Annotated in this window: 63 protein-coding genes; 18 read left to right on the top strand and 45 right to left on the bottom strand. The window is 42.2% G+C overall.

Annotation, left to right across the window (positions count from 1 at the left end; all coding sequences use genetic code 11):
• Positions 1-134 precede the first annotated feature (134 nt).
• From M3593_RS07960 to typA, 3 genes are read right to left on the bottom strand one after another with little or no spacing between them, the layout of a single operon-like run.
• On the bottom strand, positions 135-428 hold the full coding sequence (locus tag M3593_RS07960; RefSeq protein WP_251542152.1) for a hypothetical protein: 294 nt from the start codon (positions 426-428) through the stop codon (positions 135-137).
• 11 nt (positions 429-439) lie between these two features.
• Positions 440-754, bottom strand: a complete 315-nt coding sequence (locus M3593_RS07955) for a YlaH-like family protein (RefSeq protein ID WP_144474742.1) — start codon at positions 752-754, stop codon at positions 440-442.
• A 19-nt stretch (positions 755-773) separates the two neighbouring features.
• On the bottom strand, positions 774-2,609 hold the full coding sequence (typA, locus tag M3593_RS07950) for a translational GTPase TypA (RefSeq protein ID WP_251542166.1): 1,836 nt from the start codon (positions 2,607-2,609) through the stop codon (positions 774-776).
• Positions 2,610-2,762: 153 nt separating this feature from the next.
• Here typA and M3593_RS07945 point away from each other — a divergent pair, with 153 nt between their 5' ends.
• On the top strand, positions 2,763-2,927 hold the full coding sequence (locus M3593_RS07945; RefSeq protein ID WP_251542168.1) for a YlaF family protein: 165 nt from the start codon (positions 2,763-2,765) through the stop codon (positions 2,925-2,927).
• 55 nt (positions 2,928-2,982) lie between these two features.
• Here M3593_RS07945 and M3593_RS07940 read toward each other — a convergent pair whose 3' ends face one another.
• The 3 genes from M3593_RS07940 to M3593_RS07930 all read right to left on the bottom strand — a co-directional run bounded on the left by M3593_RS07940 (position 2,983) and on the right by M3593_RS07930 (position 4,687).
• Entirely contained in the window at positions 2,983-3,444 is a 462-nt protein-coding gene (locus tag M3593_RS07940; RefSeq protein WP_251542170.1) for a GNAT family N-acetyltransferase, read from the bottom strand.
• Positions 3,438-4,241, bottom strand: coding sequence for an inositol monophosphatase family protein (locus M3593_RS07935; protein WP_144474738.1), 804 nt, complete (start codon positions 4,239-4,241; stop codon positions 3,438-3,440). Before M3593_RS07935 ends, M3593_RS07940 begins: the two co-directional genes overlap by 7 nt.
• 251 nt (positions 4,242-4,492) lie before the next feature.
• Positions 4,493-4,687 carry a hypothetical protein gene (locus tag M3593_RS07930; RefSeq protein WP_144474737.1) on the bottom strand — a complete coding sequence of 65 codons (195 nt, stop codon included), beginning with the start codon at positions 4,685-4,687 and terminating at the stop codon, positions 4,493-4,495.
• Positions 4,688-4,853: 166 nt separating this feature from the next.
• Between M3593_RS07930 and M3593_RS07925 the strand changes: the two genes are divergently transcribed.
• Entirely contained in the window at positions 4,854-5,474 is a 621-nt protein-coding gene (locus M3593_RS07925) for a YktB family protein (protein ID WP_251542172.1), read from the top strand.
• Positions 5,475-5,767: 293 nt separating this feature from the next.
• Here the strand turns inward: M3593_RS07925 and M3593_RS07920 are convergent, their stop codons facing one another.
• Together M3593_RS07920 and M3593_RS07915 are read right to left on the bottom strand one after the other, a co-directional pair.
• A complete protein-coding gene (locus M3593_RS07920) occupies positions 5,768-6,058 on the bottom strand; it encodes a UPF0223 family protein (protein WP_251542174.1) in 291 nt (96 codons plus the stop codon).
• 109 nt (positions 6,059-6,167) lie between these two features.
• Positions 6,168-7,127, bottom strand: coding sequence for an NAD(P)H-dependent flavin oxidoreductase (locus M3593_RS07915; RefSeq protein ID WP_251542176.1), 960 nt, complete (start codon positions 7,125-7,127; stop codon positions 6,168-6,170).
• Positions 7,128-7,347: 220 nt separating this feature from the next.
• Between M3593_RS07915 and M3593_RS07910 the strand changes: the two genes are divergently transcribed.
• Positions 7,348-8,817: an aminotransferase class I/II-fold pyridoxal phosphate-dependent enzyme gene (locus tag M3593_RS07910; protein WP_251542178.1), complete on the top strand. Its 1,470-nt coding sequence runs from the start codon at positions 7,348-7,350 to the stop codon at positions 8,815-8,817.
• A gap of 40 nt (positions 8,818-8,857) precedes the next feature.
• Here the strand turns inward: M3593_RS07910 and M3593_RS07905 are convergent, their stop codons facing one another.
• Positions 8,858-8,980: a GapA-binding peptide SR1P gene (locus tag M3593_RS07905; RefSeq protein WP_079508283.1), complete on the bottom strand. Its 123-nt coding sequence runs from the start codon at positions 8,978-8,980 to the stop codon at positions 8,858-8,860.
• 314 nt (positions 8,981-9,294) lie between these two features.
• Positions 9,295-9,594, bottom strand: a complete 300-nt coding sequence (locus M3593_RS07900) for a DUF3055 domain-containing protein (RefSeq protein ID WP_251542180.1) — start codon at positions 9,592-9,594, stop codon at positions 9,295-9,297.
• 157 nt (positions 9,595-9,751) lie between these two features.
• On the opposite strand from M3593_RS07900, the gene M3593_RS07895 reads away from it, so the two are divergent.
• Entirely contained in the window at positions 9,752-10,186 is a 435-nt protein-coding gene (locus tag M3593_RS07895) for a DUF1885 family protein (protein WP_144474731.1), read from the top strand.
• 28 nt (positions 10,187-10,214) lie between these two features.
• Here the strand turns inward: M3593_RS07895 and M3593_RS07890 are convergent, their stop codons facing one another.
• Positions 10,215-11,087 (bottom strand): polysaccharide deacetylase family protein, encoded by an 873-nt coding sequence (locus M3593_RS07890; RefSeq protein ID WP_251542182.1) that lies wholly within the window; start codon positions 11,085-11,087, stop codon positions 10,215-10,217.
• 526 nt (positions 11,088-11,613) lie between these two features.
• On the opposite strand from M3593_RS07890, the gene M3593_RS07880 reads away from it, so the two are divergent.
• Positions 11,614-11,991 (top strand): small peptidoglycan-associated lipoprotein, encoded by a 378-nt coding sequence (locus tag M3593_RS07880; RefSeq protein ID WP_251542186.1) that lies wholly within the window; start codon positions 11,614-11,616, stop codon positions 11,989-11,991.
• 42 nt (positions 11,992-12,033) lie between these two features.
• On the opposite strand, the gene lpdA is transcribed toward M3593_RS07880, so the two are convergent.
• The 5 genes from lpdA to M3593_RS07855 all read right to left on the bottom strand — a co-directional run bounded on the left by lpdA (position 12,034) and on the right by M3593_RS07855 (position 18,228).
• Complete coding sequence (gene lpdA / locus M3593_RS07875) at positions 12,034-13,443, bottom strand: dihydrolipoyl dehydrogenase (protein ID WP_251542187.1); 1,410 nt, start codon at positions 13,441-13,443, stop codon at positions 12,034-12,036.
• 3 nt (positions 13,444-13,446) lie between these two features.
• Positions 13,447-14,805: a dihydrolipoamide acetyltransferase family protein gene (locus tag M3593_RS07870; RefSeq protein ID WP_144474729.1), complete on the bottom strand. Its 1,359-nt coding sequence runs from the start codon at positions 14,803-14,805 to the stop codon at positions 13,447-13,449.
• Positions 14,806-14,847: 42 nt separating this feature from the next.
• Entirely contained in the window at positions 14,848-15,825 is a 978-nt protein-coding gene (locus M3593_RS07865) for an alpha-ketoacid dehydrogenase subunit beta (protein WP_144474728.1), read from the bottom strand.
• 3 nt (positions 15,826-15,828) lie between these two features.
• Positions 15,829-16,944 carry a pyruvate dehydrogenase (acetyl-transferring) E1 component subunit alpha gene (pdhA, locus tag M3593_RS07860; protein ID WP_144474727.1) on the bottom strand — a complete coding sequence of 372 codons (1,116 nt, stop codon included), beginning with the start codon at positions 16,942-16,944 and terminating at the stop codon, positions 15,829-15,831.
• Positions 16,945-17,550: 606 nt separating this feature from the next.
• On the bottom strand, positions 17,551-18,228 hold the full coding sequence (locus tag M3593_RS07855) for a YkyA family protein (protein ID WP_251542188.1): 678 nt from the start codon (positions 18,226-18,228) through the stop codon (positions 17,551-17,553).
• A 242-nt stretch (positions 18,229-18,470) separates the two neighbouring features.
• Between M3593_RS07855 and M3593_RS07850 the strand changes: the two genes are divergently transcribed.
• Both M3593_RS07850 and def read left to right on the top strand, forming a co-directional pair.
• Positions 18,471-18,599 (top strand): YjcZ family sporulation protein, encoded by a 129-nt coding sequence (locus tag M3593_RS07850; RefSeq protein WP_144474725.1) that lies wholly within the window; start codon positions 18,471-18,473, stop codon positions 18,597-18,599.
• A 116-nt stretch (positions 18,600-18,715) separates the two neighbouring features.
• Positions 18,716-19,270, top strand: a complete 555-nt coding sequence (gene def / locus M3593_RS07845) for a peptide deformylase (protein ID WP_144474724.1) — start codon at positions 18,716-18,718, stop codon at positions 19,268-19,270.
• A gap of 68 nt (positions 19,271-19,338) precedes the next feature.
• On the opposite strand, the gene M3593_RS07840 is transcribed toward def, so the two are convergent.
• A complete protein-coding gene (locus tag M3593_RS07840) occupies positions 19,339-20,109 on the bottom strand; it encodes a Cof-type HAD-IIB family hydrolase (protein WP_144474723.1) in 771 nt (256 codons plus the stop codon).
• A gap of 630 nt (positions 20,110-20,739) precedes the next feature.
• On the opposite strand from M3593_RS07840, the gene M3593_RS07835 reads away from it, so the two are divergent.
• Both M3593_RS07835 and rnjA read left to right on the top strand, forming a co-directional pair.
• Entirely contained in the window at positions 20,740-20,952 is a 213-nt protein-coding gene (locus M3593_RS07835) for a DNA-dependent RNA polymerase subunit epsilon (RefSeq protein WP_144474722.1), read from the top strand.
• A gap of 3 nt (positions 20,953-20,955) precedes the next feature.
• On the top strand, positions 20,956-22,623 hold the full coding sequence (gene rnjA, locus M3593_RS07830) for a ribonuclease J1 (RefSeq protein ID WP_144474721.1): 1,668 nt from the start codon (positions 20,956-20,958) through the stop codon (positions 22,621-22,623).
• Positions 22,624-22,733: 110 nt separating this feature from the next.
• On the opposite strand, the gene M3593_RS07825 is transcribed toward rnjA, so the two are convergent.
• The 10 genes from M3593_RS07825 to M3593_RS07780 all read right to left on the bottom strand — a co-directional run bounded on the left by M3593_RS07825 (position 22,734) and on the right by M3593_RS07780 (position 34,421).
• Positions 22,734-23,696 (bottom strand): DUF4349 domain-containing protein, encoded by a 963-nt coding sequence (locus M3593_RS07825; RefSeq protein WP_251542189.1) that lies wholly within the window; start codon positions 23,694-23,696, stop codon positions 22,734-22,736.
• A 96-nt stretch (positions 23,697-23,792) separates the two neighbouring features.
• On the bottom strand, positions 23,793-25,610 hold the full coding sequence (locus M3593_RS07820; protein ID WP_483308917.1) for an ABC transporter ATP-binding protein: 1,818 nt from the start codon (positions 25,608-25,610) through the stop codon (positions 23,793-23,795).
• A gap of 57 nt (positions 25,611-25,667) precedes the next feature.
• Entirely contained in the window at positions 25,668-27,416 is a 1,749-nt protein-coding gene (locus M3593_RS07815) for an ABC transporter ATP-binding protein (RefSeq protein ID WP_251542191.1), read from the bottom strand.
• Between the two features lie 851 nt (positions 27,417-28,267).
• Positions 28,268-28,723: a TlpA family protein disulfide reductase gene (locus tag M3593_RS07810; protein WP_251542192.1), complete on the bottom strand. Its 456-nt coding sequence runs from the start codon at positions 28,721-28,723 to the stop codon at positions 28,268-28,270.
• 38 nt (positions 28,724-28,761) lie between these two features.
• Entirely contained in the window at positions 28,762-29,886 is a 1,125-nt protein-coding gene (locus M3593_RS07805) for an N-acetyldiaminopimelate deacetylase (protein WP_251542194.1), read from the bottom strand.
• A gap of 63 nt (positions 29,887-29,949) precedes the next feature.
• Positions 29,950-30,660, bottom strand: coding sequence for a 2,3,4,5-tetrahydropyridine-2,6-dicarboxylate N-acetyltransferase (gene dapD / locus M3593_RS07800; protein ID WP_144474716.1), 711 nt, complete (start codon positions 30,658-30,660; stop codon positions 29,950-29,952).
• Between the two features lie 137 nt (positions 30,661-30,797).
• Positions 30,798-31,691, bottom strand: a complete 894-nt coding sequence (locus M3593_RS07795; RefSeq protein ID WP_144474715.1) for a transcriptional regulator CcpC — start codon at positions 31,689-31,691, stop codon at positions 30,798-30,800.
• A gap of 268 nt (positions 31,692-31,959) precedes the next feature.
• Positions 31,960-33,465, bottom strand: a complete 1,506-nt coding sequence (locus M3593_RS07790) for an MDR family MFS transporter (RefSeq protein WP_251542196.1) — start codon at positions 33,463-33,465, stop codon at positions 31,960-31,962.
• Positions 33,466-33,522: 57 nt separating this feature from the next.
• Positions 33,523-33,969, bottom strand: a complete 447-nt coding sequence (cbpB, locus tag M3593_RS07785; RefSeq protein WP_251542199.1) for a cyclic-di-AMP-binding protein CbpB — start codon at positions 33,967-33,969, stop codon at positions 33,523-33,525.
• Positions 33,970-34,184: 215 nt separating this feature from the next.
• Positions 34,185-34,421, bottom strand: coding sequence for a YkuJ family protein (locus M3593_RS07780; RefSeq protein ID WP_079508258.1), 237 nt, complete (start codon positions 34,419-34,421; stop codon positions 34,185-34,187).
• A 183-nt stretch (positions 34,422-34,604) separates the two neighbouring features.
• Here M3593_RS07780 and M3593_RS07775 point away from each other — a divergent pair, with 183 nt between their 5' ends.
• Entirely contained in the window at positions 34,605-35,567 is a 963-nt protein-coding gene (locus M3593_RS07775; protein WP_251542201.1) for an MBL fold metallo-hydrolase, read from the top strand.
• A gap of 1 nt (position 35,568) precedes the next feature.
• Positions 35,569-35,808, top strand: a complete 240-nt coding sequence (locus M3593_RS07770; RefSeq protein ID WP_144474711.1) for a glutaredoxin family protein — start codon at positions 35,569-35,571, stop codon at positions 35,806-35,808.
• A 79-nt stretch (positions 35,809-35,887) separates the two neighbouring features.
• On the opposite strand, the gene M3593_RS07765 is transcribed toward M3593_RS07770, so the two are convergent.
• The 3 genes from M3593_RS07765 to M3593_RS07755 form a co-directional block, all read right to left on the bottom strand.
• Positions 35,888-36,556, bottom strand: coding sequence for a DUF3993 domain-containing protein (locus M3593_RS07765; protein ID WP_251542203.1), 669 nt, complete (start codon positions 36,554-36,556; stop codon positions 35,888-35,890).
• A 212-nt stretch (positions 36,557-36,768) separates the two neighbouring features.
• Positions 36,769-37,011: a hypothetical protein gene (locus M3593_RS07760; RefSeq protein ID WP_251542206.1), complete on the bottom strand. Its 243-nt coding sequence runs from the start codon at positions 37,009-37,011 to the stop codon at positions 36,769-36,771.
• A gap of 73 nt (positions 37,012-37,084) precedes the next feature.
• The gene (locus tag M3593_RS07755) at positions 37,085-38,293 is read right to left on the bottom strand and encodes an EAL domain-containing protein (RefSeq protein WP_251542209.1); all 1,209 of its coding nucleotides are present in this window, start codon (positions 38,291-38,293) and stop codon (positions 37,085-37,087) included.
• A gap of 171 nt (positions 38,294-38,464) precedes the next feature.
• Here M3593_RS07755 and M3593_RS07750 point away from each other — a divergent pair, with 171 nt between their 5' ends.
• A complete protein-coding gene (locus M3593_RS07750) occupies positions 38,465-39,253 on the top strand; it encodes a C39 family peptidase (protein ID WP_251542211.1) in 789 nt (262 codons plus the stop codon).
• A gap of 39 nt (positions 39,254-39,292) precedes the next feature.
• Here the strand turns inward: M3593_RS07750 and M3593_RS07745 are convergent, their stop codons facing one another.
• Positions 39,293-39,517, bottom strand: coding sequence for a hypothetical protein (locus tag M3593_RS07745; RefSeq protein ID WP_144474706.1), 225 nt, complete (start codon positions 39,515-39,517; stop codon positions 39,293-39,295).
• 168 nt (positions 39,518-39,685) lie between these two features.
• On the opposite strand from M3593_RS07745, the gene M3593_RS07740 reads away from it, so the two are divergent.
• Entirely contained in the window at positions 39,686-40,570 is an 885-nt protein-coding gene (locus tag M3593_RS07740) for a metallophosphoesterase (protein ID WP_251542213.1), read from the top strand.
• Here the strand turns inward: M3593_RS07740 and M3593_RS07735 are convergent, their stop codons facing one another.
• A complete protein-coding gene (locus M3593_RS07735) occupies positions 40,571-42,682 on the bottom strand; it encodes a sensor domain-containing protein (protein WP_251542214.1) in 2,112 nt (703 codons plus the stop codon). It abuts the gene before it with no gap.
• Positions 42,683-42,884: 202 nt separating this feature from the next.
• Between M3593_RS07735 and M3593_RS07730 the strand changes: the two genes are divergently transcribed.
• A complete protein-coding gene (locus M3593_RS07730) occupies positions 42,885-43,382 on the top strand; it encodes a L,D-transpeptidase family protein (RefSeq protein WP_251542222.1) in 498 nt (165 codons plus the stop codon).
• A 110-nt stretch (positions 43,383-43,492) separates the two neighbouring features.
• The gene (locus tag M3593_RS07725; RefSeq protein WP_251542224.1) at positions 43,493-43,963 is read left to right on the top strand and encodes a YkyB family protein; all 471 of its coding nucleotides are present in this window, start codon (positions 43,493-43,495) and stop codon (positions 43,961-43,963) included.
• A 46-nt stretch (positions 43,964-44,009) separates the two neighbouring features.
• Here the strand turns inward: M3593_RS07725 and M3593_RS07720 are convergent, their stop codons facing one another.
• From M3593_RS07720 to M3593_RS07710, 3 genes are all read right to left on the bottom strand, one after another.
• Positions 44,010-44,915, bottom strand: coding sequence for a chemotaxis protein (locus tag M3593_RS07720; RefSeq protein WP_251542226.1), 906 nt, complete (start codon positions 44,913-44,915; stop codon positions 44,010-44,012).
• Positions 44,916-45,094: 179 nt separating this feature from the next.
• Positions 45,095-45,664, bottom strand: a complete 570-nt coding sequence (locus M3593_RS07715) for a dihydrofolate reductase family protein (protein ID WP_144474701.1) — start codon at positions 45,662-45,664, stop codon at positions 45,095-45,097.
• A gap of 76 nt (positions 45,665-45,740) precedes the next feature.
• Positions 45,741-46,214, bottom strand: a complete 474-nt coding sequence (locus M3593_RS07710) for a DinB family protein (RefSeq protein WP_251542228.1) — start codon at positions 46,212-46,214, stop codon at positions 45,741-45,743.
• Positions 46,215-46,350: 136 nt separating this feature from the next.
• Here M3593_RS07710 and M3593_RS07705 point away from each other — a divergent pair, with 136 nt between their 5' ends.
• Positions 46,351-47,496 carry an aminotransferase A gene (locus M3593_RS07705; protein ID WP_251542229.1) on the top strand — a complete coding sequence of 382 codons (1,146 nt, stop codon included), beginning with the start codon at positions 46,351-46,353 and terminating at the stop codon, positions 47,494-47,496.
• Between the two features lie 38 nt (positions 47,497-47,534).
• On the opposite strand, the gene M3593_RS07700 is transcribed toward M3593_RS07705, so the two are convergent.
• Positions 47,535-47,711, bottom strand: a complete 177-nt coding sequence (locus M3593_RS07700) for a hypothetical protein (RefSeq protein WP_186326637.1) — start codon at positions 47,709-47,711, stop codon at positions 47,535-47,537.
• 62 nt (positions 47,712-47,773) lie between these two features.
• On the bottom strand, positions 47,774-48,655 hold the full coding sequence (locus M3593_RS07695) for an NAD(P)-dependent oxidoreductase (RefSeq protein WP_144474699.1): 882 nt from the start codon (positions 48,653-48,655) through the stop codon (positions 47,774-47,776).
• A 229-nt stretch (positions 48,656-48,884) separates the two neighbouring features.
• Here M3593_RS07695 and M3593_RS07690 point away from each other — a divergent pair, with 229 nt between their 5' ends.
• Entirely contained in the window at positions 48,885-49,550 is a 666-nt protein-coding gene (locus M3593_RS07690) for a GNAT family N-acetyltransferase (RefSeq protein WP_144474698.1), read from the top strand.
• Positions 49,551-50,090: 540 nt separating this feature from the next.
• On the opposite strand, the gene ptsP is transcribed toward M3593_RS07690, so the two are convergent.
• The 7 genes from ptsP to M3593_RS07655 all read right to left on the bottom strand — a co-directional run bounded on the left by ptsP (position 50,091) and on the right by M3593_RS07655 (position 56,367).
• Positions 50,091-51,806: a phosphoenolpyruvate--protein phosphotransferase gene (gene ptsP / locus M3593_RS07685; RefSeq protein ID WP_144474696.1), complete on the bottom strand. Its 1,716-nt coding sequence runs from the start codon at positions 51,804-51,806 to the stop codon at positions 50,091-50,093.
• Complete coding sequence (locus M3593_RS07680; RefSeq protein WP_144474695.1) at positions 51,806-52,072, bottom strand: phosphocarrier protein HPr; 267 nt, start codon at positions 52,070-52,072, stop codon at positions 51,806-51,808. Before M3593_RS07680 ends, ptsP begins: the two co-directional genes overlap by 1 nt.
• A gap of 310 nt (positions 52,073-52,382) precedes the next feature.
• Positions 52,383-53,642: a hypothetical protein gene (locus M3593_RS07675; RefSeq protein WP_251542230.1), complete on the bottom strand. Its 1,260-nt coding sequence runs from the start codon at positions 53,640-53,642 to the stop codon at positions 52,383-52,385.
• The gene (locus M3593_RS07670; protein WP_144474693.1) at positions 53,639-54,835 is read right to left on the bottom strand and encodes a DUF58 domain-containing protein; all 1,197 of its coding nucleotides are present in this window, start codon (positions 54,833-54,835) and stop codon (positions 53,639-53,641) included. Before M3593_RS07670 ends, M3593_RS07675 begins: the two co-directional genes overlap by 4 nt.
• A 4-nt stretch (positions 54,836-54,839) precedes the next feature.
• Positions 54,840-55,784: an AAA family ATPase gene (locus M3593_RS07665; protein WP_251542232.1), complete on the bottom strand. Its 945-nt coding sequence runs from the start codon at positions 55,782-55,784 to the stop codon at positions 54,840-54,842.
• A gap of 123 nt (positions 55,785-55,907) precedes the next feature.
• On the bottom strand, positions 55,908-56,072 hold the full coding sequence (locus M3593_RS07660) for a Spo0E family sporulation regulatory protein-aspartic acid phosphatase (RefSeq protein ID WP_395883495.1): 165 nt from the start codon (positions 56,070-56,072) through the stop codon (positions 55,908-55,910).
• A 100-nt stretch (positions 56,073-56,172) separates the two neighbouring features.
• Entirely contained in the window at positions 56,173-56,367 is a 195-nt protein-coding gene (locus tag M3593_RS07655; protein WP_144474690.1) for a hypothetical protein, read from the bottom strand.
• A gap of 309 nt (positions 56,368-56,676) precedes the next feature.
• Here M3593_RS07655 and M3593_RS07650 point away from each other — a divergent pair, with 309 nt between their 5' ends.
• Positions 56,677-56,865 carry a YkvS family protein gene (locus M3593_RS07650; protein ID WP_023615106.1) on the top strand — a complete coding sequence of 63 codons (189 nt, stop codon included), beginning with the start codon at positions 56,677-56,679 and terminating at the stop codon, positions 56,863-56,865.
• 97 nt (positions 56,866-56,962) lie between these two features.
• Here M3593_RS07650 and M3593_RS07645 read toward each other — a convergent pair whose 3' ends face one another.
• Positions 56,963-57,079, bottom strand: a complete 117-nt coding sequence (locus tag M3593_RS07645; protein ID WP_222125050.1) for a DUF6254 family protein — start codon at positions 57,077-57,079, stop codon at positions 56,963-56,965.
• Between the last annotated feature and the right edge of the window lie 3 nt (positions 57,080-57,082).

Below are 57,082 nucleotides of genomic sequence, written 5' to 3'. Positions count from 1 at the left end.
ATAAACCTGTCTGAATCCAGGGCTTTTTTTTGACAGCCTTCGGTTGCTTTCACGTCGAACCTGTCTGAATCCAATTCCCACTTAGAAATGCCAATTCCTAATATAAAAAATCCGCCCATCGCTGGGCGGATTTTTTAGTCTTCTTCTGGATAGTTCACGTATTTGTCTGGTTCCTGCCTGATTTGGTCTAGCATGACTTCGATCAGGTCTCGCGGGAATCGGTATTCTTTTGAGTTACCTTCCTGCACGACCGTGACATAATACATCAATGCGTCCCGTTTTAGTTCTTTTGATTCAACTTTATGTTCATCTGCAAGAATTTGCTCGAACAATTGAGTTGTATCTGCTGCTGCTGTATCTTCTGGCCGGGCGTCGCTGACGATTTTAATGGTCAGCCAATTATAAATTGCATCCTGGAGTGACTTCATTTCCCCAACTCCTATTTGACATTTGCTTCTGCTTTTTTATGCTGGCGCAGCCTGAGCTTGTAAATGATCAGGATGAGTGCAGCGACCACAAGCCCTTCCGCGATGGGAAGGAAAATAGCAAGGAAGGTCAGGACTGTAGAGCCCAGTAATAGAAATACATAGATGATGATACTCTTCAGCACTGGCAGCTTCTGTGCAAATCCTAGTTTGTAGACCAGGATGCTCAAAGCGGCAATTGTGAGATACAGCATCCACATACCAACCGTCGGATTCTCATCTACCCTGAATAATGCTGCAAAAAATGATAATCTCTGGCTTACATCCATACTTCTTCCCCCTACTTAATTAAGCCTCAGCAAATTTCTTCTTTTTAGCCTGTCTTTCACGCTCGTTCTTATCAAGAATCTTCTTGCGGAGTCTGATCGATTCTGGTGTTACTTCGCAATACTCATCATCGTTCAAGTATTCTAATGATTCTTCAAGAGTCATGATTCTTGGTTTCTTGATGACAGAAGTCTGGTCCTTATTTGCAGAACGAATATTCGTTGCTGCCTTTACCTTCGTGATATTTACAGTGATATCATTTTCACGAGTGTGCTCGCCGACAATCATGCCTTCATAAATTTCAGTACCTGGCTCAACGAAGATCGTTCCTCGGTCTTCTACCTGCATGATACCATAAGTTGATGACTTTCCGGATTCCATTGAAACCAGAACGCCCTGGCGGCGTCCGCCTACCTGGCCTTGAAGCATTGGCTGATAGCTGTCGAATGTATGGTTAATGATACCATACCCGCGAGTCAATGTTAAAAATTCTGTTGTGTATCCGATAAGTCCGCGTGCTGGTACGTTGAAGATCAATCGAACCTGGCCGCTTCCGTTGTTAATCATATCGAGCATTTCACCTTTACGAGCACCGATAGATTCCATGATTGAACCAGTATGTTCTTCAGGAACATCGATTTGAACGCGTTCAACCGGTTCACATCTTACTCCATCAATTTCCCTTACAATAACTTCAGGTTTAGAAACTTGAAGCTCATAGCCTTCGCGGCGCATGTTTTCGATCAAAATAGACAAGTGGAGTTCCCCACGGCCTGAAACGATCCAGGCATCTGGTGAATCAGTATTGTCTACTCTTAGACTTACGTCAGTTTGAAGCTGTGCACGAAGTCTTTCTTCGATTTTCCTCGCAGTCAGGTATTTACCCTCACGGCCTGCGAATGGGCTGTTGTTGACCAGGAATGTCATTTGAAGTGTCGGCTCATCAATACGTAAAACCGGCAGCGGATCCTGGTTATCGAATGGACATACAGTTTCACCGACATTGATGTCTTCCATACCAGATAAAGCAATTAGGTCACCCGCATATGCTTCCTGTATTTCCTGGCGCTTCAGTCCGAAGAATCCAAAGATCTTTGTTACCCTGAATTGTTTTACTGAACCGTCAAGCTTCATTAATGCTACCTGCTGGCCAACCTTCATTGTTCCACGGAATACACGGCCGATACCGATTCTGCCAACATAATCATTATAGTCAAGAAGAGCAACCTGGAATTGAAGAGGCTCTTCACGGTTATCAATTGGTGCAGGAATATGGTCAATGATTGACTCGTACAATACCTGCATGTTTTCATCCTGTTTTTCTGGATCCAAGCTTGCAGTTCCGTTGATACCAGATGCGTATACAACAGGGAACTCAAGCTGATCTTCATCTGCACCAAGTTCGATGAATAAGTCAAGGACTTCATCAACAACCTCAGAAGGGCGAGCAAAGTCGCGGTCAATCTTATTAACCACAACGATTGGTGTTAAATGCTGTTCAAGAGCCTTCTTTAAAACAAAGCGTGTTTGCGGCATGCAGCCTTCATAAGCATCTACAACCAGCAATACGCCGTCAACCATTTTCATGATACGCTCAACCTCGCCGCCAAAGTCAGCATGGCCTGGAGTATCAAGAATATTAATTCGTGTATCTTTATAAGAAATAGCTGTATTTTTCGCGAGGATTGTAATTCCTCGTTCTCTTTCCAAATCGTTTGAATCCATTGCGCGCTCTTCCACATGTTCATTGATACGGAATGTGCCTGATTGCTTCAGAAGCTGGTCAACCAAAGTCGTTTTACCGTGGTCAACGTGGGCAATGATCGCTATATTTCTAATATCTTCTCTTAATTTCAAAAAAGTCACCCTGCCTTTAATATCGTAATTTATCTTTTGTCTTTTTACACAACTTACATATTATAACACAATTAGAGTAGAAACCTAAAAGCATTTTAATGTACAATTAAATATATTATTATTTTCACCAAATGTCGAATGGGAGGAATCAACTTGAAGCAGATAAAATGGCCATTATTATTTTTCGCATTTGCAGCCGCTTCATGCATGATCGGCATCGGTATCGCCATCGGTGAACGAAGTGCTGCCGGCGCTATCGCATGTATCATCGCCCTTGTGTTTGTTATGGGATTCGGTTTTAAGAAAAAAAGAAGATGAGAGAAGCAGGAGAGCTTTAATTTGAAAAATAAAACCGGCTGGAATTTCCAGCCGGTCATCCAAGAGGGCGGACCATGATCAAAAAGGTCTCGCCCTCATTTTCTTCTGTTTTGAATTGTTCAAAACCGCAATCCGTCAAAAAGTTGGACCATTCATATTCATCAATTGGAACAGCGGCAAACAGAGCCTTGTGCCCGCTTGCCTTAAATTCAGCTGAAAGCCTGTCCATGATGGACGAAGCAATTCCTCTCCGCCGTTCATCTGCTTTTACCAGGATCGTACCCAGCCATGGCTTTTGATTGGAAGGAGCATATTCCAGATGGTAGGTAACAGAAACAGGTATGCCCCCTTTTTCCCAGACTCTCCATTCACCAGACAGCCTCTCATATTGCTTCAGGTAGCCAGGCAGATCCAGATCTTTCAATTCATTTTCCATCCATTTCCGGCTCGATTCCGCAAGTTCCTGTAAAAAGCCTGAATCTGAACTTAAAAATGGACGCCAGGCGAGGTTCACCATTTTCCATCCTTAAGATAGTTTCGTAAAATATCACCATGCAGGCCAGGTTTCGAAACAAACAAGGAGTTCTGCTTCAGCATATCAAATTCTTTTCCCCTGAGATCCGTCGCCTCTCCGCCAAGCTCCTTGATCATGATGATTCCCGCTGCAATATCCCATGGTGCCAGCCTTGGTGTCATATAAGCATCGATCCTGCCGGTAGCGACATAGACCATTTCCATTGCCGCTGAACCATAAGACCGTGTTCCTCTTACATCTTTAACGAGAGGAATCAGCAATTGATGGTCGATCCGCTTATTTGGAGCGACCCAGGTAGCATTAAGGGCGATGATTGATTCACTGACCTTCGCTTCCGTAAGTTTAGGAATCGACTTTTCGTTTAAATATACTCCATTGCCCTTTATGCAATGGTACAGTTCATCATGTACGACATCATAAATGAGACCGATCATTCCTTCACCATCAATATAAATCCCTATGGAGATCGCGAAGTTCCGCTGCTGATGGACAAAATTCATCGTTCCATCAATTGGGTCTATAATCCATACTACTCCTGATAGTCCGGTTACTTCATCCCCATAGCCTTCTTCACCCATGATTTTATGGTCAGGGTACGTCCCTTTGATTTTTTTTATGAAATATTGCTCTGTCGCTTGGTCTATATCCGTAACAAGATCATTCGGATTGGATTTCGAGGTCACATTCAATGTGTTTGGGAACGAAGCCCTGATATTCTCTCCGGCCTCTTTCACCCATTTTTTCGCATATGTATCCATTTCTTTCAGGTTATAGTTCATTCAGTTTTCCCCCGTTCCAATATTTTTTACTATTTGAGGAATCTACCTTAGCTTATCGGATTTCCTTCATTCCCATCAAGTATTAGGATTTCCCTTGTCAAGTGGATAACATGCAAGACTCGGAACGTTGTTCGGAAACATAAGAAACGAACTCCATCTGCATTACAGGAGTTCGTCATGGGTCTTGATTGCCGCAGTATTCCGTTTGTTTAAGCATTCGCCGACTTCTTCTTTCAATTTACGTTTCCTGCTTACAAAGCCTTTAAACGTAATAGTTCCTGTCGGATTCTTTCAAGCTTCTGTTTGCATTCTTTCATTTTCGGTTTATCTGAGTCAGTCATTGCATCGAAAAGGGTGGCTAATTCATAATCCATTTCCAATCGCAGTACAGCCGTTCTCTGCAGTTCGCCATTTTTCTTTCTCGTTGAATTTATAAGTTGTTTCATTTATTTACACTCCTCTATTAAATTCTATTTTTTATCCATTGTATGAAGTTCCAACTGCCTGTGGTACAAATATGTGCGTTTACCCAGGTCTCCGAAAAGGCCTGCCGCTTCTATTTTCCATAAGCTTTTGCTACAATATTTGACAAAGTACTAGGAGGTTTTTATATTGTCATTTCAAGGATTCGAAAAAGCAGATTTCGATGTTTTTAAAATTGACGGTCTCGATGAACGAATGGAGGCCTTAAAATCCCAGATCCGCCCCAAGCTGGAACAACTGGGCCATCACTTCGCCCCAACGCTTTCAAATATTGCCGGCGAGGAAATGCATTATCATGTCGCCAAACATGCCAGGAGAACGAAGAACCCACCTAAGGATACTTGGGTCGCTTTTGCCAGCAATCCAAGAGGATATAAAATGCTGCCACATTTCCAGATTGGCCTCTGGGAAACTCATGTCTTCATCTGGTTCGCCGTAATTTACGAAGCACCTGAAAAGGAATCAATCGGGAAAAAACTTGAAAAGGATCTTGATTCAATTTTTGCCCGTACTCCCAAAAACTTCTTTTGGTCAGGCGATCATATGAAGCCAGAAGCCACTATGCATGGTGAGCTTTCCAAAGAAGATCTTCTGTCGATGTTCAAGCGTCTCCAAACTGTTAAAAAAGCTGAAATCCTTTGCGGATTGAACATTCCTCGCGAGGAAGCCGTCAAGCTAAGCGGTGAAGAAATGCTTTCGAAAATAGAGTTTGTATTTAAAGAAACATTACCCCTATATAAAATGGCTTAAACCATGAAATGCGTAGGCGACTGCCCTATTCCGACAAGCGCTGGAGGGCCTGACAGTGAAGTCGTTCTTTGACTTCATTGGCAGGACCGAAGCCGAAAAGTATAGCCGACTGTCCAGAAACGCAGAAACTGGAGACTCCGACAAAGAAGCGCTTTTTGCTTCTGCCGGCGGAGTTGAAGTTTCGGAGTTTCTAGGAGGTGCCACTAGACAAGCGTCTCGAGGAATTAGGAGCCGGAGCTGGACAATAAGAAAGAGCCCATTTTTACTTGGGCTCTTTCTTTGATTTCAACAGATTATCTTTTAGCCTTTTTCGGAGCGACTTTAATCTTTTCGCCGGTCCCTGTTTGTTTGATTTCTTTTACTGCCTGGTAAGAAACATACCCGCTTACTTCTTCAAATTCATTGAAGAGTGTCTTTTCCTCAGCTTTTCCCGGAACAATCTCTTTAAAGCGTCTATAAGCCTGAAGCAGAGTGTCGCGATCGATCCCTTTTTCATGAGCTTTTTCAATGCACTCGTAAAAATGGATGACATCGACAATTTCATCGGTCGACCATGTGTAGTCTATTGGATATTGGTATTCCATCTGTGCTCACCTGCTTTTTTTGCTGTGCGCAGGAAAACTTCCCTTTGCACCCTTATTATGTTAATCGATTGTACCTTTATTTATCAGTGAGCGCAAGCATGGCGGAGCTTTATCTTCCCCAGGATGTTCTGATTGCCTCTGCTTCTTTAATGATCCTTTCGAAAAGCTCAGCGACTGTAGGTGAGTCTTTGATCAATCCCATAACCTGTCCGGCCCAGCCAAAACCGTTTTCCTGGTCTCCTTCATAAATATATTTGCGGTTTGCCGTTCCGCTGATCAGCTCCTTCAGGGCATCATATCCTCCGCCTTGCTTCTCTATTTCCAGAATCTTTTCTGTCAATGGATTGGCAATCGCCCTTGCTGGCATGCCCAGTGTTCTTTTTATCACAGCCGTGTCATTCTCTGTTCCTTCAATCAGTTTTTGTTTGTACAGCTCGTTCGCATGGACACATTCTTTTGTTGCAATGAAGCGGGTTCCCATTTCAATCCCCTGCGCGCCCAGGCTTAATGCAGCCATCAAACCTCTTCCATCACCAATTCCCCCTGAGGCAATAACCGGGATGCTGACGGCATCGACTACAGATGGAATCAGCACCATCGTGCCAATGTCGCTCTTCCCAAGATGCCCGCCGCCTTCCTGACCGACTACCATGACTGCATCAGCACCGAGTTCCTCTGCTTTCTGTGCTTGCCTTTTGGCTGCAACCAGGACGAGCTTTTTACTGTCGGTCCCTTTTAATTGTTCAAAAATTGGTGCCGGGTTGCCCCCTGTCATTGAGATAACTGGTACACCTTCATCGATGGCTACATCCAGGAAATGTGAGAATGGCCTTCCATGCTGTCCGATGGCAAAATTGACCCCAAATGGCCTGTCAGTGAGTTTCCTGACTTTATGTATCTCATTTCTCAGTGCATCAGGGTCAGGAAGTGACATGGCAGTGATCTGTCCCAATCCTCCTGCATTCGATACCGCCGCAGCAAGCTCAGAATAAGCAAGATAAGCGAGTCCTCCCTGGATAATCGGGTATTGTATTCCTAATAGGTTCGTTACTTCAGTATTCCAGTTCATATTCCCTCTCCTTCATATGCTTGTTTCATTACTACTTCTATTATAGGAGGCAGAATTCCTGTTTTCTTTAAGCAAGATTACCGTATTCCTTGTATTTTGAAATTCTTTGCAAACACCTTGATTAGTGCTATAATGCATGTGTTTTATTTTTTTAAAAGCTGATCAATAATCATAATCTATAAAAAGGAAATCCAATACAATAAAGAGGTGTGATCATCCATTGTCACAATACGAAACACCACTATTTACTAGCCTGTTGAAGCACGCAGAAAAGAATCCGATCCAGTTTCATATACCTGGACATAAAAAAGGCAGCGGGATTGACCCTGAGTTCCGCGAGTTCATCGGCGATAATGCCTTGTCGATTGACTTGATCAATATCGGCCCCCTTGACGATCTTCATTCACCAAAAGGGATCATCAAGCAGGCACAGGAGCTGGCAGCTGAAGCTTTCGGCGCGGACCATACTTTCTTTTCAGTACAGGGGACAAGCGGCGCAATCATGACCATGATCATGACTGTATGCGGACCTGGAGATAAAATCATCGTTCCGCGGAACGTGCACAAATCAATCATGTCCGCAATCGTTTTTTCCGGTGCCATTCCAATTTTCATCCATCCAGAGATCGATAAAAAATTGGGTATTTCTCACGGTATTTCAACTGACTCTGTTGAAAAGGCTCTAGAGCAGCATCCAGATGCAAAAGGCTTGCTGGTAATTAATCCAACATACTTCGGCTTTGCTGCCGATTTAAAGAAGATTGTGGAAATTGCTCATTCATATGATGTTCCCGTACTTGTGGATGAAGCGCATGGTGTCCACATTCATTTCCATGAGGATCTCCCGCTATCCGCCATGCAGGCAGGTGCCGATATGGCTGCAACCAGCGTGCACAAGCTTGGCGGTTCGATGACCCAAAGCTCTATCCTGAATGTTAAAGAAGGCCTGGTTTCAGCAAAGCGTGTCCAATCAATCATCAGCATGCTGACGACCACCTCTACTTCCTATTTGCTGCTTGCATCATTAGATACGGCGCGGAGAAGGCTTGCTACCGAAGGAATGGACATTATTGACAGGACAATCAAATTGGCTCAATGGATTCGCAGGCAGGTAAACGAAATCGAACATCTTTACTGTCCTGGTGAAGACCTGCTTGGTACAAACGCGACATATGATTTTGATCCAACGAAAGTTCTCATCAGCATCAAGGATCTGAATATCACAGGATACGAGGTCGAAAAATGGCTTCGCGAAAAATACAATATCGAAGTTGAACTCTCAGACTTGTATAATATCCTGTGCATCATCACGCCTGGTGACACCCAGAAAGAAGCTGATATTCTTGTAAAGGCATTGGGTGAGCTCTCAAAGGAATTCCATCATCTAGCTGAAAAAGTCCATGCCGAGGTCATGCTGCCTGATATTCCATTATTGGCTTTGACACCTAGAGATGCTTTTTACGCTGATACAGAGGTTGTTCCTGTCGAGGAATCAGAAGGACGAATCATTGCCGAATTCGTGATGGTATATCCTCCAGGAATACCGATTTTCATTCCTGGCGAAATCATCACCAAAGAAAACCTTGTTTATATCAAGACCAATATGGAAGCTGGCCTTCCTGTACAAGGACCTGAGGATGATGAACTTAAATCATTCCGAGTGATCAAGGAACACCAAGCGATCAGATAAAAAAGAAGGGCATGCAGTGCGCATGCCCTTTTGTCTATTCTTATCTTTCCTCTGCACCTTCATGGTCGCAGCAATTGCATTTTTTTGAATATAACACCGTTACTTTCTCATCTTCGAAATGGTCAATTGTAGAATTGCAAGTTTGACAAACGATTGTGCCCATCTTTTCAAACCCCTTTTCATTTTGAATTGTGAAAGCGCTTTAACATCTTCTGCTTATATAATAATATAACACTATTAAGATTTCAAGCCTAAATTGTATAACACTTTTATTTTTTTAAAGGCAATTTATGTAATACTCAAACACATTATATGTTTTAACTTCTATTAGTATGACACTTTTGACTTCAAGCAATTACAAAGGCTTATAATTACCGAGACAGGAACGTTAGCATGAAGGAAATATGAAAAGGTCAATCTAAAAAAGTTTCCCAAAAATTAAAACAGACCTGCAGCAGGCCTGTTCTCTTCATAATCTTATTCATATTGAGTCTGGAATGGGGCTGTTGGCAATTCTTCGTTAAAAAACAGCGCAAGGTCCTCAGCCTGCCGGACTTCTGTAATATGGAATGCTTTCTGTAAAAATTCTATGTCTTCTATGTCCTTTGGGTCGAGGAGTGCTGAACGTCCTGTCTGCATGCAGACTACAAGCGGTTTTCCGAAAAACATATTGGTATACACGATCCCAAAGTCATAACGGGTGTCATACGTGGTGAACCCCACAAACCTGACATGAACCTTTTCGTGCTCGTCATAAAGCTTTTCGAATAGTTCCATAAGCCTCCTCCTTAAAATTAAATATTTAGAATATTATTATAATTCTATTTTGACAAAAAGGCAAGTGCAAGTAAAGCTAAAAAGCTTTTATTCTATTGGCACACTTTTTCAGGAGTGATAAAATGGGAAGGAATAGATAGGAAAAGGGGATTGGACGATGTCTAGTAATGCTTATATAAAACTTGTTCCATCATCATCTCAGCAAGCCATTTCCACCGAAGAACTTAAAGATTTATTTAATTATTACAAAGAAATCACCTCAAAGACAGGCGACCAGGTAGCCTGGAATTATGAAAACTCGGCGTTTCCATATGAATTGAAGGAAAAAGAAGATGGTAAAGGTACATGGTTTTACCTGCAATCATCCCAGGACCGTTACAATGCAATTTTGATTGGTATCGACAAAGAAAGCGTTGTCAATGAGGACGGCTCTGAGCGCGAACAATCATACATACAAATCACCCTTCCTCCCACTGCAACTGCTGGCGATAAGGGAAAAGCAAACGAATTCAGCAAATTCATCGGGAAAAAATTGCAGGGCGAACTGCATTTATTCAATGGGAGAATCATGTACTTCTACCCTCGCAAATAATAACCTCCCTCTAAAAACGAAACGGCTGCTAATGAGCAGCCGTTTCGCTATTTGCTGGCGTTTCTATTTGTGAAGGATCTACAATTTTATAACCTTTATCTTGCAGTCCCTTCACGATATCCCTCAATGCCTCGCTTGTCCATTTCCTGTCATGCATGAGCAAATTGGCACCATTCCTCAAAAATGGAGTATTTATCATGATATCAGCCAGGGCGTCCTTGGATTGATAGTCTTGCTCCCAATCGTAACCATAAGTCCAGTTCATGACCAGCATCTTTTCGTCAGCAGCTAGCTGTTTGCTGAAATCTGTATTCATCCCAAATGGCGCCCTGAAAAAATGCGGCCTTTCGCCTATCAGTTCTTCCACTCGATCGTTAAGATCCACAATTTCTTTTCTTTGTTGTTCCATCGATAAATCCTTCAATGATTTGTGGTTATATGTATGATTGCCAATCACAAAACCCATCTTGTGAATCTCCTTCAACACTTCCCCTTCTTCTGGAGTATCAAGAAAATGCCCATTCACAAAAAAGATCGCATTAACATTTAACGCCTTCAATGTTTTCGCCATCTCAAGAGCATTTTTATCCGGCGCATCATCGATCGTCAGCAAAACAATTTTTTCATCGGGATTTTCAATATTTTCAATCGAAAAATCAGTTTTCATTCGATACTGTGGTGTGCTTTGTTCCACTTCCACACTCTCTTGAACATCTTCTGACGTTTCTTCTACCTGCTCTTCATTTTTATTTTCCGTTGTTTTCTCAGCTGCTTTTTCTTCCTTATCGACTTTTTCATTCTTCACTTCATCTGTCTCTTTTGGTTTTTGAGCATCCTCAGCCGCACTGCAGCCAGCTAGCAATAACGAAGCAGTGAGCATATATGATATTGTTCTATTCAACCCTTTCCCCTCCTGCTGTGTATCTTGCTGACAATGCTGATGAATTAATGGCGATTCCCTGGGATGGTTTCCCATATTATATAATGAGAGACATTGTTAAATGAAAAGACACATAAAGGGCAAGACTTAGAATGGTAATCAAAAATGTTTTCCTTGCCGATTTCATTATATGATTTCCGATTATTATTGCCAGATAAAAAAACACAATGAACATAATACCATTATAAATCGGATGATCGTGTTTGGATAGCCATTCCGTTAAGGTATATCCACTCCATATGAGTGATTGAAGCAGTAAAACATTATACACCTTCAAACCCTCCACCACCATGTCTAGTTTATCTTTCCCGACCAGCAAACTGCTAAACATCTGATCTTTTTTACTAGTATATGTCCTGGATGGAAGGATATTTTTCAATTATGTAACATTTCAATAACATTCCATTCTTTTGGAAATTGCTGTGATAGAATATGGACAACTAGTTATCCAGAGGAAACATAATCTAAAAAAGTGAGGCAAAGATAAATGAAAAGCTTATCTTTTGTTTTTGTCACTACGTTCCTTTTTCTGACGGCTTCATGCAATCCGGTCAACAATTCAGACAAACTGGTGCTGAATGAAGACATAAAACAGGTTGTCTTTTTTTCTGATGAAGAGAATTACAAGCAAGAATCATCCTACTATGATGCAATCATAGAGTTAAAGAAGGAATATCCCGCAGAATTTGATAACATTGTTGTCATTCCAGCTGCAAAGGCTAATCAATACCATGATCTTCTTAAAGAGAAAAAGTTCCCGGCCATCCTGATTGTCCACCGTGACCAGGTGCTCGCGAATGTAAATGGAAGTGCCACTAAAGAACAGATTATTGAGCCGATCTCTGCTGTTTTGAATCATGAATAAAAAAAATCCTTCCCAGAATGGAAAGGATTTTTTTATTTGATTTTATTTTATGATATGAATTGGATTTCCAAGCGCAACTTCTGCTGCTTCCATCGTAATTTCACCTAATGTTGGGTGAGCGTGGATGGTCATTGCCAGATCTTCAGCAGTCATCCCTGCTTCTATTGCCAGACCAAGTTCTGCAATCATATCAGAAGCATTAGGGCCTGCAATTTGCGCACCGATGACGATATCATCTTCCTTACGAGTGATCAGCTTCAGGAAGCCGTCAGTCTGATTAAGTGAAAGGGCACGGCCGTTTGCAGCAAACGGGAATTTCGCTGCTTTAATATCGATGCCCGCATCCTTTGCTTCTTTTTCAGAATAACCTACAGACGCTAATTCTGGGTCAGAGAATACGACAGCAGGGATTGCCAGGTAATCGATTTCTGAAGGGTGTCCAGCGATTGCCTCAGCAGCAATCTTACCTTCGTAAGATGCCTTATGAGCCAGTGGCGGTCCTTCAACAATGTCGCCAATTGCGTAAATGTTGCTGACATTTGTGCGGCATTGCTTGTCGATTTTGATCACACCACGATCTGTCATTTCAATTCCTACTTGCTCAAGGCCAAGTTCGTCAGTGTTTGGCTTTCTGCCTACCATGACAAATACGTAGTCTGCTTCTACTTTTTGCTCTTCACCTTTTACTTCATAGGTAACAGTTACGCCAGTTTCACTTTCTTCAACACCCTTGGCAAGGGCCTTCGTAATCACTTCTGCGCCCTTTTTCTTAAGGTTCTTTTTCACAAGTGAAGACATTTGCTTTTCGAAACCATTCAAGATTTCGTCAGCACCTTCTAGGATTGTCACCTTCGTGCCGAAGCTTGCATATGCACCGCCAAGCTCTGTGCCGATATAGCCTCCGCCGATGACAACAATGCTCTCAGGAAGCTCCTGAAGATTCAATGCACCAGTAGAATCAAGCACACGCTTAGAGAATTTGAAAGCCGGGATCTCAATTGGGCGGGATCCAGTAGCAAGGATAGCGTTCTTGAAAGTATATGTCTGGGCTGAATTTTCATCCATCACACGAATTGTATTGGCATCCACGAAGTACGCTTCGCCTTTAACAATATCGATTTTATTGCCTTTTAACAATCCTTCAACGCCGCCAGTCAATTTCTTGACTACTCCTGCTTTGAACTCTTGTACTTTTGAAAAGTCAAGCGTAACGTTTTCTGCTTTAACGCCCATGTCTTCTGAGTGTTTTGCATTTTCGTATCTGTGACCAGCCGAAATCAAAGCTTTAGATGGAATACATCCGACGTTCAGGCAGACACCGCCAAGAACCGCCTTTTCTACGATTGTTACTTTTTGGCCCAGCTGGGCAGCGCGAATGGCTGCCACATATCCGCCAGGACCGGCACCGATGACAAGAGTATCAGTTTCGATTGGAAAATCTCCTACTACCATTTATTACCCCTCCATTAACAATAGTTCTGGATCGTTCAACAGGCGCTTGATATGGTTCAATGCGTGCTGTGCAGTAGCTCCGTCAATCATACGGTGATCGAAGCTTAGAGATAGTGCAAGTACTGGAGCAGCAACGATCTCACCATCTTTTACTACAGGCTTTTCTGCGATGCGGCCAATTCCAAGGATTGCAACTTCCGGATGGTTGATAACCGGAGTGAACCATTGTCCGCCAGCAGAACCGATGTTTGTGATTGTGCAAGATGCACCTTTCATTTCATCTGGAGCCAATTTTCCGTCACGTGCTTTTCCTGCAAGTTCGTTGATCTCATTAGAGATTGAGAATACAGACTTACGGTCAGCATCTTTAACGACCGGAACTAGCAAGCCTTTGTCAGTATCAGCAGCAATACCGATATTGTAATAGTGCTTGTGAATGATTTCGCTTGTTGCATCATCTAATGATGTGTTCAATGCTGGGTATTCACGAAGTGCACTTGTTAAAGCTTTTACCACATAAGGAAGGAACGTAAGCTTAATTCCTTTTTCAGCAGCCACTTCTTTGAACTTCTTGCGGTGTGCAACAAGCTTTGTTACATCTACTTCGTCCATTAGTGTAACGTGTGGAGCTGTATGCTTAGAGTTAACCATTGCTTTTGCAATCGCTTTTCTGATGCCGCTCATCTTCTCACGAGTCTCAGGATATTGTCCCTCTGGGATAGCCTGAGCTGCTGCCTTAGGAGCTGCTGCTTCAGCTTCTGGCGCCTGTGCTTGGTCAGCCTTTGGTGCAGCTGCTGCTGGTGCTCCGCCGCTTAAGAAGCTGTCAACATCGTTTTTCTGGATGCGGCCATTTTTGCCTGATCCAGCAACCTGGCGAATATCAACGCCTTTTTCACGTGCATATTTACGAACAGATGGCATTGCTACGATGCGGCGGTTAGGATCAACTTCTGCCTGTGGTGCAGCTGCTGCGCCCGCACCGGTTTCGCCTGCAGGAGCAGGGGCTTCTGTTGCTTCTTTTTCAATTTTTTGCCCAGCCTCCATAGTAGATTGAACCTGTGCTTCTGTTTTCTCAGCCGGAGCATCTTCTTCTTCTTCACCTTTGAACTTAAGGTCTTCATACCCTGGAGCATCAAATGTTACGAGAACCTGTCCAACTGTTGCAACAGTTCCTTCTTCAACTAAAACTTCTTCGACTGTACCAGCGACAGGGGAAGGAATTTCTACTACTGCTTTATCATTTTGTACTTCGCAAAGTACATCGTCTTCCTGAACTTTATCGCCAGGTTTTACGAACCATTTGACGATTTCACCTTCGTGAATACCTTCGCCGATATCTGGCAGCTTAAATTTGAATGCCAATGGAATTCACCCTCCTATGTTTTATCGATCGTGTTTGCTTTTTTAGAATTCAAGTACTTTCTTAGCTGTTTCGATTACATCCTTATAGTTAGGCAGCCATACTGTTTCTGCCTGAGAGAATGGGAATACTGTATCAGGTGCAGCCACTCTTAAGACTGGAGCTTCAAGGCTAAGGATAGCGCGGTCATTGATTTCCGCAACAATTTGTCCAGCCATTCCAGCCTGTTTTTGTGCTTCCTGGACAACGATCGCTCTTCCTGTTTTTTCAACAGAAGCAATGATTGTTTCAATATCGAAAGGCATTACAGTCCTTAAGTCGATTACTTCTACAGAATGGCCTTCTTTTTCAAGTTCTTCTGCAGCTTTCAGTGATTCATGGACCATTGCACCATAAGTGATGATGGAAAGGTCTGTACCTTCACGCTTAACATCCGCTTTTCCAAGAGGGATTGTGTACTCTTCTTCAGGAACTTCCTGACGGAATGAGCGATAGAGCTTCATGTGCTCAAGGAAAATGACTGGATCATTATCGCGGATTGCTGAAATCAGCAATCCTTTTGCATCATATGGAGTTGAAGGAATAACAACCTTCAAACCAGGCTGTTGTGCAACCATTCCCTCCAGGCTGTCAGCGTGCATCTCTGGTGTATGTACGCCTCCGCCGAATGGTGAACGGATGGTAACTGGTGAGCTGTAGCGTCCGCCTGAACGGTAACGCATACGAGCCATTTGACCAGCGATTGAATCCATTACTTCGAACACGAATCCGAAGAACTGGATTTCCGGGACAGGACGGTACCCCTGCAAAGCAAGACCGATTGCCAGTCCGCCAATACCGGATTCTGCAAGCGGCGTATCAAATACGCGATCTTCCCCAAACTCTTTTTGCAGGCCTTCTGTCGCACGGAATACACCGCCGTTTACGCCAACGTCTTCCCCGAATACAAGGACGTTGGGATCATTTTTCAGTTCTACGCGAAGAGCGTCTGTAATTGCTTGAATCATTGTCATTTGAGCCATGGCTTACTTCGACTCCTTCTCTTTGTATATTTCATATTGTTCTTTTAAGTGGTCTGGCATTTCTTCATACATGATCTCCATCAAGTCTGTGACTTTCTGCTTAGGAGTATCATCCGCTTCTTTGATAGCGTTTTTGATTTCTTCTTTTGCTCTTTCGATTGTTTCGTTTTCCATCTCTTCAGTCCAAAGATTCTTCTTCTCGAGGAACTTACGGAAACGAACTAATGGATCCTTCTTTTCCCATTCATTATCCAAATCCGATGTACGGTAACGAGTTGGGTCATCACCAGCCATTGTATGAGGACCATAACGGTAAGTCATTGTTTCAATCAATGTTGGTCCTTCTCCGTTTACTGCGCGCTGACGTGCTTCAAGAGTTACAGCATAAACCGCAAGCGGGTCCATTCCATCTACCTGGATACCAGGAATACCTGCAGCTACAGCTTTTTGAGCAATTGTCTGTGCAGCAGTCTGCTTTTCTACAGGAGTAGAAATCGCGAATCGGTTATTTTGTACGAAGAAAATTGCCGGCGCTTTATATGCCCCCGCAAAGTTGATTCCTTCGTAGAAGTCACCTTGGGAAGAACCGCCATCGCCTGTGTAAGTCACAGCGACTGCTTGAGCTCCGCGTTTTTTCATTCCCAGCGCCACACCTGCAGCCTGGATATATTGAGCACCAATGATGATTTGTGGTGAAATGACATTTACACCTTCAGGGATCTGATTGCCCTTGAAGTGTCCGCGAGAGAACAAGAATGCCTGTGTAAGCGGAAGACCATGCCAAATCATTTGTGGTACATCACGGTATCCTGGAAGAATAAAGTCTTCTTTTTCAAGTGCGAATTGGGATGCAAGCTGGGAAGCTTCCTGCCCTGCTGTAGGAGCGTAGAAACCAAGACGTCCCTGGCGGTTCAATGAAATTGAACGCTGGTCCAAAATCCTTGTGTAAACCATACGCTTCATCAATTCTTGTAATTGCTCGTCCGAAAGTTCAGGCATTGCCGCTTCATTAACGACTTCACCCTCTTCATTTAAAATCTGGAACATTTCAAATTGGCTTTCGATCTTTTCGAGCTGCTTTTTTGCATCAAGAGTGTTGTTTTTCGTTTTAGATGCCATCAGAGCCACCTCTTCCTTTCTAACTCATAAATTTTATTAAATATACAAAAATAGGTTACCCAATATCAGGATTAATTTCCCCGGGTTCTCAAAATACATCTTGAGCTGATTGATCGTCTTATTTATGGCAGAACACAGGAAACTCAAGCATCTTTGGCTGAAGCCGCATGTGGACACACCATTCTATAGTTTTCCACAGATGCACAATAAAAAAACTTATATTTCCCAATTCCAGCATCCTAAATCCTGTATTAGTAAAATTCATAAACAGAGTAATACAATTCGCTCATTCGTTTTTTAGTTTACATCACGAAAATAACTCCGTCAAATACTATGTTTTATCTTTTTTAATTTTAATCATCATCGTTATGTTATTATCCTAAAAAAGCAACTGTATTACTATTCGATTAATACTGTACTATAATAAATTACTTTTAATTCAAACTGTATTAATGTTAAACACTAGACTTTTAACAAAAATGGGCACATTAGGTGTCGGCCGCGGTTTGGCGTGGCCAGTTGGGGTTGGGATGGGCTTTTATGGATAATTGTTTTTAAAAGCCACAAAAAAACCGCTTTTGAGTTAAAGCGGCTTTAGATCTATTCCTATTCTTCCTTTTCCGGGCTTACTTCTATTCCGGCTTTTTTATAAAAAGCCAGTTTTTCTTTATTATACTGGTCCGTTTTATCATTGAATTCCTGGTTATCCTTCAGTACTGTCTCATATATCTCATTTACTTTATTGATTTGCTCTTCCAGGTTATCAAAGCTTAACTCCTTATCCTTCAGCATTTCATAAAGTTTTTTGTCATATTGGAGACCTTGTTTATAATTTTTGTACAGGTCATCATGTATTTCATATCGTTCATTCATCGTGGCCTTCAATTCATTTGCCTGCTTCTTTAGGCCGGAATCCTCGATCTCTTCAATAATTTGGTCGATGTTTTTGAATTCTTTTCGTGATTCGTCAATACTTTCTTTTTCTTTATCTATATGTTCAGCTCGTTTGTCGGCGTTAGCCAAAGCCTCATCAGCCAGCTTTACAATTTGGTCATATTCCTTCATGCCAAGCGAAATGATCTTTTCATATATTTCCTTTTCCTTCTTTTCCAGCTCTACAAGTGGATCCTGCTGATCCTCAAATGTTTTTTCAATTGAAACGACTTTTTCAAGCTCCTCGAACATCTTTTCCTCAGGTGATTGCTTGTCCAAACACCCAGCCAGACTAAAAACTCCAGCCATCATGATAATAGCTAAACTTATTTTTTTGAATATGGACAACATAATAACCTCCTCATAGATACCAATTTTACTATAGCGATTGCGGCGAGATTTGACAATAGAAATGAAATTCTGCAGTTTTTTATCCATAATCGAAGTGGAAAAGCTTGTCCTTTCCCTAAATATATTCAACCATAATGCTCTTTATGCTTTGGGCTTGAGCCTATACCATCTAATTTCTTTTGCATAGGCTATAGCAATCGACCCGAATTGCGGGCGAATCATACAAAAGAGGAGGTTTCCATATGTACGGATACGGATATGGATGTGGTGGATATCCTGTTGCGGGAGTAGGTTATCGCGGCGGCTTCGCTTTGATTGTCGTGTTGTTTATCCTTTTGATCATCGTTGGATGCGCCTGCTGGAGATTTTAATTGTGAAGAGTAAAGGGAGAAGGGATTTATGTCCCTCTCTCTTTTCATGTTTTCTAGTTAACTTTTCGTAATACATTTGTTAGACTTAACATTATTACATACTAGAGGTGAAATATATGTTGACGATGGATGATATCGTCCGTGATGGACATCCTGCGCTCCGAAAAGTTGCGGAAGAAGTTCCCATGCCTCCTTCACAGGAAGATAAAGAAATACTCCAAAACCTGATTGAATACGTGATAAACAGCCAGGACCCTGAGATCGCACAAAAACATGGACTGCGACCGGGAATTGGTCTTGCGGCTCCGCAGATAAATGTGACAAAAAGAATGATTGCTGTTCATTTGACGGATGAGAAAGATAACTTGGTCAGCTATGCCCTTTTCAATCCAAAAGTCATCAGCCATTCAGTTGAACGATCCTATCTGGCAGCTGGTGAGGGCTGTCTCTCAGTAGATGAGGCAATCCCCGGATATGTGCCAAGATATGCAAGGATTACCGTAAAAGGAATCGACCTTGAAGGAAACGAAGTGAAGATTCGTCTCAAGGGCCTTCCTGCTATTGTATTCCAGCATGAAATCGACCACCTGAACGGAATCATGTTTTACGACCATATCAATAAGCACGATCCATTTGCCGATGTCCCGGATGCTGTCCGGGTAGAACGGTAAAAGCCGAATCTGATTAGATTCGGCTTTTTTTTGTGGAGCATTTTTCGAATTGATTGCTGATTATTATTCTAGATCAAATTCAACTTTTTCAAACCATGCCATATGCCATCATCATCAACATCACGGGTCACCATATTCGCCAGTTCTTTTAGTTGTGGCACAGCATTGCCCATCGCGACACCCGTTCCCACAGCCTCCAGCATTTCAAGGTCATTTAGTCCATCGCCGAATGCATAGACGTCCTCCGGATTGAAACCTAACCGTTCGATCATCTTCTTAATGCCTTCTGCCTTGGAACCACCTGCAGGAAGGACATCAACTGAATAAGGATGCCATCTGATTAAAGTAAATTCCGGGTAATTCTCCCGGTAATACTCCTCCTTACCTTCTTCACAAAAAAGAAGTGTTTGGAACAAATCCCTGTCAACATAAAATCGGTCATCATGCTCCGGATGGGCAAATTTCAAGCCTCCCAGGCTCGTTTCGATAAATTGGTGGTGCTTAACGGATGACTTCATCGTCTGATGATTCATAAATACGACCGGGTGTCCCTGGTCTGCAGCCTCTCTATAAAGCTCCTCTATTTTTTGGTTGTTCAAAGGGTTTTTATAAATTGGTTCCCCTTCAAACACCACGTATTGTCCATTGAAACTTACAAAAGAATCGATATCGAGCTCTTTTCTAAGATTTTCAAACATGAACGGAGCCCTTCCAGTAGCGATTGCTACGAATACTCCATTTCCCTTCAGCTTTTCAATTGCTTCCTTGGCGGAGGCAGGCAGATTTTTATCATGGTCCAATAGTGTACCATCAATATCAAAAAATACGATTTTGCTCATGATATTCTCCTTCGATGCTCTTTCTTATTGAAAGTATTTTCCCAACCATTTAGTTTTATTAAGTAATTCCGACAGTCTACCAAATAGCACAGTACCTGTACAGAAAAACGCAGTTTAAAAATGTGTCAAATGAATGACAATTTATGCCATTCCATCAATATCCATGAAAAAATTTGCTATTTCATCATATAATATAAACAAAAAGATAGGAATTTGAAAAATAATCTTTGCTAAACTTTTCCTTGTTTACTTTACATTGGACAAGGATAGTTTAAAATAAGAATTAAGGAGATGATCCACTATGTTAAAGAAGCTCAGAAAGAAGCTTTTGAAACAGTGGAAAGATTTGCTTCGTAAAAAAACAATCGCTTAACTTTTTGAGCCCTTCAAACTTGCGAAGGGCTCCTTCCTTATTGTAAATTGGTTAATAGCGGAAAACACGCACGGTTGATAATAACAATGGTAACATTGTCATTCTATATAGGGCTGAGATTGAATTGATTTCAAAGCCATCAAACATTCCGGCATTGCATATGCTGCAACTTGAGCTGGAATTGTCAGCGAGTGAAATCAGTTCCATTAAGGGGCATCTGTAAAATAGAAAAGTTCATTTAAGGAGAGAGATTTATAATGATTTTTAAAGTTTACTTCCAGGAATCCAACAAGCAAGTACCAGTTCGTGAAAAGACACAGACTATTTATGTTGAAGCTGACTCTGAAAGAGAAGTACGGACAAAAATTGTTGACCGCCAGTATAACATCGAATATGTAGAGGCAGTTGAGGGTAATTATTTGGAGTATGAAAAGCAAAAAGAAGACTTTGAAGTATTGGAGATCGAATAATTTATGAAATTCGTAAAAAATGACCAAACAGCTGTTTTCGCGCTCGGAGGATTAGGCGAAATCGGCAAGAACACGTATGGCGTGCAGTTTCAGGATGAAATCATTTTGATTGATGCAGGCATTAAATTCCCAGAAGATGAATTGCTAGGAATTGATTATGTGATTCCTGACTATTCCTTTCTTGTAAAAAACGAGGACAAAATCAAAGGCCTGTTCATTACTCACGGACACGAAGACCACATCGGCGGCATCCCTTATTTGCTTCGTGAAATCAATGTCCCGATTTATGGAGGCAAACTGGCACTCGGCCTGATTAAAAACAAGCTTGAAGAACATGGTCTGCTGCGAAAGGCCAAGCTGATTGAAATCAAGGAAGATGATATCATCAAATTCCGCAAGACATCTGTCACGTTCTTCAGGACGACACACAGTATTCCCGATTCATATGGGATCGTTGTAAAAACACCTCCAGGACAAATTGTACACACCGGTGATTTTAAATTTGACTTTACCCCGGTTGGTGAGCCGGCCAACATTACAAAAATGGCTGAAATCGGCAAGGAAGGCGTCCTATGCTTGCTATCTGATAGTACAAATGCTGAGGTGCCAAATTTCACAATGTCTGAACGCCGTGTAGGTGAGAGCATTCAGGATATTTTCCGGAAGGTGGACGGACGGGTCATATTCGCTACTTTTGCGTCGAACATACATAGATTGCAGCAAGTTACTGAGGCTGCAGTCGCAAATGGCAGAAAAGTTGCCGTGTTCGGCCGAAGCATGGAATCAGCAATCACGATTGGACAAGAACTTGGCTATATCACAGCTCCAAAGGATACATTCATTGATGCTCAGCAAATCAACAGGTTGCCTGCCAACCAGGTCACGATTCTTTGTACCGGAAGCCAGGGCGAGCCAATGGCCGCTTTATCACGTATTGCAAACGGTACCCACCGTCAAATCCAGATTCAGCCTGGCGATACAGTCGTATTCTCGTCATCTCCAATCCCCGGGAATACCATCAGCGTCAACAGGACCATCAATATGCTGTCCCGCGCTGGTGCTGATGTCATCCATGGACCATTGAATGATATCCATACTTCTGGCCATGGCGGCCAGGAAGAACAAAAATTGATGTTGCGACTGATTAAGCCGAAATACTTTATGCCGATTCATGGTGAATTCCGCATGCAAAAGATGCATAGCAAGCTTGCTGCCGACTGCGGAGTGCCTGAAGAAAATTGTTTCATTATGGACAATGGTGAAGTTCTTGCTATTGGCGACAATGAGGTCGGTGTAGCAGGAAAGATTCCTTCTGGCAATGTTTATATTGACGGAAGCGGAGTTGGCGACATCGGCAATATCGTTCTTCGCGACCGACGTATTCTATCAGAAGAAGGTCTTGTCGTTGTGGTGGTAAGCATCAATATGAAGGAATTCAAGATTGCCGCTGGCCCTGACCTGATTTCACGCGGATTTGTCTATATGAGAGAATCCGGGGATCTGATTAATGATGCACAAAGCTTGATTAATAAGCACTTGAATAAAGTGATGGAAAGAAAAACTACTCAGTGGTCTGAAATTAAAAATGAAATCACTGATACACTTGCACCTTTCTTATACGAAAAGACAAAACGCCGCCCGATGATCCTGCCGATCATAATGGAGGTATAGCAAAAAACCGTTGCGACCATCGCAACGGTTTTTTTATATATAATTCCGGTGTATCCACGAAAAGAGCCTGGAGACAAGTATATGTTCGTTTGTAAGGAATCACAGCATAGTCAGCTTCTGTTACCATTAGAATCCATATTATTATTTTGGCCTGGTTTATTCTTCTTCCGTACAAAATAAATGATTGCTGCAACAATCGTTCCAACAATCAGGATAATGGGAAGATTGCCCACCAAAAATACGATGATTCCTGACCCGGCAGCAAGCAGAATATTAATGTTATCTGCAAACTGCTTCTGGATTTTCTGCCAGGTGTTAAGATTTTCATTATCGATTTTCGGGACAGCTACAAGAGTTTCCTGTAAAGAGATTGTTACCGTCGAGTATGCAGTCTGATTTTCGAGGTATTTCTTCCTTCCTGCGATCTGTTCGATTTCTTCCTGGACATCGGCCAAATCTGATGAAATCTTCAACAGGTCCTCAGTTTTCTGGGAATCTTTCATAAATTCAAGCAGCCTGGCTTCTACTGCTTTTTTCGATTTCAAGCGTGATTCCAGGTCAACATATTCCTCTGTAACATCCTGACCGCTCACGCGCCGATTATTGACCTGGACAGAAAGCCCCTGTGCATCATTCAAAAAGGCGTGGAAATGCTCCTGTGGAACCCTGAACGTCATCATGCCGCTTTGCTGTTCATCATCATAACGGTTAGAATCAGATTGAACAATATATCCATTGTAGCTTTGTGCCTTCTCTTCGAGTGAATTACGCGCATTTTCAAAGTTTTTCACAGTAATATCCATTTCAGCATTGAATATGACCATCCGCTGGGCAACAGTGTTCTTTTCTGATACACCGTCTTGATTCTCTGTTTCGGATTTATTCCCGGCAGCACGGTCCTGTTCTCCTTTTGCTGAAAAGCTGACCCTGTCCTCGCTGACATTTTCCGTTTCGGCAGACTTAGCGTCTTCCGCATTGTTCATTTCACTTTTTCCACTGGAAGATTCTCCCCCACTGCAGCCAGCTAGCAAAAATAATAACGAAATAAACATAAGCAAGTTTCTTTTCAACAATGGATAGCCCCCTAAATTTTTATCTTTATGTAATAGACGGCCTTTTTGTAAATATGTTACAAAATAAAAAAAGAAAGCCTTCACAAAGAAGACTTTCTATCCCGCATCCAGCATATTGAATTGTGCTTTTACAAGATCATGATATTCTCCCTGAAGCTCCATCAGCTGGTCATGATTTCCCCGCTCAATGATCAAACCATTTTCCAGCACGAAAATATTATCCGCTTCCCTGATGGTTGACAATCGGTGAGCAATGATGATTGCTGTCCTGCCTTTTAACAGTGTCTTGAGGGCTTTCTGGATTTTCACTTCTGTTTCCGTATCGATGCTTGCAGTCGCTTCATCCATGATCAGGATACGGGGATTTGCAAGCAATGCTCTTGCGAAGGATAGGAGCTGGCGTTCTCCCACTGAAAGGATATTTCCACGTTCTTCAACCTCTGTTTTATAGCCATTCGGCAGTTTGGCGATGAAATCCGCTGCCCCTACCGCTTCAGCAGCTGCCATGACTTCTTCTTCGGTGGCATCCGGCCTGCCAAAAAGGATATTATCATAGATCGTACCCGAAAAAATGAAGGTATCCTGCAAGACGATGCTGATATGTTCTCTAAGGCTGCCAATGGAAATTTCTTTCAGATCATATCCATCAACCAAAACCTTCCCTGATGTCGGATCATAAAACCGGCTGATCAGATTGGCTATTGTCGTCTTCCCTGATCCCGTATGCCCCACTAATGCCACTGTCTGGCCCGGCTGCATTTCAAGGCTGATACCCTTTAGCGCAGTCCGTTTTTCGTCATAAGAAAATACTACTTTATCAAATTTAATGTCACCACGTATGTCATCCAGTTCAATTGGATTATCTGTTTCAGAGACAATAGGCTTTTCATCAAGAAATTCAAAAATTCGTTCAGAGGATGCCATCCCCATCAGCAGCTGGTTATACACCTGCCCCAATCTTGATATCGGCTCCCAAAACATCCCTAGATAAAAGGCAAACGAAACAAATACACCGATGGAGATAGTATCATTTTGGATCAGGCTTGCTCCATACCAGATCAGCACTGCGGTCCCAAGGGCATTTGTCAATTCCACCATTGGACGGAACATGGCATTTTTCTGTGAAGCAGACTTCCAGCTTTGGAAGGTCTCATCATTTACACCATCAAAGAAGGCCATATTTTCATTTTCCTGCGTAAATGATTGTGTAACCCTTATCCCCTGAATGCTTTCATTCAAGTGGGAATTCAGCTTTGATTGCTTCATTCGTACATCCTGCCATGAGCGCCTGATATTCTTTCTCAGCTTCGTGGAGATCAGGAACATAATTGGCAAGATGATCATGATTGCCAATGTTAACTGTGGACTCAGCGAGAACAGGATAAAGAAGATCCCGATCAGGAGGACCATATCCATCAACAGGTTGATGACACCATTAGTGAACAATTCCTGAAGGGAATTGATGTCATTCATGATCCTTACCAGTATTGAACCAGCCGAACGCTGGTCAAAAAATCGGTGGGAAAGATTCTGTACATGGGTGAACAAGTGTTTGCGCAAATCATAAATGACATTTTGGCCCAGTTGATTCATCCAGCGAATCCTGAAAATATTTGCGATATAAGAGGCGGTATATAGGCCTCCGATGATAGCGACAAGCCAAAACAGCATCGTTTCATCCTTGTTTTTCACTGCCCTGTCAAGTGTGTAGATCCCAATCAAGATCGGAATCACAAGCCTTACCGCTGTCGTGATCAATACCATCGCAATCGACAGCGGCACAAGTGTCCTTTTATACGGCATCATATAGCTGAAAAGCCTTAGCATCTGTTTCCAGTTAAAAGGCTTATCGATAATCTGGTCTGTAGAATAGTGAAATCTTTTTAGCACTTGAGAATTATTTTTCCTGCTCAAAAACCTTCCCCCCTGCATTCTTGGTTATTAGCGATTGACGGATTGTGACTCAGGATATCAGCCAGTTTGTATCACCTTTTGACGGTCTTTGAACTGGATATCATAAATCTTTTGATATGTTCCGCCATTCTGGATCAATTGCTCATGTGTCCCGCGCTCGGCAATAGATCCATTTTCGAGTACAAGAATTTCATCTGCATGTTTGAGAGAGGATATGCGGTGTGCGATGATGAATGTCGTCCGTCCCTTCATGACTTCCAGTAATGCTTGCTGGATCTTGAACTCGGTTTCCATATCAACCGCACTTGTAGCATCATCCAGGATTAAAATACTTGGATTGACGCAAATTGCCCTCGCGATGGCGATTCTCTGTTTCTGGCCTCCGGATAGTCCCATGCCTCTTTCACCAAGAATCGTATCATATTGATCCGGAAGTTCCATGATGAAACTATGCGCCTGGGCCCTTTTGCCAGCTGCAATGATTTCATCCATTGTCGCATCCGGGTTACCATAGGAAATATTGGCTTTAATCGATGATGAAAACAAGAAAGATTCCTGAAGGACAATGCCAATATTGCTTCGCAGTGAGCGAACTGAATATTCCTTGATATCCTGGCCATCAATAAGAACCTGACCTGAAACCGGCTCATAGAATCTTGTCATCAGCTGGGTTATGCTTGTTTTCCCTGATCCTGTCGATCCAATCAGTCCAATTGTATGTCCAGGCTTTGCCTTGAAGGAAATATCATATAAAGCTGCATTTTCATCATCCCCGTAGCGGAGTGTGACATGATCGAATTCTACTTCTCCGGATAGCTTTTCAATCTGCAAAGCTCCCTTCTTTTCTTCAATCTCGGCGTCAGCCTCAAGAATTTCCAATAATCTTTCACCAGATGCCTTTGATTGCGAAAATAAATTCACCACGAATCCAAGGTTCATGATCGGCCACATAATATACCAGACAAGACTGTAAAATGCGACTAGTTCTCCTGGAAGGAGCGATCCGTCCATGACAAGAAAACCACCGTAACCCAATAACTGGACGACGCTTAAATTGCCGAGAAACTCCATGAGCGGAAAATACTTCGCCCAGATTTCAGATGTAAATAAATATTGATCCTTATAATTGCCGTTCGAATCATTGAATCTTCCAATCTCATAATCTTCACGCGACAGTGATTTTACCGTGTTGATTCCGCTGATATTTTCCTGGACCTTCGTATTCAATTTACCAAATGATTTACGAATTCCCCTGAAAGCTGGATGTACCGCCTTGTCAAACTTATATACGACCACTGCAAGAAAAGGAAGGGTCGCAAGTGTCACCAGAGTCAGCGGGATGGAATAATAGAACATTACAGAGAAACTTATGCCGATTAAAAGAACAAAACGAATCAATTCGGAGAACCCGAAGCTCAGAAAAAAGCGGAATCCTTCTACATCAGCCGTCAGCCTCGACATCAGATCCCCTGTCTTCGCATTGTCATAATATCGGAAGGAAAGAAATTGAAGCTTTTCATAAAGCGAATTCCTAAGTTTATATACAGAGTGAATTCCGAAAAGGTCCCCTGTATATTGATAAATATAAGTACAAACCCCTTTAACGATCATGAATCCCACGAAACCAGCTGCCAGAACCGGAATCATCTCATACCTTCCGCCAATGACGGCTTCGTCAATCGTAAGCTGAAGAATCATAGGATACACTACAGTAATTGCTGTTACGATCAACATAAATAAAATCGACCATATAAAGTAATTTTTGTAAGGCCAATAATACTCCTTCAGTTTTTTGAATGTCTCCATTCATTTCCCTCCTTTGGAAAAGCTTAACAAAAAGAAAAGGCACGTATACATTAATATATCGAGTTTCGAAATATTTTTCCAGCTTTTTTTAAGAATTTTTTTATTTTTTTGTATATGGGAATTATCTGACTTTATAGGTAGAAAAATTGGTGGATTTACTTCTTTTGTGGTTGAGTAAGTGAGAAAAACATAGCAACATAAGGGTACCATTAGACAAGAAAGATACCCTTATGAGAGGGAAAAGAGAAACATAAGGGTGCCTTTAGCCGAGAAAGATACCCTTATGAGAGGGAAAAGAGAAACATAAGGGTACAATTAGCCGGGAAAGATACCCTTATCAGAGAGAAAAGAGCAACATAAGGGTGCCTTTAGCCCAGAAAGATACCCTTATCAGAGAGAAAAGAGCAACATAAGGGTGCCTTTAGCCGAGAAAGATACCCTTATGAGAGAGAGAAGAGCAACATAAGGGTGCCTTTAGCCCAGAAAGATACCCTTGTAAGAGAGAAACGAGCAACATAAGGGTGCCTTTAGCCCAGAAAGATACCCTTATGAGAGAGAGAAGAGCAACGTAAGGGTGCCTTTAGCCCAGAAAGATACCCTTATGAGAGGGAAAAAAGCAACATAAGGGTACCATATTAGCCGAGAAAGATACCCTTATCAGAGAGAGAAGAGCAGGATGACGCAGAGCGATCCTTAAGACTTGAATCCAAAATGTCCGACAGATTCCTCTGTCGGACATTTCCTTGGCGATTTACTTTGGAAGTTAGACTCGTTCTAGCGAACATTCTCATGACGATTTCCTTGAAAAAAGTCCGAGTTCTCGAACGTAAAAGAAAGATGTTGATCAACCATCATTCGTTGTTTTCCGTTTCATCGATTATTCTGACCAGGCGCTTTTCCAGCATCTTCATTCCGCTTCCGCCAGCCTGGAAATGCCTTAAGAGACCATTTTTGTCAAAAAGGTAGTAAGCTGGCACGTACTTGTTTTCAAATGCATCCGTCAATTTAAGATTGTCGTCAATGAAGATGGGCTGGGTAATCTGATGCTCTGCTGCTGTCTGTTTGATTTCATCCATATTCATGTCCTGTTCTGACCGCGGCATATGGACAGACATCACATTCAGTTTGTCTTTATAAGTATCTCGGAGTTCATTTACCATTGGCATTGCTACCTTGCATAGATGGCAGCTGATCGACCAAAAGTGGATCAGCGCAGGCTTTTCGCCGACCAGCTGTTCTCTCGTTATCTCACCATTCAGCCATTCAGTGGCTCCTGATATTTCAGGCATAGTCTGACGCAGTCTCATATCGAACACCTCTTTTTTGGGAATGATAGATTCTCAATCTATTTACTATTATATTCGATATACTCCCTTAATAAATCAACGGCGGTTTTGATCGCTTCTTCATCAGGATTCAGCCTGGAATGATGCAGTCCGTAGCCCGAGTTTACACCCAGCCAGAACATGATTCCGGGAATTTCTTTAAGCATATAGCCAAAATCTTCCCCAGTCATTGCTTCCTTACACACGACCACTTCAATGTTTTCCTTTTTTTCAGCAAAGGCAATGAAGTCACGCGCTATTTCTTCATTATTATAAACCTGGTGATACATGGCACCATAGTCAATTGAGGTTTTGCATTGGTAACCAATTTCAATGCCTTTTACAAGTGCCTCGATTCTTTCCTTGACTCTTGCCATTGATTCCACAGACAGCGTTCGGATTGTACCCTCCAGCCTTGCTGTTTCAGCAATGATGTTTTGAACGGTGCCACCGGTGATTTTTCCTATTGTTACCACCGCACTATCAAGTGGATCGACATTTCTTGAGACAACCGACTGAAGCTGGTTCACAAGTGCACATGCAGCGACAACCATATCATTGGTTTGATGAGGATATGCAGCATGTCCCCCTTTCCCCTCAAGGTCAATGAACAACTCAGATGTATTGGCAAACAACAGCCCTTCCCTTGTTGCAATTGTTCCCACTGGATATTCAGGGGCAATGTGCAAGGCAATGATCAAATCTGGTTTCCATTCCTGCATGATATTTGTCTTCAGCATTGGTTCAGCGCCACCCGGACCTTCTTCCGCCGGCTGGAAAATAAACAGTAAATGATCATCAATTGGGTTCTCGACAAAGTAAGTTATCAGCCCAAGGGCGATTGTCATATGGAAGTCATGGCCGCAAGCGTGCATTTGGCCTTGATGAAGGGATTGGAATTCTAGTCCTGTTGCTTCTGAGATCGGCAGTCCATCGATATCTGCCCTGTATCCGATTGTTTTTTTGGGATTCGTCCCTTGGATTTTGACAAATATACCCGTTTTCCAAGTCTTTACTACAATCCGGTCAAGGGGAAGATTCTTCAGATAATCAAGTAGATAAGCCTGCGTCTTGAACTCCTTGAAACCAAGTTCAGGAATCTGATGCAAATCTCTTCTAATTTTAATGAATGTGTCCCAATTCATATCGTTCTCTCCTTATAAAAGAAAGCGCGGACCAATTATCCACGCTTTCTATCATGCTTGCTATTAAAGCTGGCGAAGTTCCTGCTTGATTTCAGTTTTTGATTTCGTTTTTTCGTCAATTTCCTTAATGACGCGTGCTGGTGTTCCAGCAACAACTGTGTATGGAGGCACATCGTCAATGACAATAGCGCCTGCAGCTACAACAGCTCCTTTTCCTACTGTTACCCCTTCAAGGACTACTGCGTTAGCACCGATGACGACGTCGTCCTCAACCACGACTGGCTTTGCTGAAGGTGGCTCAATGACACCCGCAAGTACGGAGCCTGCACCGATATGGCAGTTCTTTCCGACTGTTGCACGCCCGCCCAGAACGACGTTCATATCAATCATCGTGCCTTCACCAATAACAGCACCGATATTGATGGACGCTCCCATCATGATTACAGCGTTGTCACCGATTTCCACCTGGTCCCTGATGATGGCGCCTGGTTCAATGCGAGCTTTGATATTCTTCATATCCAGCAATGGAATGGCAGAATTCCTGCGGTCGTTTTCAACGACATACTCTTCGATTTTTGCCTGGTTCGCTTCAAGTGCCTGATTGATTTCAGCCCATTCACCAAAAATGACACCTGTGTTTCCGGAGAAGAATGTCTTTGAGTTCTCGCCGAAATTAATACCCTCAAGATCACCTTTGATATAAACCTTTACCGGTGTCGCTTTTTTGCTATTTTGAATGAACGAAATAATTTCGTTCGCATCCATCATTTTCATAGACTTTACCTCCAATTATGTATGTGTTGTCACAGGCTCTTCTTTTCGACGCCTTGCTAATGTACTAAAGCAATCGAATGAAAACAGCCTTTTCTAAAAATTACTTTAACAAACAAAAGTTTTTAAAACAAGAAAAACTAATTATCGTTTTTCTTTGAATCGACTATGTGTTCCTTGACGATTTCAATAAAGGCCTGAACCTGCTTTAACTGGAAGGCTGATTCGTAGCCAAGGAGCCAGGTGTCCCTTCCTAATGGTTCATTGTTTTCGTCATGAAGCGGTACTTTGAAGATATCCTTTTCAGCCCCATTGAGTGTAATTGCCGGGAGGATGGCGTAGCCAATCCCATTGAAGGTCATTTGTTTACAAGTTTCAATCTGGTCGACAATGATTGTTCTTTTAGGCGCTGTCTGGAATTGCCGCAGCCACCAATCCTGGATTTCCTGATAGTAATTCGAATCACTTTTAAACTGGATGAACGGCCGGTCTGTATCCAGGACTTGCTCCGGACTTGTGATTTCTGTGTCAACCAGGTAAAGGCTGTCTTTGAAAAGGTGGATTTTGACACCCTTCCAGTCTGGTGTTCCCCTGATAATGCCGATGTGGACCTGGTCCTCATAAAGCGCCTTGGATATTTCACTGCTCCAGCCCGTCACAAGCGAGATTTTCGCCTGTGGATAACGGCTTACATATTTCTTCAACACCTGTGGCAGCCAATTTTGCCCGACAATTGAAGCGACAGCTATTTTAAGGGTTCCATACACTTCTGAGTTTAATGCATGGATCGTTTCTCTCGCTTTTTCTTCCCTGGCGATGGTCTCATTGACAAATTGAAGGACGACCTCTCCTGCAGGAGTCAAAGTAAGCCCCTTCTGGGAGCGAAGGAAAAGCTTGGTGCCCCAATCCTTCTCAATTGATTGAAGACGCTGGGACAAGGCTGGCTGTGAGACAAACAGTCTCTCCGCTGCCTTCCTCATATTCATCTCCTGTGCAAGCACTGACAATAAATGAAATTCCGAAATTGATGACATCGTTTACCCTCTTTAAATGTTTTTCAACTATATAGTACCATTCTCATCGATTATTTTATAAGGCTCTTTTCTAATACTTTGTTGCTATTGACCACAATATGGGATTGAATGACCTAGTTTTCATTTAAATACATGCTTATAATCAGAAAAGAGCTTGCATACTTAAAAACGAACTGCAAAATGGCTTTATAGCACGTTAAAATCGGCTTTAAGATTTTAACAACAATCTTTACGAAAACAGACTTTATAAACAAAAACTGCAGAAGCTTCAATCTGCAGTTTTTTCTTCTTTTGGCAGAAATAAGATGAACAGCAAGCTGACGACTGCGAATATGAACACGACAATATAGACAGAATGCAGTGCATTTGTCAGTGCGTCCTGGAGGATCGTTTTCATGCCAGCAGAAAGCTTTTGGCGTTCCGCCTCATTGAGCAGCACATTTGCTGCATCTATCGAAAGATCCTGGTCTTCTGCTCCATGCTTTTTCATATAGCTGAGGATGCTGCTGTTGAGAACTCCGCCGAGCAGTGCTGCACCAACGGTATTGCCAAGGTTCCTCATGAACATATTTGCGGCGGTAGCGATTCCTCTCTGCTGCCAGGTGACCGTACTTTGAATAGAAACGATGAAAGCCGTGCTTGTCAGTCCCATCCCTACTCCGACGAAAAACGACCCTGCTGCAGCCCATAACGGACCTGCCTCAGGTGTCAAAGTGACAAACAGAATGCTGCCCAGGATCAGGGATGCTCCGCCAAAAAGGGAAGTTTTACGGTATCCGATACTCAGTAACAGCCTCCCGCTGGCTGCTGAAGCAATTGGCCAGCCAATCGACATTGCCGTCAGGGTGAAGCCTGCTACGATCGGGGACCGCTCCATGACACCCTGTACGAATGCCGGTAAAAAGCTTGATATGCCAATCAGCATGACGCCCGTAGTCAATGAGGTCATATTGGCAATGAAAATGGATTGTTCCCGCCAAATATTAAACGGCATCATAGGCTCTTCTGCCCTTTTCTCTTGAAGAATGAAGAAAATGAATCCAAGGACGCTCAGGCTGATGAGACCGATTGTTTTCGGTGAAGTCCAGGCCCAGTTCGCTCCAGCTTCTACAAGGACAATCATCAAGGAACTAATAGAGATTGTCAGCAGGATAGCACCCGGATAATCGACTTTATGCTTCTTTTTCTCGATATTTTCATGAAGGTATAACCATAGACCCGCGATTGCGAGTATACCAAGCGGAACATTGATCCAGAAAACATATCTCCAGCTTGCATATTCCACAAGGAGGCCTCCGAGTGCCGGGCCTGATACAGCTGAGATTCCCCAGACACTGGAGAGATAGCCCTGTACCTTTGCCCGTTCCTCCCTGGAATAAATGTCCCCGACAATTGTTGTGGCAATCGGCATGACAGCGCCTGCGCCAAAACCCTGGATGAAACGGTATAAGATCAACATCTCCATCGTTTCTGCCGTACCGGACAGGATGGATCCAATCAGGAACACAATGATACCAAAAGTCAGTATTGGCTTCCTTCCAAATAAATCAGAAAGTTTCCCATAGATAAGGACCGTAACAGCATTCATCAGCAAATATGCTGAGAAAACCCAGCTGTATAATGCAAACCCGCCAAGATCCCCGACAATAGCCGGCATCGCGGTTGACACTATAGTCCCTTCCACGGCTCCCATGAACATGGCGAGCATGACTGTTGCCAGGACATATGGCCGTTTCGTTTCTTTTTTCACAGTCTTTTGTTCAGCTTGTCCCATACTTACACCTCGAAAAGTAAAAAATTCAGCTCCCGTATCCGGGAGCTGCCTCATGCACTATTTTTTATTCATTCTTTTCACTTCGTTCGTCAATTTCTGCAAAACAGTCCGTCTTGTCAGAATTCCTTCAAAAATCCCTGATTCATCTTCTATACATAGAAACGGATAATCTACCAGCAGATCAAGGGAAGATTGCAAATTGGAATGGACATTGATCCTGGGGATTTCAGTGTTCATCGCGGTTTCAACTTTTTTAGTATCAAGCTGCTCAAATTCAATTCTCTCGAGTCCGAGGATGGAATCCATAATGATAGGTGTACTGATCAAACCCATTAAACGATAATGTGGATCCAGTACAGGAATTGCAGTATATCCGCTCTTTGTCAAGACAAGGAGGGCGTGCTCAAGACTATTGCCGACTTGGACGTGGGCTACACGTTCAGAAGGAATCATCAGGTCCTTAACCGATAATCCCAGAAATTCACCGCTGTAAAGACTAATCATGGCGAAAACTCCCTAAAATGGATTTCTTTCCATTTCATTTTATCATAAATTATATAGTGGTGCTTTTATTTAGTTTGCTCCAAAGAATAATAAAAAGCGCAAGCGCCTCTTTCAAAGCGTTGGAGCTTGCTGGTATCCACACCTAATTGTTTTTATTATTTCCTAAAGAACAAAAAAGGACCACAAAATGAGGCCCTTTTGTTATGGATCTTTGATTACTGAATAAGGTCAAAGATCTCAATCGTAATCATGTCGATGTTATCGAACTGGTATTTCTTCGGCTTTTCCTTGTCGTTGTAAACTTCCAGTTCATATGTTTCCGTTTTTGGATGGTATGTAACCTGGCATTTACGCTCCCCATTTACCTCAAAAAAGCGCTGGGAAGGCTCCCCTCCATTAGACTGCTCTTGCAGATTCTTTAAACGGGTGATGATTCCTTGAAGCTGTGACATTGCTCCCTCTCCTTTCAAGACAAAAACCAATAACTTATCAATAGATTTTGCAATTGGCCTATTTATATCCATGTAAAATGATTTCAGAATTTTCTATACATAATTCTTTACATGTCAATATTAACAGAATAAAATATTGTCAGACGATGTACAAGTAAAAGCTCTAAGAAAAGGAGGGATTTTTTGAAAAAGCCAGTACAAATATCACAAAATGTCTATCTTATTGATGATTATGATCTCAAGATGGAAGAACGTACAGGAACCTATGTATTGACTGAGGACAAGGTTACCATTATCGAAACTTCCGCGAGTCCATCCATTCCCTATATCCTTGAAGGCTTGAACATACTCGGAATATCCCCGGCAGATATATCATACATAATCGTTACGCATATACACCTCGACCATGCTGGCGGTGCAGGTTTGATGCTCAAACACTGTCCAAATGCAAAAGTCATCGTTCATCCTAAGGGTGCCAGACATCTCGCCGATCCTTCCAGACTGATTCAGGGAGCAAAAGCGGTTTATGGCAAAAAGTTTACCGACCTGTTCGATCCGATTGTTGAGGTACCGGAGGATCGTTTGCTCATCAAAGGAGAGGGCGATACACTGAAAATCAGCGAGAAGCTGACGCTTGAGTTTCTGGATACTCCCGGCCATGCCAATCATCACCTGAGCGTTTATCATCCTTTAACAAAAGGGATTTTTTCAGGTGATACTGCCGGGATCTTTTATCCGCAGCTTTACCGTGAAGGAATTGAATTCTACCTTCCCACCACATCGCCAAATCAATTCGATCCGGGAAAAATGCTTGAATCCATGAAAAAATATAAGGAATTGGGTATCGAAAGAATCTATTTTGGTCATTATGGCATGTCGGAAAGACCGGCCGAAGCTTTCAGGCAGGTTGAGCATTGGCTTGAAATATTCATTCAGGAAGCAGAATTAGCTTTCTCAGATAAAAATCAACGTGAAAAGCTAGTCGAAAATATAACAAAAAACATTTATGATAAAATACGTTCCCATTTAAAACAGCAAGGTCTGGCTGACAGCCATCCGATCTACGAGCTGCTCTTCCTTGACATCAATGTAAGTGCGATGGGACTGGCACATTATTTAACAAAACTGAACGGAGGAAGCTATTAATATGAATGACATCATCGTGTATACACAAAATGATTGCCCTCCCTGCAAGATCATTAAAATGTTCCTGACTGAATTCGGTTTTTCTTTTACCGAGAAGAACATCAATGAAGATGACAGCAGCAGACAGGAGCTGACTCAGACTTACAACTCCTACTCAACCCCTACGATCGTCATAGGTGAAGAAGTCATCACAGGGTTCGATCTGGAGCGGTTAAAAAAAGTCCTGGATATAAAAGATTAAAGTCGGTTACCTTTGATTCATAATGCTTGCGAAAAAAACCATAAAAGAAGAGGTGCCCTCGAGTGCACCTCTTCCACCTTTATAATAGCCCAACTAAAATGGTCCTGTTTTCGCTCCGGAATACCACTCCTAATTCCATGAATGTTTTCAATGTCGAGAAATTTGGTCCAAAAACGATTTCACCAATGAACGGCTTTTCTTCACTTTCTGGTTTAGCAGCCTGCTGATCTTTCATTTTTTCTGGATATGCCTGTTTGATTACTTCCTCGGGCACCTGATCATACAAATATTCAGCAACCTTCCATCCATCCTTTTCCTTAATGAGCTTCAATCCTTCATAATGATCCTCATAGTTTACAGGTCCTTCCTCAGCAGACGGAAAAAATTCGACAACGTATATTTCATCTTCAGATTCCACCACTTTTGTTTTATCGGAAAATGCATAAAATGGGATATAATATGGTGCTATGTCGGTCCCATATGTCTGGAAATCATTTTCCTGGCCGACAACGTTCTCATCAATGAATCCTGACTTGTACGCATCTGTAAAATAAGGGTCAAGGATGCTGTCAATTTCCTCCATCGTCCTCCCTTTTTCACTTAACGAGACCTGTGAATCAAAAGCTTTCCCGAGGAATTCGAAAACTTCTTCCCTGCCATGCAGATCTGATTGTGCATATGCATTGGCCGGGACGAACAAAACAAAAAATCCAAATAATAGAGATAATAGCTTAGAACGCTTGTCCATTTTCTCCCCCTCTTTCTTGATGACTAATACATACAATATTACCAAGATTTACCCTCTATGATTATGAAATTTTTTCGTAAAATAACTTCAGCATCTGACATAAAAAGCGGCTTCTTATTCTCAAATTACCCTATACTGGCTCGAACTAACGCAAATATTGAAAAAATTGTTGGTTTATCAGGGCAAAAAAAAATAACCCCCAAACTTGGAGGTTAATACCTGGCTGTGGTCACCGCAAAATAAATGATGAACAACAGGGCAATTGAAAGGACAATGATATAGGTTAAAAAGATTGGATTGCGGATATATGCGTGCTCCTGGACGGCGCCTGGAACCTGGGAATCGAGATTTCCCTGCGCTCTTTTCTGTCCCTTGCCTAATGCCCAGGTATAGAACAGACCGCCAGCCAGCACACCCGCACCTGCTAGTAAAAGCATTGTTGTATAGATACTCATATAAATCCCCCTTTATAGAAGGCTGTATATATAAATTGTGCTTAATCCGCTTTCCTATTCGCCGATCACCCTGTCAAAATAACCCTTCCCTTACATGTAAAAAAGATGCACTTAAGTCAACGAACAAAAACTCCTTTTCGTTCAATGGAAGCGAAAAAGTCCTTATGACTTCTCCAGTTTCTATGTCACTGTAGCGATCTGAGAGGATCCCTTTTTTTCCGCCTCTCATCCGGATGATATTCTCAAGAAAATATGGGCGCCAGCTCCAGTTCTTATTTTCGTATTCCGGCTGCAAAAGCCACTCATTCCCTGCTTTATAAAGATTAGGTGATAGCTGGAATCCGTCTTCATCACAGACATACATGCGGAAAGCAACCCCATCCATACGATCACCGAGAGCCATCAGTAACTCACTTGGATTCTGTTCTTTTCTATACTTGCTGATCAATTCCTGAAACCTGCTGTTCAATTCTATCCGCAAATCATAGAATGACTGAAGCCGTTTCTTCTCGGATAAAATAAACCCGTGGATTTCACCCTTCAGCTTATCCTTGAGGATCTCTTTGTCCACTAATCCATGATCAGGTTTTTTTAAGTAAAATCCTTGATAGAACCTGCCGCCGTTCTTCCAGGCAAATTGCAGCTGGTATGGTGTTTCAATGTTTTCAAACAATATCGCGGCGCCAATTTTACGGGCGAGGATGGATAAGGAATGTAGAACATCCAGGTAAGCTGGTCCGCCGTTATTGGATCGGAGTGAGGACATATCAATTTTTAGTATTTCTGGTTCTATGCCTGCTATACGGTTTAAATAACTGCTTTCGCTGCCTACTTTATCCATCGCGATTTTTATTCCGTAAGATTTATAATAATTGATTAGATGCTCGATATGGCTTTGGACATGGCGATCAGATATTTCAAGGACAATATGATCTGGACGAACACCTTTATCCTGGTAAGACAGAATCAATTGCAAAAAACCTTCCCCATCGTCCAACATCAATAATGCCGCATCCCTGTTAACAAACCACAATAACTCCTGCTCGCATGCACTAGAAGCTATTTCAAGAGCTTTGCTAAGTACAGCATTCTCCACTTCAATCCGGTATTCTTCCGGTATCGAGTCATCATCAAAAAAAGATCCAAGACTTATTTCTTCGTTTTTGCCTACATAACGGCCTAAAATTTCGTACCCGATGATTTTATGTTCTTCCGCATTAAAAATCGGCTGAAAGTATGGTACAACGTGCTCAAGGTCGGTTAATATATCAAGAGCATCCAAAAAACTCAAACCTCCCTTCAAAATTTGCGCATTTTCTATTCCATTACTTTGATATGAACGATTTTACCACAATATGATAAATCCCTCAGTTACACTGTTTCCATTTTCCACAAGTCATAAAAGCCTCCAGATGGCCAAAGATAAAAGCAGAGCTTATGGAAGGATGATGACATGAAACCGTGGCATTTCATCGGCATTATTCTTCCATTGCTTGGATGCAGTCACGGCTCGCCCGCCGAAAACCAAATCAAGACCCTCAAGACAGACCATGAACCAATCGTTATCAAGGAAGTTCCTGAACAGATTCAGGAACTGGCGGTCCCGAAACCAGAACAAAAACCAAAAGTACAGCATCAGCGTGACAAACAGATAATGATGAATGTACCCTTGATTATACAAAATCCAGAATTAAAATATGGGTGTGAAGTAACCAGCCTGGCCATGATGCTGAAGTATGCCGGGGCTGAAACGAATAAAATGAAGCTTTTCAATGAGATTAAAAAAGATAATGATCCACTGAAGCGTTCTGCAAATGGGGATATCATAAGCTGGGGCGATCCAGCTGATGGCTTTGTTGGAGATATGACAGGGAAACGCGCAGGGTATGCAGTTTTTGATAGGCCTATGGAAGAGTTGATCAACAATTATCTCCCAGGCCGGGCCGTGAATTTGACCGGCAAAAACTTTGAGACTGTTCTGAATCATGTAGCTTCCGGTTATCCAGCCGTCATGTGGACGACAGGTGACTATCGTCTTCCGGATCGCTGGGAATCATGGACACATGGCAACGAAGTCATAAAAACGCCACTCGACTTACACGCAGTCGTCCTTGTTGGTTTCAATGACACGACTGTCTATCTGAACGACCCTCTTTCAGGCCGAAAACAAGTGCCTGTTAACAAGCAGCGTTTTATTGAAACATGGAAAGCGATGCAATCAAGAGCAGTCAGTTACCGTTAAAAAATCGATAAAGGCTGGATTCCTTCCGGCCTTTCTCTTTTATTTCCCTCCGCTCTTCCTCTCAAGCGATTTATGAAGTTTGGCAATAGAATGGACGATTGTCCTCTTCTTATTAAAACCTTTTGCTGTTGCCGACACCCCATTAAAGACAGCGATTGAGTTCCCCCAAGTTCCTAAACGGTCAAAACCGGAAACAAAAACTTTTAAATAGCCATTTTTCATGGGTATGAACATTATTTCCATTCTCATATCATAATATTTCATCAACAACACCTCTTTTACCGAAAGGACAAGTCATACTTTTCCTTTCTCTTCCCCAGAGTCATGATCAAGAAACACAAAAATGAATTCCTTCCCTAAAATGGCACTTCTTTTTTCCATGTATGTTTGCTAGTATAGTAGAGAAAATTTGGAGATAGGTTGGTATTTTTCATGTCTGAGCAAATCACCCGGAGGAAATTTATAAAAAAGGCAGTCGGCACATTATTGACTGCAGGCGGACTCACCGCTGGCGGCTATTTCTATGCCCGGGAAGTCGAGCCTCGGATGCTTGATATCAAGCGCCATACTATCAGGAGCGCCATGCTTCCGGCAGGATTTGATGGAGTGAAGATCATCCAATTCAGCGATACTCATATTGGTTTTCAATATACAATTGAGCAGCTTGCGAAGCTGGTTGCCAAAATCAATGAACTGAATCCGGATTTGATTGTTTTTACAGGCGATTTACTTGATGACCCCCGGCACTTTACAGAAAAGAAAAGGACAATCATCACACTGTTACAACAGTTAGAGGCCCCTCTTGGAAAATTTGCTGTATATGGAAATCACGATCATGGAGGATATGGTTCTGATTTATATAAACAAATGATGGAGCAATCAGGTTTCACCTTGCTGCTGAACGATTCTGCTGATGTCAGGCTTCTTGATGGCAGTTCGATCTGGATTTCCGGCATTGACGATGCCATGCTTGGCAAGCCAAATCTGGCAGAGGCTATGTCCAAAATACCTAATGAATCCTATACCATCCTCTTATCCCATGCTCCAGATAAAGCAGATGAAGCAGCACAATATTCTATTCAATTGCAGCTGAGCGGCCACAGCCACGGCGGACAAATCCAGATACCCTTTTACGGTCCACTGGTTACCCCGCCATTTGCCGAAAAATACGTAGAAGGCTTCTATGACGGAGGAAACAACAAGGAATTTAAACTATATGTGAATCGCGGACTGGGAACAACCAGGCTTCCGTTCAGGTTTTTGTCACAGCCTGAACTTACATTATTTACACTCCGCCACAAAAAAACAAGCAGCTGATCAGCTGCTTGTTTTCATTATGAATCTCTCTTCTGCTTCCATTACTTTTAATGGTCTTGCAAAAAAGAACCCCTGGGCTTTTTCGCAATCGGCATTTGTAAGGAATTCTACCTGGCTTGGTTCTTCAACACCTTCGGCAATCACTTCCATGCCCAGGCTTTTGCCAAGGTGGATAATGGTTGTTATGATGGCGGCATCCTTGCCGTTATACTTTATATCCCCTATGAAACTCTGGTCAATCTTCAATACATCAATAGGAAACTGCTTTAAATAACTGAGTGATGAGTAGCCTGTCCCAAAATCATCAACGGAAATTTTGATTCCTAGATCTTTCAAACGTTTCAAGGTTGGGATTGTTTCTTTCGTATCCTGCATTGCTCCTTCTGTAATCTCAATTTCCAGAAGGCCAGGATCTATATCATGCTGTTCAACCGCATTTTTAATCACCCTGACTAAATCCAGCTGCAAGAATTGCTTCGGGGATATATTGACCGCAATCCTGATTGGTCTCCCTGCCTTCTCAGACCATTCCCTGATTTGACGGCATGCCCTGTCAATTACCCAGTTGCCGATCGGGATGATCAACCCGGTATCTTCTGCAAGCGGAATGAATTCAGCAGGAGAAATAAAGCCAAACTCAGTGCTGTTCCATCGAAGCAAAGCTTCAAAGCTGGAAATTTCATTGGTAATTAAGTTCACCTGCGGCTGAAAATAAAGTTCCAGTTCTTCCCGTTCGATGGCTTTTCGCAAATGGGCCTCAAGGGTAACGACATTGATTCCTGTTGATTGCATGTCTGACCGATAAAATTGGTAGTGTGCTTTCCCTTTTTCTTTAACGCTATATAATGCTTCATCCGCATATTTAATCAAGGATTCAGCGTCCCTGCCATCATTGGGATATAGACTGATTCCAATGCTTGGTGTTATATAATACTCCTGGGAATTGAAATAAAAAGATTCGTTGAATCCGGATAATATTTTTTGTGCAAATTCACCTGCGGCCAGCCTTCCTGTTTCTTCAAGGACAATGATGAATTCGTCACCGCCTTGTCTGTACACAGTACAGTTTTCTTTTTGGATTTCGACCAGTCGATCGGCAACCTGTTTCAGAATCTGGTCGCCAACAAGATGACCCAGTGTATCGTTCAAATACTTGAACCGATCGATATCAAGAAAGAGAAGGGCGAATGGATTTTTTTGCTTCATTCGGCTTTTGACAAGACTATCAAGATGATCGAGAAGTGCCCTTCGGTTTTGCAGCCCTGTAAGCTGATCGTGGAATGCCATGTATCTTATCAACTCGGTATTTTTAGCCTGTTCGGAAAGGTCCCGTATGATGATATACATGCCTTTTATTTCAGAATGAATCACAATTGGTATCGTCTTCAAATGGACTGTCAGGAAATTGCCCTTTCGGTGCATGAAGCGGCAATCAAGCGATTCCTTTGCATTTCCATGTTTCGTATCAGCCAAAAGTTCGTGGAATGGCGGCAGGTCACTCTCGCAAATCAAGCTGGTGATCTTCCTCGATTTAAGCTGTTTGACCGTATAACCGGTCAATATTTGCGCAGCTGGGTTGACATCAAGGATTTTTCCTTTTAGATCGATTGAAAAAACCGCATCAAGATTATGGTCGATAAGTGAACGATAGCGCTGCTCACTGTCAATCAATCTATTCTTTTCCTTCATCGTTTCGGTAATATCCCGGGTTACCGCTACAACATATTGAACGTCCCCTGAAACATTCTTCACCGGGGTCAGCAGCGTCTCACCAAGAACCTGTTTTTCATTTTCTAGATCAACTTCATGATGGAAAACGACTTCCTCACCAGTTTTCACGGACTTTACATACTGCTGCTGCAAATGGGCAAACCGGTCAACAGGCAATACTTCCTTCATCGTCTTGCCAATATCACGCGGGTCCATTCCCGCGTGAAGCAGCCCGTTTTCATTCGCAAATAAGTAACGGAATTGAAATCCCGGTTCTACCTTCATGATAAAAACAAGATCCGTCACATGTTTAAAGATGATATCTGAAATCATCTGTTCTATTTTATTGGGAGCTGGTGTGCTCCTCCTTTTTGTGATTCGTGATTGCTTCATCTGATCCATCTAACCATCCTCATTCCAGAAGTACGTTCGTACCTGGTCCATGATCCGAAATAGTTTTATATCCCTATTTTACCTTTTTGAATAAGGAAAAACGATACTATTTTTTTAATATTTACAAATTTTCGCTAAAAATCGACATCCGGAAACCGCAGGGTGACCTTCCTCTCCAACAGGCATAAGCTGATTCAGAGGAGGAGATTTTATGTATCATATTGTTAAAAAAGGCGAGTCTTTGGTCGTTATCGCAGCTAATTACCGCCGGCCCATCGGCCAAATCCTGTCTGCGAATCCCGGAATCATCAACCCGGCGCTCATCTATCCAGGCCAGCGGATTTCAATTCCCGGACTTCCAGAGCCAGCTTCCATTCCTTATTCCATTTCGGTATCATTAACCAGCAAAAGGCTCAGTTTATCCAGAGCAGGCCATACAGTAAAAACCTACCCAGTCGGCATCGGGAAAATGCTGACTCAAACCCCGGTCGGTGAATTTGTCATTGTCAACAGAGAACCCAACCCAGGCGGGCCTTATGGCGTAATGTGGTTATCACTTTCCAAACTTGGGTATGGAATCCATGGGACAAATAATCCTGCCTCCATCGGCAAGTTAGTTTCAAAAGGATGTATACGCATGCATAATAAAGATGTCCTCGAATTGGCCCGGCAAGTACCCAATGGAACAAGAGTAACCATCAGACCATAATAATGCTCGATGATAGGCTTCTATTTCTCAAAAAGCCAAATAAAGGGTATAATAGAAATATGGTTAAAAAGGACTTGCATAAGTCCTAACGAAGAAAGGAGCCTATCCAATTGAAGAATGAAAGGAACAATATTCCCCAACTCCGTCCAACGATTGAGAACCTCTCGCAAGCAATCTTCACCGTGAACCGTCATGCCAAGACTGCTCCAAATGCGAAATTTCTTTATCAGTTAAAACATGATGCGATAAAAAAAATGCTCAGGGAAGGAAAAGCCAAAAAGGCTGGTCTTCATTTTTCAAACAATCCGAGGAACAGTCAGCAGCAGTCAGACGTACTCGTGGTTTGCGGAGATTATACATTCCATATCCCGCCGACTAAGCAGGACTTTGAACTGCTGCCCCATCTGGGAAAGCTTGATCAGACAGTCCGGAATCCGAAAGCATCGATCTCATTGACCAATGCAAAGAAATTATTGTCATCCTACACTGGTTTAAAGGAGGCACAGGAAGCTTCCAGTACTGCCAGGACAAGAAAATATGCAAAGCCAGTATTCAAAAAGCTTGGCGAAAGATATCCTTAAAAGAAAGCTGGAAGCCCAGCTTTCTTTTTTTGATAGCCAATCTGCCTTATAAAATTAATTCATCAATCTTCAGGACCAGCTGTGCGATCTCCGGCTTGCTGATCTGGGCATCCGCACCCACAACACTTCCCTTATGGCGCAGCTCGTTCGTGATCAACGAAGAGAAGATGATCACCGGGAGCTTTGACAGAACCGGATGCTCCTTTATCCTCTTTGTCAGATGATGGCCATCCATCTGCGGCATTTCAATATCCGTGATCACAAGCTGGACTGCCCCTGGCAGCTCCTGTGGATTTCCTGCCAGGTGTTCAAGATAAGTGATTGCATCCTGCCCATTCTCGAAGAACTCCAGGTTATCGAATCCTGCTTCACTCAATGTGTCATGAAGCATTTTTCTCAGCATCGCAGAATCCTCTGCAATCACGATTTTTTTCAATGAACGCTCTCTCGGCCCCAGCTTTTTGACATCACTGATTTTTACCCCAGAATCAGGATTGATCTCAAGAAGAATCTTTTCAAAGTCCAGGAAAAGAACCATCTCTCCTCCCAGCTTGATCACACCGATCACCTGGCTCTCCTGTCCCTGATACAGATCAGATGGTTTCTCAATCTGAGTCCATGAGATACGATGAATTTGCGAAACTGTATGGACGTGGAATACCGTCTTTTGCCGATTGAATTCCGCTACTATGAACTTATCCATTTGAGGATTGGCAGATTGAGGCAGTCCTAAAGCAGACGCCACATTAATGACAGGAAGCACCTCTCCCCTCAGTTCCATGATTCCCTCCACAAATGGATGTGACTGTGGAATCTCCACGACAGGCACCGGATTGAGGATTTCTTTTACTTTCATGACATTTATGGCAAATTTATTCTGGCCGATGCCGAACTCGACAATTTCCAGTTCATTCGTGCCCGATTCTAATAAAATACTGCTATCATTCATCATGCTCTTCCTTCTCTAAAAAAAATATAAGTACTATATACCTATTATCGGCAGGTCGGCTAATACCTTTAGGCAAAAGGCCTTGTAAAAATTTTGTGTAGATAATTACATTAAAAAAGGGAACCCATTATTTATGGACTCCCCTTTAACATTCAATATTAGATTATTTATTACAATAGGTTTTAGTTACCGTGCCAATGATAAATTATTTGCACAACGCCTGAGGAAAATGTTCTTGTATTAACCATTTTTAAATTAATCCTCTGTTTTAAATCAATAAACAACGGTTTTCCTTCCCCCAATGCAACAGGGTGAATAGATAATCTAAATTCATCAACAAGCCCGAGATTTATAAAAGTTTTAATAAGACTTGCTCCGCCATATAGCCAAATGTCTTTACCAGGCTCTTGCTTCAATTTATTTACTTCTCCAAGGATATTATCATTTATGACTATTGCTTGATGATCAATCGCATTCAGTGTTCTGGAAAAAACATATTTCTTTTTACTATGAACCAGTTTCCATATTTCCTTTTCGGTATCAGGGTCATCATTTTTTGGAAAATATTGTCCCCATGAATCGTAGCTTTTCCTGCCATATAAAATAGTATCAATTTGATTCAAGAAATCAGTAAACTCCATATCAGGGTCCATGATACACCAATCAACTTCTCCATTTTTCCCTTCAATAAATCCATCTAAAGTAATTGCTAAATCTAAAATTATCCTTCTATGTTTTACGGTATTTGACATAACTACTCATCCTTTTTTGATTGTTTGTTTTTGTCGAAAAAATTTAAAGCACACCAAAAAAGGTCTGCATATGAAATCAATTTGCGACTGCCCTTCCTAACACAGCATCTACTTGTTTTTGATGATGGAGATCGTGCCAGATAAAGTCCGCAAAATATGCACCAGTCGTCATTTGATGGTCGGAAATTTTGAATGAGACTGCAAGAGCGTCTTGATTCATGTGTTCAAGCATTCCATGGAACTCTTGACGGACCTCAAGGAGTTCATCAAGGATTTGGTCCTTTGTCGCATTATTTTCAGCATATTCACGCGCCTTGTCATTGATTTCCTGAAAATCAGGAAATGATGGCAAAACTGCGTCTTCTTTAAAATACGGAAATCGCTCCTCCAATGAAAATTTATCCCAGAAGAGCAGATGGGATACTACCGCGGCTACCGTCCATTTCCCCTCTCCCAGCGGCATAAGCCATTCACTGGCGTCAAGATTTCTCAATGATTGGATCCAGATATCAAACTCTGTATAATGTTTTTTGATTTGTTCCAAGTCCAAGCGGAACACCCCTTTCCATTTCTACCTAAATTAATATTCTCTGCTTCTTTCATTAACCCTTTTTCCTTTCAGATGAATTTACAACTTTCCACTTTAACATGGTAAAATAGGAATGATAATGGGAGGGATGTAATACGTGGAGCATTTAATTAATAATCGTGTTAAAAACATAGAGATCTCCGGCATCAGGAAATTTTTCAACATGGTTGCCCATGTGGAGGATATGGTTTCTTTGACGATCGGACAGCCTGACTTCAAAACCCCTGAACATGTTAAAGAAGCTGGCAAGCAGGCTATAGAGTCTAATATCACTACATATACACATAATGCCGGTCTGATTCAGCTTAGAGAGGCCGCAGCGGATTTCTACAGAGATAAGTACCATGTTTCTTATTCAGCTGAACAAGAAACAATCATCACAGTGGGAGCAAGTGAAGCGATTGATATCACCTTCCGGACCATCCTTGATGAAGGCTGTGAGGTGATCCTGCCCGGTCCTGTTTATCCAGGATACGAGCCAATCATCAAGCTTTGCGGTGCCACCCCAATCTATGCGGACATCAGGAAAACCGGATTTCGGATGACAGCCGCGCTGATTGAGAGCCTGATTACCGAAAAAACAAGGTGTATTGTCCTTCCATATCCATCGAATCCTACCGGGGTCAGCCTGAATGAGACCGAACTCAAAGAAATTGCAAAACTCCTGATGGACAAGGATATTTTTGTGCTGGCTGATGAAATATACAGTGAACTGGTTTACGAGCAGGAACATATATCAATTGCGCAATTCCTGAAGGAACAGACAATTGTCATTAACGGGCTTTCCAAATCACACTCAATGACAGGCTGGAGAATAGGAATGCTTTTTGCGCCTGAATATCTGGCGAAACATATTCTGAAGGTACATCAATACAATGTGACCTGTGCAACTTCGATTTCACAAATGGCTGCGTTAGAGGCTTTGACGGCAGGGGTTGATGATGCATTGCCAATGAAAGAGGAGTATGCCATTAGGCGCGATTATGTATTCAAAAGACTCACCTCCATGGGCCTTGATGTCATCAAGCCTGAAGGAGCGTTCTACTTTTTCATTAAAATTCCGGCAAGCAATATTTCCTCATTTGATTTTTGCATGGATTTAGTCAAAGAAGCAAAGCTGGCAGTTGTTCCGGGGAGTGCTTTCTCAGATTTTGGAGAGGGGTATTTCCGCCTTTCCTATGCATATTCTATGGATACACTACAAGAAGGGCTTGACCGTTTGGAAAGATATATACGACAATAATTTGAAAGCCGTTCCTGCTATTGAGGAACGGCTTTGTATTATCCCTTGAATTTTCCGTTATTCTTAGGAGCTTTCTCTTTTTTCGCCTTATCTTTATGGATCTTATTTGTCGCCGCACTGCCAATCTCATGTGAGAACTCAGAATCAATGACAGCAGAGTCGAAACCCTTTTTGTTCTTTTGCTGCGGATCGTTCTTTTTTGTCCTTTTAGCCATAGAAATCCCCTCCTTTAGGTTTTAGTATCTTTACCTGGGGAGGGGTCTATGACTAGCAAATATTATGATTGTTTCCAGTACTTATATAACGCCTGTGTACCGCTGTTTTCTTCGCCTTTTTCCGCAAGCTGCTCATACAATGAAAGAGCCATCGAGAGTCCAGGCACTTCCATGTCCATCCGTTTCGCTTCATCGAGGGCTATTTTCATATCCTTGATGAAATGCTTGATAAAGAAACCAGGCTCGAAATTGCCTGCTATCATCCTTGGTGCCAGGTTTGACAGTGACCAGCTGCCTGCAGCACCGGTAGAAATGCTTTTCAATACGGCCTCAGGATCAAGGCCGGCCTTTTCGGCGTAGATGATTGCCTCACATACACCGATCATGTTCGATGCTATGGCAATCTGGTTGGCCATCTTTGTGTGCTGGCCTGCACCAGGCTCTCCTTGATGGACGATATTCGTGCCCAGTATATTAAGCAGCGGTTCCACTTCAAGGAAGGCCTCGTCATCACTGCCGACCATAATCGCGAGCCTTGCTTCCCGGGCACCTACATCACCACCGGAAACAGGAGCATCAATCGCATGGATTCCTTTTTCTTTTGCTGCCTCATAAATCTTCTTTGCCAGGGATGGAGTGGATGTTGTCATATCAATCAGATAACTCCCAGGCTTCCCATTGGCGATTAGTCCCTCCTCGCCCAAATAAACCTCTTCTACATCTGATGGGTAACCAACGATTGTAAAAACAACATCCGCTTTTTGGGCAACCTCACGTGGTGACTCTGACCAGACCGCACCTTTTTCCAGCAATTCAGCAGCCTTTTCCTTTGTCCTGGTAAAAACCGTCAGCTGATAGCCTGCTTCAAGCAGATGAACTGCCATGCTTTTCCCCATCACACCAGTTCCGATGAATCCAATTACAGTATCTTCTTTGGATAGCATATGTACTCCTTCTTCCCTCTTTAATTTTAAATATATTCTAACATTAGAATCAAAAAAGGCCGAGAAATTAATCCCGGCCTCCAGAGCGATCTACCATTTTTATGCGCATCATTATGTTACCCTTTCTTTGGTCTTTTTAAACAATCGACTTTATTTAATGGATCACAAGTTGACCTTGTGTGCCCGAACTTTTTATACTGTGGTTATGACGACTTTTCGAGGTGCGAACATGTTTTATAAAGAGATTTATGTTTACGAAAATAATAAACCTGTCAAGGCAACGTTTAGAAATTATACGAGAGACGATTTTGAGCAGTTAATCCGTGTCCAGCAGGAAGCCTTTCCCCCGCCATTTCCGGAAGAACTCTGGTGGAATGAAGAGCAGCTGACAAATCATATTAGCTTGTTCACCGAAGGTGCTATATGTGTCGAAGTTGGCGGCCGCATTGCAGGGTCGATCACCGGCCTGATCGTTGAAATGAAAAAAGGTGATGAAGAACATTCCTGGGCTGATATTACCGATAATGGCTACATCCGGAACCATGATCCGGACGGCAACACCCTTTATATTGTAGATATTTGCATCAGCCCTGCCTATCGTAAATTAGGACTTGGAAAATGGATGATGCAATGCATGTATGAGACAGTTGTTCATTTAGGATTGGATAGACTTTTGGGAGGCGGCAGGATGCCAGGTTATCACGCATTCTCTGCACAACTGTCGATTGACCAGTATGTAGAAAAAGTTCTGGGTGGTGAATTGAGGGATCCGGTCGTTTCCTTTTTGCTCCGCTGCGGCCGTACTCCGGTAAAACCGGTAGCCAATTATCTGGAAGATGAAGAATCACTGAATTATGGAATGCTGATGGAGTGGAAAAACCCATTTAAAGTTTAAGAAGCTGACCTGCTGTTGCGTGACAGGCACCTTTTTTATTTGTACAGTCATTAGGGGCAGCCGTTATCAGCACTTTACCTATCCGGTGAGTATTGTTTTTGACAGTTTTGATGCTCTTCCTTATGAACTTGTCGGAAGTTGGACTGGTTTTTGACAGGTTTCCTGCTATTTTCTCTAGAGCTGTCCGAAGTTGATCTTGCTTCGGACAGCTTTTCTGCTTTTTCCTGCAAACCTATCTGAAGTGGCTCCTGCTTCGGACAGCTTTTCTGCTTTTTCCTGCAAACCTGTCTGAAGGTGCTCTTGCTTCGGACAGCTTTTCTGCTTTTCCCTTCAAACCTGTCCGAAGTTGTTACTGCCGGACATCCCGCCTTTAAATTTAATGCGAATTGGCTTTTAGACACAAAAAAATGCCGGCTGTTTAACAGCCGGCCAAATCTGGGGGAAAATGAGAATGATTAGCTTACTTTCAGTCTAACCAAAGTGCTTATTCATATATACCCGCCATCTATAGGGTAAAACATTTTTTGTATTACAAATATATTACAAAGCGACTGCTTTGTTTACTGCTTCGACTACTTCTTCTGTGGTGCTCATGTTTAAGACGTCAGAAGCCAGCTTTTCCATATCGGCTTTGTTCAGGTTTCTGATCAAAGAGCGTGCTTTCAGGATTGAAGAAGCACTCATTGAGAACTCATCAAGACCTAAACCAAGCAAAATCGGAATAGCAGTTTCGTCACCGGCCATTTCCCCGCACATGCCAGCCCATTTGCCTTCTTTATGCGCTGCATCAATAACCATTTTCACAAGACGAAGGATGGACGGATTATACGGCTGGTACAAGTAGGATACCTGCTGGTTCATCCTGTCTGCAGCCATCGTATATTGAATAAGGTCATTTGTTCCGATACTGAAGAAGTCAACTTCCTTTGCGAACTGGTCTGCAAGGACCGCAGTTGAAGGGATTTCGACCATGATTCCAAGTTCGATGTGGTCGGCAACCTTGATGCCTTCCTCTACAAGCTTAGCTTTCTCTTCTTCCAGCATCGCTTTTGCTTGCCTGAATTCATTAAGAGTAGCGATCATCGGGAACATGATCTTCAGGTTGCCATGAACGCTGGCACGCAATAGAGCGCGTAACTGTGTACGGAAAATATCTACTTCCTCCAGGCAAAGACGGATTGCCCTGAAACCAAGGAAAGGATTCATTTCTTTTGGCAAGTCAAGATATGGAAGTTCTTTGTCACCGCCGATATCCAATGTGCGGACTACGACTGGCTTGCCTTCCATGCCTTCAAGAACAGCCTTGTATGCTGTAAACTGTTCCTCTTCAGTAGGAAGCTGGTCCCTGTCCATATAGAGGAATTCCGTACGGTATAGTCCTACAGCCTCACCGCCATTTTCGACAACACCCTTTAAATCCTTCGGTGTCCCGATGTTCGCGGCAAGCTCTACATGATGGCCATCAGCTGTTACTGATTTTTCATTAACAAGCTTTGCCCATTCTGCTTTTTGCTTCTCAAAGTCTTCCTGAATCTGTTTATATGCATCAAGAACCTCTGGAGTCGGATTGAAATGAACTTCACCTTTCAACCCATCCACAACAACGAGATCGCCGTTATTGATTTCTTCTGTAGCTGCCTTGGTGCCGACAACCGCAGGAATTTCCATGGAACGAGCCATGATTGCAGAATGTGATGTACGGCCGCCAATATTGGTTGTAAAACCTTTTACAAACTGGCGATTTAACTGGGCTGTATCTGAAGGAGTCAAATCCTCAGCGACAATAACCACTTCTTCGGCAATCATGCTTGGATTAGGAATTTGGATTCCCAAAAGATGTGCAAGCACTCGCTTTGTTACATCGCGGATATCTGCTGCACGTTCTTTCATATATTCATTGTCCATAGATTCGAACATGCCAATGAACATATCAGCAGTTTCTTTCAATGCGTGTTCTGCATTGACATTTTCAGTTGTGATTTTATCTTCGATGGGTGAAATCAGTTCTGGATCACTTAATACTAGAAGATGTGCATCAAAAATCGCTGCTTTATCTGCACCCAAAGCTGTTCCTGCATGATCACGGATCTTTTCAAGCTCAGCTTTTGATGTCTGAAGCGCAGTCTGGAACCGTGCAACCTCTTCAGCAGGGGCATCTACCGATTTTTTTTCAAAAGAAAAATCCGGCTCGACAAGCTTATAGGCTTTTGCGATGGCAATGCCATTTGAAGCAGCAATACCCTGGAGAAAGCCCATTATTCAGCTAAGCCTTCTCTTTTAAGAGTTTCTTCCAGCGTATTAAGAGCATCTTGCTCGTCGCTTCCTTCAGCGATGATCGCGATGTCTGCACCCTGGCCGATTCCTAATGACATTACACCCATGATTGACTTAAGGTTAACCTTTTTTTCTTTATATTCTAAGTGGATTTCTGAATCGAACTTACTTGCAGCCTGAACAAGCATTGTAGCAGGGCGAGCATGGATTCCTGTTTCAGCAACAACCTTGAATTGTTTTTGTACCATACTAGATCAATCTCCTTTAAATAAATGTTTAAGATGACCATACATGATGCCTTCCGAACTAAATGGTTCAATTCAGCGAAAGGTCAAAATCTGGCCTGGCCAAAATGATATTTGTATTTTACCCATTTGTGTTGTTCTTTCACACCATATATTGTTTCCAATCATTTCCTCAGAAATATGGATTGGCATCCCACACAAAAGAATAGCATTTCACCCCACTATAGACAATGAAAAAACCTTGTTTTTTAAAGGTTTTGCGCATTTTTTTTAGTAAAACGTTTTCATTTTAACGAAATTGTGACAAAAGATTTTAATTTCGTTTTAAAATGTTTCTTAAGGTGTCTTTCAGTCCTGTTTTATTTTCTTCTTTGTAAAGTTTTTCAAGTGAAATTAGTTGTTTCTTGATGGCCTTGATATCCTCTTTGAACCAGCCTTCTACAGGTTCTTCCTGATCATTACCATATCTTACTTTTTCATATGTCCGGATGGTTCTGTGATCGTATAGAATACCGAGTCTTTCAAACCATTCATTGATTGATTCAAAATTAAGTCTCCCAAGATCTCTTTTATGTGCGAATTTTTCCAGTTGAAAAATCTCTTTCCGTACTTGATTGGCGGGCATTGCCATCCGCTTCCTTGAAAGCAGGTTATTCAGTGAAGAATCATTGAAGGGAGTATTTGTGACAAACCCAGCCTGGATTTCACTCGTTCCTTGTTCTTTTTTAAACAAACTTGTTTTTTTATAAATAAAATAAAAAGCGATTACCACTAAAAACACAAAAAGGATTGGTCCCCAGAAATTCGGATCAAAACCCAGCTTGGCCGTCTCAAAAGAATGGGCATCTTCCACATTCGGCTTTCTGTTTGGGAGGACTTTACTTGCCCTTTCCTGTAGGGCAGGAGAGGCAATCCATGAGAAAAGTGGATATAACAGCAGGGAAAGAATCCATCCAATTGCTTGCAGGACAAAAAAGAATGATTCCTTTAAAAGATTTCTTCCGAAGGTCAGTGCAGCGACCAGAAGCAGCATTCCACCCAGCAGGCTGGAATACGTAAATGCGAACCTATTTTTCGCAGCCGTTTCAATATCCAGCCATTTTAGCAAAAATTGCCCCGATAAGATAAACATCAACTGAAAAATCAAAAGGATCGCGATCTGCATTAAATAGCTCCCGCCATAAAAATACCCAAGCGGGGAAACGAACACTCCTGCGAGAAAGGTGACGACAAGCCAAACGCTTTCCGAATGACTTGTAGAATCCTCATGAAATTTCAGGGTCCTCCAAAAGACCATTACTGCGGTGGTCCCTGTATAAAAAAGATCCAGTCCGCTTATATTTCCAAGCAGGACAATCAACGGCAGGATGACAAGTACATACACTGGCTTGGCAAAATTCGGCTTTTTCTCCAACAGGATCGCGAAAACCAATGAGGCTGCCGCAGCTATAGCCATCATTGCAGTCAATGGCATTTGCTGTGAGGATAACAAATGCATAATCACAAAAATCAGACTGGCAAAGGTCCATTCGATATAAAAGCGAAAAAAGACATGCAAGACACGAATATTCATTTGCCGGCCACATCCTTTAACACGGTTTTTAGTGGTTCAAGGTATCCACCTTCGTTATGTTGTTGCAGTTGAAAAAGCTGTACCCCTTCCCTTGACCACTCTTGCATATAGCCATCTGTCCTTGGTGTACGGACCCCAGCATATATCATGACGGGTGCGAGCGCCAAATGCCTTTTATAGAAGAAAAGCAATTGTTCATGCGGAATGGTGGGAGAGTGAAAATCGGCAATCGCCAATAAATCCAGGAGCTTTTGCAGATGATCCTTTCCAGAACCTAATGGAAGATAGGTAAAAGGCGTCAACCCGGCAGACCTTATGTTCATGCAAAGGGAGAAAGGGATATTGTTCCGATGAAAAAAGTAACCCATTTCCGCAATGCTGCTCATTAAAAATTCAAGCTTGCTGGTTACTGAATACCCATCAGAAACGTTGATCAACAAAACGGCTCCAGCCTCATTGATCCTTTCAAATTCCTTTGTCTGCAATGTCATTCTCCTTGCACTTGCTTTCCAGTTAATTCTGTTGAAGCTGTCGGTTGGCAGATAATCCCTTGTTCCAACCGGTCCCATGTTATCTTCAAAAACAGAGAAAATAGATGGGCTGTTTCCAGGCTTGACTGATTTGTGGCGATCAATATTGTTCACCGATAGCGGTTTTGGATAGACAAGTGTCTCCATATTGATCACATCGGTAAATTCAAGAATCGTGTCCCCGAAGCCAAAAAAATGCGGAATATGAAGCTCCAGCTTCCTGATTTTCGATAGTCCCCGCTTTTCAGCAAGAAAAGGAATATGAATGTTGGCTTTTTCTTTTCGTCCGATCGAAAACGGCAGGGTGACATCTACTCTTGATTGATGGATATAATATTCAGCTGAAGCAGGGACAACTGCACTGTCAAAATAAATAGAGATATTCCCTTTCATGATTGGCAGCCCCTGATTGAGGAAATGAAGGTTCCAATCCCCCCGGTCTCCAATGAAAAAGCGATTGCGATTCCGGTTGTTCTCAAAAAACAGTCCCTCTCCTATATGTTTTAAATAATAGGAATTGGCGAATGCCAGAAAAATGATCAGAATGCCGACTCCGAAAATCAGCCAGGAGTTTATGTAAAAGCTTACAATCACCAATAAAATACCGAGAAATGCCAGAATGGACAAAAAGCGATCCTCAATCACGTTTTTTTTCCATTGCATGGCATCAAACCTCAGCTTCTACCGGAAGCGGGATAGATTCCAGCAAATCCTCGACTACTTTTTCCGGCGTCATCGTCAGTGAAGCCTCTGCGGACAGATAAATTCTGTGGGCAAGGACGAATGGAGCCATTTCCTTTATATCATTCGGCACCACAAAGCTCCGTCCCTTAACAAGTGCTCTGCCTTGTGCTGCTTTTACTAGAGCAAGCGTTCCACGGGGACTGATGCCTAATTCGATGGATCCATGATTCCTTGTTTCCCTTGTGATTTTCAATAGATACTCTTCAACCACATCAGCCAGCTTAACCTTCCTTAGTTCCTGCTTAAGAAAGAGGATATCTTCCTCTTTAAAGACAGCAATGATTTCTGCAGCTTCAGTTCCAAATCTGTGCTTTTTGATCATTTCTTTTTCTTCATTGATATCTGGATACCCAAGTGAAAGTTTAATGAAGAAACGGTCCATCTGGGCAACAGGCAGCTGGAAGGTACCCTGCTGTGATTCAACCGGGTTTTGTGTTGCAATGACAAGAAAAGGAGTGTTCAGCGGAATCGTATGTCCATCGATTGTCACCTGATGTTCTTCCATTGCTTCCAGCAAACTAGACTGTGTTCTTGGGGTGGCACGGTTAATTTCATCTGCTAAAAGGATATTGGTTACCACAGGACCTGGTTTCAATTCAAACTCCTGCAGCTTCGGATTGAAAAACTGGATGCCGGTTATGTCACTTGGCAAAACGTCTGGTGTAAACTGGACCCTTGAAAACTTTCCCGTTATGACGTTTGCGAATGTTTTCGCAAGAAGCGTTTTTCCTGTTCCCGGCACACTTTCCATTAAGATATGGCCATCATTCAAAAGGGATATGACCATCATTTCTACTTCCTGGTCCCGTCCGACCACAACCTTCCTAATTTCGTCCTTCAGCTGTTCAAGCTTGTCTATTATCTCCATCCCTCATCATCCCCCTCATATTTCTTATAAGGCCTTAAAAAAGTTTATCATCAGCAAATAAATATGTGAATTTTCAACCAATTAGAGATATAAAAAAGACACTGCTTAAGTGTCTCTCAACATTCATTTTGATAATGGCTGAATTTCTTCCTGAAAAATATTTAACAGCCGATCAAGTTCCTGGCTTACTGATATGGTCTGGACGCTTAGAAAACCTGTTTCTTTTGCCGAATAAATCATTTCTTCTCGTTTTTGTTCGATTTCTTTTTTTATTCTATTACGGCACATAGTTTCCATCTGCGATCACCTCATCAGTCTATGTTAATATTTTACTACTATTCCACTAATAGGTATAGTACATTTTTCCCCTTTAACATAGGTAATCGGATTAGCTCCTTGGTTCATCCATATATTGATAAATGACATCTCCGCCTCTTTGGGCAATACCCCTGAAATATTTAAAGTCTTCTCTCTTAACAATCACTTCACGGAAAACCATAAAATCCTGCTTCGCAACAAAAATCTCTTCAACCTCTCTATTTTTCAAGTTTTCGAGCATTCTTTCAGCTTGTTCCTTGTCCATATTTCACACCCCTTATAACTAATAGGTTAAAACCATTTTATATCCTATTGTTCAATTTGCAAATTGCAATCTTACAGATACATGTTTTCGAACTTAATTAAATGGGAAAAATCCTAAAAAACTTTTAAAATTTTTTCTGGATAGAAATGTTATTTTTCTATATAATAAAAATATAAAAATTGAATTTTCTAAATTTTAAATTTGAAAATTTCGTGAACATTTAAACTTTATTACAGATTTTTCTTTACGCATTGAAATATTTAAGGCAAAATGTTAGTAATTCGAAATATAACGAAGGAGCGAGGTTATTTGAAGAAAGCCGAAGTTGGAAATGTAATCGAATTCAAAGAAGGATTACAGGGAGTTGTGGAAAAGGTAAATGAGAATTCTGTCATTGTTGATTTAACATATATGAACAATTTCAGGGATTTGGAACTGGACCAGCGTACAGTAATCAATCATAAAAATTATAAAATTGTAAAAGAAACAGCCTATTAATATATTTTATGCAGGAAGAAAAAAGCAGCCTTGGCTGCTTTTTCTTCTTTGGTAAACATTCCGGCTGCGGAGCTGCGTTCCGGCTCTTCAAATTTTTCTATTCCTTTGTTTCTTTTCCAGCTAATTCCTTGTACGATTTAACTTTCCCGTGAGGATGCTGGTCCTGTTTGCGGACAGTCCAATTACGCTCCTTCTCGCGTTTCGATTGAGACATGCT

The sequence above is a fragment of the Mesobacillus sp. MER 48 genome, from assembly GCF_023714225.1.
Lineage (GTDB): Bacteria > Bacillota > Bacilli > Bacillales > Cytobacillaceae > Mesobacillus > Mesobacillus oceanisediminis_A.
Note: the sequence above shows the minus strand (reverse complement) of the source record. Positions and strands in the feature narration are given on the sequence as shown.

What these genes read in the sequence shown, in the direction of transcription:
- def (WP_144474724.1), top strand. Translation starts at nt 18,716, where the DNA reads ATGTTGACGATGGATGATATCGTCCGTGATGGACATCCTGCGCTCCGA.
- M3593_RS07810 (WP_251542192.1), bottom strand. Translation starts at nt 28,723, where the DNA reads ATGAGACTGCGTCAGACTATGCCTGAAATATCAGGAGCCACTGAATGG.
- M3593_RS07895 (WP_144474731.1), top strand. Translation starts at nt 9,752, where the DNA reads ATGTCTAGTAATGCTTATATAAAACTTGTTCCATCATCATCTCAGCAA.
- M3593_RS07930 (WP_144474737.1), bottom strand. Translation starts at nt 4,687, where the DNA reads ATGAAACAACTTATAAATTCAACGAGAAAGAAAAATGGCGAACTGCAG.
- M3593_RS07765 (WP_251542203.1), bottom strand. Translation starts at nt 36,556, where the DNA reads ATGGACAAGCGTTCTAAGCTATTATCTCTATTATTTGGATTTTTTGTT.
- rnjA (WP_144474721.1), top strand. Translation starts at nt 20,956, where the DNA reads ATGAAATTCGTAAAAAATGACCAAACAGCTGTTTTCGCGCTCGGAGGA.
- M3593_RS07715 (WP_144474701.1), bottom strand. Translation starts at nt 45,664, where the DNA reads ATGTCAAATACCGTAAAACATAGAAGGATAATTTTAGATTTAGCAATT.
- M3593_RS07795 (WP_144474715.1), bottom strand. Translation starts at nt 31,691, where the DNA reads ATGTCATCAATTTCGGAATTTCATTTATTGTCAGTGCTTGCACAGGAG.
- pdhA (WP_144474727.1), bottom strand. Translation starts at nt 16,944, where the DNA reads ATGGCATCTAAAACGAAAAACAACACTCTTGATGCAAAAAAGCAGCTC.
- M3593_RS07665 (WP_251542232.1), bottom strand. Translation starts at nt 55,784, where the DNA reads ATGGAGATAATAGACAAGCTTGAACAGCTGAAGGACGAAATTAGGAAG.
- M3593_RS07750 (WP_251542211.1), top strand. Translation starts at nt 38,465, where the DNA reads ATGAAACCGTGGCATTTCATCGGCATTATTCTTCCATTGCTTGGATGC.
- M3593_RS07935 (WP_144474738.1), bottom strand. Translation starts at nt 4,241, where the DNA reads ATGAACTATAACCTGAAAGAAATGGATACATATGCGAAAAAATGGGTG.
- ptsP (WP_144474696.1), bottom strand. Translation starts at nt 51,806, where the DNA reads ATGGGCTTTCTCCAGGGTATTGCTGCTTCAAATGGCATTGCCATCGCA.
- M3593_RS07790 (WP_251542196.1), bottom strand. Translation starts at nt 33,465, where the DNA reads ATGGGACAAGCTGAACAAAAGACTGTGAAAAAAGAAACGAAACGGCCA.
- M3593_RS07840 (WP_144474723.1), bottom strand. Translation starts at nt 20,109, where the DNA reads ATGAGCAAAATCGTATTTTTTGATATTGATGGTACACTATTGGACCAT.
- M3593_RS07670 (WP_144474693.1), bottom strand. Translation starts at nt 54,835, where the DNA reads ATGCAATGGAAAAAAAACGTGATTGAGGATCGCTTTTTGTCCATTCTG.
- M3593_RS07735 (WP_251542214.1), bottom strand. Translation starts at nt 42,682, where the DNA reads ATGGATCAGATGAAGCAATCACGAATCACAAAAAGGAGGAGCACACCA.
- M3593_RS07940 (WP_251542170.1), bottom strand. Translation starts at nt 3,444, where the DNA reads ATGGTGAACCTCGCCTGGCGTCCATTTTTAAGTTCAGATTCAGGCTTT.
- M3593_RS07770 (WP_144474711.1), top strand. Translation starts at nt 35,569, where the DNA reads ATGAATGACATCATCGTGTATACACAAAATGATTGCCCTCCCTGCAAG.
- M3593_RS07905 (WP_079508283.1), bottom strand. Translation starts at nt 8,980, where the DNA reads ATGGGCACAATCGTTTGTCAAACTTGCAATTCTACAATTGACCATTTC.
- M3593_RS07780 (WP_079508258.1), bottom strand. Translation starts at nt 34,421, where the DNA reads ATGTCACAGCTTCAAGGAATCATCACCCGTTTAAAGAATCTGCAAGAG.
- M3593_RS07695 (WP_144474699.1), bottom strand. Translation starts at nt 48,655, where the DNA reads ATGCTATCCAAAGAAGATACTGTAATTGGATTCATCGGAACTGGTGTG.
- M3593_RS07865 (WP_144474728.1), bottom strand. Translation starts at nt 15,825, where the DNA reads ATGGCTCAAATGACAATGATTCAAGCAATTACAGACGCTCTTCGCGTA.
- M3593_RS07680 (WP_144474695.1), bottom strand. Translation starts at nt 52,072, where the DNA reads ATGGTACAAAAACAATTCAAGGTTGTTGCTGAAACAGGAATCCATGCT.
- M3593_RS07745 (WP_144474706.1), bottom strand. Translation starts at nt 39,517, where the DNA reads ATGAAATATTATGATATGAGAATGGAAATAATGTTCATACCCATGAAA.
- M3593_RS07805 (WP_251542194.1), bottom strand. Translation starts at nt 29,886, where the DNA reads ATGAATTGGGACACATTCATTAAAATTAGAAGAGATTTGCATCAGATT.
- M3593_RS07855 (WP_251542188.1), bottom strand. Translation starts at nt 18,228, where the DNA reads ATGTTGTCCATATTCAAAAAAATAAGTTTAGCTATTATCATGATGGCT.
- cbpB (WP_251542199.1), bottom strand. Translation starts at nt 33,969, where the DNA reads ATGATTAGTCTTTACAGCGGTGAATTTCTGGGATTATCGGTTAAGGAC.
- M3593_RS07960 (WP_251542152.1), bottom strand. Translation starts at nt 428, where the DNA reads ATGAAGTCACTCCAGGATGCAATTTATAATTGGCTGACCATTAAAATC.
- M3593_RS07690 (WP_144474698.1), top strand. Translation starts at nt 48,885, where the DNA reads ATGTTTTATAAAGAGATTTATGTTTACGAAAATAATAAACCTGTCAAG.
- M3593_RS07740 (WP_251542213.1), top strand. Translation starts at nt 39,686, where the DNA reads ATGTCTGAGCAAATCACCCGGAGGAAATTTATAAAAAAGGCAGTCGGC.
- M3593_RS07720 (WP_251542226.1), bottom strand. Translation starts at nt 44,915, where the DNA reads ATGATGAATGATAGCAGTATTTTATTAGAATCGGGCACGAATGAACTG.
- M3593_RS07645 (WP_222125050.1), bottom strand. Translation starts at nt 57,079, where the DNA reads ATGTCTCAATCGAAACGCGAGAAGGAGCGTAATTGGACTGTCCGCAAA.
- dapD (WP_144474716.1), bottom strand. Translation starts at nt 30,660, where the DNA reads ATGAAAATGATGGATGCGAACGAAATTATTTCGTTCATTCAAAATAGC.
- M3593_RS07955 (WP_144474742.1), bottom strand. Translation starts at nt 754, where the DNA reads ATGGATGTAAGCCAGAGATTATCATTTTTTGCAGCATTATTCAGGGTA.
- M3593_RS07915 (WP_251542176.1), bottom strand. Translation starts at nt 7,127, where the DNA reads ATGAACTGGAATACTGAAGTAACGAACCTATTAGGAATACAATACCCG.
- M3593_RS07920 (WP_251542174.1), bottom strand. Translation starts at nt 6,058, where the DNA reads ATGGAATACCAATATCCAATAGACTACACATGGTCGACCGATGAAATT.
- M3593_RS07655 (WP_144474690.1), bottom strand. Translation starts at nt 56,367, where the DNA reads ATGGACAAGGAACAAGCTGAAAGAATGCTCGAAAACTTGAAAAATAGA.
- M3593_RS07850 (WP_144474725.1), top strand. Translation starts at nt 18,471, where the DNA reads ATGTACGGATACGGATATGGATGTGGTGGATATCCTGTTGCGGGAGTA.
- M3593_RS07700 (WP_186326637.1), bottom strand. Translation starts at nt 47,711, where the DNA reads ATGGCTAAAAGGACAAAAAAGAACGATCCGCAGCAAAAGAACAAAAAG.
- M3593_RS07660 (WP_395883495.1), bottom strand. Translation starts at nt 56,072, where the DNA reads ATGTGCCGTAATAGAATAAAAAAAGAAATCGAACAAAAACGAGAAGAA.
- M3593_RS07760 (WP_251542206.1), bottom strand. Translation starts at nt 37,011, where the DNA reads ATGAGTATCTATACAACAATGCTTTTACTAGCAGGTGCGGGTGTGCTG.
- M3593_RS07835 (WP_144474722.1), top strand. Translation starts at nt 20,740, where the DNA reads ATGATTTTTAAAGTTTACTTCCAGGAATCCAACAAGCAAGTACCAGTT.
- M3593_RS07880 (WP_251542186.1), top strand. Translation starts at nt 11,614, where the DNA reads ATGAAAAGCTTATCTTTTGTTTTTGTCACTACGTTCCTTTTTCTGACG.
- M3593_RS07900 (WP_251542180.1), bottom strand. Translation starts at nt 9,594, where the DNA reads ATGGAACTATTCGAAAAGCTTTATGACGAGCACGAAAAGGTTCATGTC.
- lpdA (WP_251542187.1), bottom strand. Translation starts at nt 13,443, where the DNA reads ATGGTAGTAGGAGATTTTCCAATCGAAACTGATACTCTTGTCATCGGT.
- M3593_RS07675 (WP_251542230.1), bottom strand. Translation starts at nt 53,642, where the DNA reads ATGAATATTCGTGTCTTGCATGTCTTTTTTCGCTTTTATATCGAATGG.
- M3593_RS07730 (WP_251542222.1), top strand. Translation starts at nt 42,885, where the DNA reads ATGTATCATATTGTTAAAAAAGGCGAGTCTTTGGTCGTTATCGCAGCT.
- M3593_RS07815 (WP_251542191.1), bottom strand. Translation starts at nt 27,416, where the DNA reads ATGGAGACATTCAAAAAACTGAAGGAGTATTATTGGCCTTACAAAAAT.